This window comes from Pseudomonas sp. CAN1, from assembly GCF_030462585.1.
In the GTDB taxonomy this organism is placed as follows: Bacteria; Pseudomonadota; Gammaproteobacteria; order Pseudomonadales; family Pseudomonadaceae; genus Pseudomonas.
On record NZ_JASMRU010000018.1, the window covers coordinates 56,524 to 111,491 of the forward strand.

A 54,968-nucleotide genomic window follows, 5' to 3' on the forward strand; every position below is an offset into this window, starting at 1 on the left:
TCGGCCACGTCCATGCCGAAGGAATCCTCGCTGAAACGCACGATGTACTTGCCGGTCTTGAGGTTGAAGCCGACGAAGCCGGACAGCCCGTCGGCGGCGTTGCAGATATCGCTGGAAGTGATGGCCATGCTGCCCCCTGGATTTGTTCTGTTATGGATTCGCACGCAGGAGGTCCCCGATTCTCTGAACGGGTGAACAGCGGATTCTGACAGCCTTGCCTGCGCCTGCTCAGGGGCGGGTTGTCGCACCTGGCGTTGAGGCAGTTCCGATCAAGGTTCGGCGTGCCCGGATAGCGATCGCGGACGGAGTCCGCTCCTACGTGACCGGTAAGCGCGGTGCCAGAACTTGCGTAGGAGCGGACTCCGTCCGCGATGACCACGCTCTCGCGCCGACGCTTGCTTATGTTGGGAGACTTCGTGCCATGCGGTTCGCGAGCAAGGACTGGGCGTCCCACTCGGTCCTACGGAAAGCGCACCGGGCGGCTCGATGACTGTAGGAGCGAGCTTGCTCGCGAACGCTTTTGCGCTCCAGGGCAAGCCCCGTAGGGCGGATAACCCCTTCCGGGTTATCCGCCCTACGCTGGAGACAGAGCCAGCTATCAGGCCCCTTGGGTCAGGTGCCGGGCAATCGCCGTGCGCAGCGGCGGCAGGTTCTGCGCCAGGCGCAGGCCGGCGTTGCGCAGCAGGCGTACCGGCGGGCGCGGGTCGGTGTACATGCCGACGATCAGCCGGGTGGCCTGGTACAGCGGCCAGGTCGCCAGGCGGTGGGCCATGGCGTAGCGGCGCAGCGGCCAGGTGCCGCCGATATCGCCGCCACGGCGATGGGTCGCGAGGATTTCACTGGCCAGCCGACGCTGGCTCTGCAGGCCGAAGTTGAAGCCGTGGGCGGTGACCGGGTGCATGCCGACGGCAGCATCGCCGATCAGCGCACTGCGCGGGCCGACGAAGCGGTCCGAGTACACGCCCACCAACGGGTAGCTGTGGCGCGGGCCAAGCAGCTGCATGCCGCCCAGGCGGCGGTCGAAGCGACGTTCCATCTCCTGGGCGAAGGCCTTCTCGTCCAGCTCCAGCAGCGGCGCCATCTCACGCTGCGGCAGGGTCAGCACCACCGAGGAGCGGTCGCCATTGATCGGCAGCAGCGCCAGGGTCTGGCCGTAGCCGAACCATTCCCAGGCGACGTTGTGGTGCGGCTTTTCGTGAGCCATGCGGCAGACCATCATGGTCTTGCCGAAGTCCTCCATGTGCGCGCCGATACCGAGCATGCGACGGGTCTCGGAGAAACGGCTGTCGGCCGCCACCAGCAGGCGCGCATGGACGCGGCTGTCATCGTCCAGGGTCAGCGACACACCATCCTGCTGCACCTGCAGCGTGCGCAGCGCGCGGCCGCAGACCAACGAGACGTCCGCGCACTCATGCACCGCGTCAAAGGCGGCGCGGCGGATCATCTGGTTAGAGACGAAATACCCCAGCTGCTCGGCGCCGGCGTGCTCCGCCTCGATGCGCAGGGTGAACAGCGACGGACCGTTGAGCACCTGGGCATCGCGCAGCGGTGAGACTTCCTCCGGGTCGATCCGCGACCACATTCCCAGGCGCTGCAGTTCGGCGCGCGAAGCGTGGGTCAGCGCGATCTCCCGGCCGTCCTCGGCGGGCTCGGCCACGGCAGCCAGCGGCTGGCGGTCGATCAGCAGGATCGACAGGCCGTTGCCCGACAGCGAGCGGGCCAGGCAAAGCCCGGCGGGGCCGGCGCCGACGATGGCGATGTCCACGTGCATGGGTGACTCCTTTCGCGAGGATGGGCGGTTCGGGAGTCTAGGCCGGGCGTTGCGCGGCTTTCTTGCGTTGGATCAGTAAGGCCGACTGCGCCGTGCGATGCCACGGCGAAGTACAGCGTGACCATGACTGTAGGAGCGGACCTTGTCCGCGAAATCCTTCCGGCCCGTGGCGCGGCGCAAGGACGGGTTCGCGAGCAAGCTCGCTCCTACGAAGAGCGCGAACCAACCTGTAGGAGCGAGGGGGACACCTAGTTATTGCTCGCGAACCGCACGGCACAGAGCCAGCCCTACTCGCGCACCTCGACCAGCACCGGACACGGCGACCGCTCGATCACCCGCTGCCCGACCGACGGATCCAGCAGCCGTTCGATGCGTCCCAGGTGACGGTGGCCGATCACGATCAGGTCGCACTCCAGCTTCTCCGCCTCGCGCAGGATCGCCCGTGCCGGATCACCCGCCACCACGGCACCTGTCGCAACGTTGGGTTGCAACTGCGCCACCGCTTCATCCACCAGTGCCTGGGCTTCGTGCTGCTCCTGTTCGGCCGGCGGGTACTCCAGGGCGTCCTGGCGCGGCATGGCGAAGGCGCGGTCCACGGCGCAGACCACGTGCACCTGGGCTCCATTGCAGCGCGCCAACTCGCCGGCGGTCGTGATGATGCGCGGCGACTGCGCCGCGCCGTCGATGGCCAGCAGAATCCGTTTGAACATGCCTTTCTCCTTCATCAAACAAAATCCGCCGCCATTCTTCGGGCCGGGGCGCAGAGCGTAAAGGCACGCAAAACGTAATGGACCATTGCATGAAACGCACGCTTGCCCATCCGGGCCGTCGCAATGGAACATGAATGACACCGCGCCAACCCTCCGGAGTCGCCATGGCCCTGCCCGATCTCAACCTGCTGGTCGCCCTCAACATCCTGCTGGAAGAAGGCAGCGTGGTCGGCGCTGCGCGGCGCATGCACCTCAGCCCGCCGGCTATGAGCCGCACGCTGTCGCGCATCCGCGAGGCGGTGGGCGATCCGATCATGGTCCGCGCCGGCCGCAACCTGGTACCGACGCCGCGCGCGCTGCAACTGCGCGAGGAAGTCAGCGACCTGGTGGAACACGCCATGCGCCTGTTCAACGCCAAGGAAAACCTGCGCATGGACCAGCTCGAACGCTGCTTCGTGCTGCGTTCCAACAACGTGCTGGTGGGCGGCTTCGCCTCGCGCATGCTGGCGGTGATGAAGGAAGAAGCGCCGCGCTGCAGCCTGCGCATCGCGCCGGAGGCCGACTTCGACGACGAAGCCCTGCGGCAGAACCGCATCGACCTGTACATCGGCGCCACCTCGACGCTGGAGCCGGAAATCCGCACGCAGACGTTGTTCACCACCAGCTTCGTCGGCCTGGCGCGGCGCGATCATCCGATCTTCGACGACGAGATCACCGCCGAACGCTTTGCCTCCTTCCCGCAGATCAGCGTGTCGCGGCGTGGCCGCGCCATCGGGCCGATCGACGAGGAACTGGCGAACCTCGGCCTGCGCCGGGAAATCCGCCTCACCGCGCCGACCTTCCACTCCTCGATCTTCGCCCTGCTGGAGTCCGACCTGGTGCTGCCCATCGCCGAGCACTCGCTGTGGCGCCTGGATCGCCTCGGCTTCGCCCTGCGCCAGTTCGATATCCCGCTGCCGCTGAAATCCGTGGTGATCCTGCAGGCCTGGCACCCACGTTTCGACAACGACCCGGCGCACAGCTGGCTGCGGCAGACGGTGAAGCGGGTCTGCATCGAATTGCGCGAGAGCTCGGGTTTGCTGAGCTGAACGAGCAATAAGTGCACCAGACACACTGATTAGCTGCAATCATTTCAATTTTCACAGCTATCGCCCTTCCCTAGACTCGGTCGCAAATACCCGAGTTGATTCCTATGCCTTGCACAGCACCGCCCTGCGGCGGCGGCATCGGCCATCCCCGTGGAGGCCGGCCATGACCGCGCTCGCGCCGATTTCCGCCGCCAGCCCGCAACCCGCGAAGCCTGCCGCACCCGCTGCCCAACCATTCGGCCTGCGCATCGTGGTCGGCATGCTTGGCGTGCTGATCGCCTCCCTCAGTGCCGGCCTCAACGAGAAGGTCACCGACCTGGCCATGACCGACGTGCGCGGCGCGCTGTCCATCGGCCACGACGAAGGCACCTGGCTGATCGCCCTGTACTCGGCAGCACAGGTCGCCGCCATGGCCTTCGCACCCTGGTTCTCGGTGACCGTATCGCTGCGCCGCTTCACTCTCGGCGCCATCGCCTGCTTCGCCCTGCTCGCGCTGCTTTGCCCGTTCGCGCCGAACGTCGAGACGCTCTACCTGCTACGCCTGCTGCAGGGTTTCGCCGGGGGCTGCATGCCACCGATGCTGATGACCGTGGCGCTGCGCTTCCTGCCGCCGGGAATCAAGCTCTACGGCCTGGGCGCCTATGCTCTGACCGCGACCTTCGCGCCAAACCTGGGCATGCCGCTGGCGGCGCTGTGGACCGAGTTCGTCGGCTGGCAATGGGTGTTCTGGCAGGTCATTCCGCTCTGCGCTGTGGCGCTGGCCGCCGTCGCCTGGGGCATCCCGCAGGACCCGCTGCGCCTGGAGCGTCTCAAGCAATTCGATTACCTCGGCCTGGCCCTCGGCCTGCCGGGCATCCTGATGCTGGTGATGGGCCTGCTGCAGGGCGAGCGCCTGGACTGGTTCGAGTCCGACCTGGTCACCCTCCTGGTGATCGGCGGCGCCGGGTTGCTGGTGGCCTTCTTCATCAACGAATGGACGCACCCGCTGCCGTTCTACCGCCTGGACATCCTCAAGCGGCGCAACTTCACCCACTCGCTGATCACCCTGGCCGGCGTGCTGGTGGTGCTCGGCGCGTGCGCTGGCGTGCCGGCGTCCTACCTCGCCTCGGCCCACGGCTATCGCCCGCTGCAATCGGCGCCGATGGCGCTGCTGGTGGCGCTGCCGCAGCTGATCACGCTGCCGCTGGTGGCCGCGCTGTGCAACATCCCGCGGGTGGATTGCCGCTGGGTGCTGGCCATCGGCATCAGCCTGTGCGGCCTGTCGGCGTTCGGCATGAGCCAGCTGACCAGCGAGTGGACGCGGGAGAATTTCTACTGGCTGCTGGCGTTGCAGATCATCGGCCAGCCGATGGCCATCGTGCCGCTGCTGATGTCCGCCACCAGCGTGGTCGCGCCCATCGAAGGGCCGTTCGCCTCGGCCTGGTTCAACAGCGTGCGCGGTTTCTCGGCGGTGCTCGGCAGCGCCGTGGTGTCGATCCTGATGACCTGGCGCGAGCACTACCACTCCAACCGTCTGGTCGATCACCTGGGCAACGCCCAGCAAGCTCTCGGCCTGCGTCTGGAGCAACTGGGCGGCGCCGAGAACATCGGCCGCCTGGCCGGCCAGGTGCGCGGCCAGGCCGGCGTGCTCGCCGCCTCCGACACGCTGCTGGCGATGTCCTGGCTGGCCGCCGCCCTGCTCGTCCTGATTCCCCTGATGCCGCTGCGGGTCTACCCGCCGCGCCCTGTCATTCCCAATCAATGAAAGGTCTGCCCATGTCGAAACTGAGCTCCCGTCGCGGCAGTCTGGCCCTGGTTGCCGTGCTGCTTCTCGTCCTCGTCATCTACCTGCTGCTGCGCCTGCTCGGCCCCACCCGCGAGCAGAGCACCGACGACGCCTATATCCATGCGGACTTCACCCTGGTGGCGCCGAAGGTAGCCGGCTTCATCGAGGAAGTGCTGGTGGAAGACAACCAGTCGGTGAAGGCCGGGCAGGTCCTGGCGCGCATCGACGCCCGCGACTACCGCGCCGCGCTGGAAGCCGCCGAAGCCGACGTGCTGGCCGCCGAGGCGCGCCATCACCACGTTGCCGCCGACCTCGAACGCCAGCAGGCAGTGATCGCCCAGAGTGCAGCCCAGGTGCAGGCCGACCAGGCCGCGCTGACCTTCGCTGCCCAGGAACAGAATCGCTACCAGCACCTCGCAACCCAGGGCGCCGGCACGCTGCAGAATGCCCAACAGGCTCGTTCACGGGTCGACTCGGCGAAGGCCGTGCTGGACAAGAACAAGGCCGCCGCCCTCGCCGCCCGCAAGCAACTCGATGTGCTGCTGGCCCAGCAGGCCGAGGCCCTCGGCGCGCTCAAGCGCGGCCAGGCGCAACTGCAGCAGGCGCAACTGAACCTGTCGTACACCGAGATTCGCGCGCCCTTCGACGGCATGGTTGGCCGCCGTGCCGTGCGTGTCGGCGCCTACACTACGCCGGGCAATGCGCTGCTCGCGGTGGTGCCACTGCAAGATGCTTACGTGGTTGGCAACTTCCAGGAGACCCAACTGACCGAAGTGCAGCCCGGCCAGCGCGTCGAGATCAGCATCGATACCTTCCCCGGCGAGAAGCTGCACGGCCACGTCGATAGCATCGCCCCGGCCACCGGCCTGAGCTTCGCGCCGATTGCCCCGGACAATGCCACCGGCAACTTCACCAAGATCGTCCAGCGCATCCCGGTGAAGATCATCCTCGACGCCGACCAGCCGCTGCGCGACAGGCTGCGCGTGGGCATGTCGGTGATCGCGCGCATCGACACCGATAAGCACACTGATAAGGAGCAGAAGGTGGCCGTGCAATGAATACCGTCCGCGCTCCCCTGTTCCTTGCGTTGCTGGCGCTCGGTGCCTGCAGCGTCGGCCCGGACTTCCAGCGCCCGAAGGATGCCGACGCGGTGGACTGGTCCGCCCAACGCGGCGACACGCCGAGCCAGACGCTCAACGCGCCGCTGGAAGCGCAGTGGTGGACATTGCTAGGCGATGCGCAGTTGAACGACCTACAGCGCCGCGTGGCCGCAGCCAACCTCGACCTGCGCGAAGCCGACGCACGCCTGCAGCAGAGCCGGGCGATCCGCCAGGCGCTGGGCGGCGATGCCGTGCCCAATGTCGGCGCGGACCTGGGCTACCAGCGCAAGCGCAACAGCGAAGTCGGCCTGAATGATCCGTCCGGCAAAGCCGGCAAGGACAGCTTCAACCAACTCGACGGCGGCTTCGACCTATCCTGGGAGCTGGACTTCTGGGGCCGTGTGCGCCACGAGCTGGAAGCCGCCGACGCCAACGTCCAGGCCAGCGAGGAAAGCCGTCGCGATGTGCTGGTCTCGGTGCTCGCCGAGACCGCGCGCAACTACCTGCAACTGCGCGCCGAGCAGGACCTGGAAGCCATCATCCGCAGCAACCTGGAGATCGCCCAGCGCAGCCTGGAGCTGACCCGCCTGCGCCGCGCCGATGGCGTCGCCACCGAACTGGACGTGGCCGAAGCGCTGACCCAGGTCGCCAGCATCGAAGCGCGCCTTCCCGACAGCCAGAAGCGCCAGGCGCGGCTGATCAACGCCCTGGGCTATCTGCTCGGAGAGGCGCCCGGTGCGCTGCAGGCCGAACTCGCCCAGGCCCGACCCGTACCGCAGCCGCCCCGTGGCGTGCCGGTCGGCCTGCCGTCGGAACTGGCCCAGCGCCGCCCGGACATCCGCCGCGCCGAAGCCGCGCTGCACGCCGCCACTGCCAGCATCGGCGTGGCCAAGGCGGACTTCTACCCGCGCATCAGCCTCAACGGCAGCTTCGGTTTCCAGGCGTTGCAGCTGTCCAACTTCGGCGACTGGAACAGCCGCACCTTCGGTATCGGCCCGAGCCTGTCGCTGCCGATTTTCGAAGGCGGGCGCCTGAAAGGCACGCTCGCACTGCGCGAAGCGCAGCAGCAGGAATCGGCCATCGCCTACCGCCGCACCGTGCTCAACGCCTGGCGCGAAGTGGACGACGCGCTGACCGACTACGCCGCCGACCAGCGCCGCCTGGCCAGCCTGGATACCGCCGCCGAACACGGACGCACCGCCCTGGCCAATGCCCGCGAGCAGTACAAGGCCGGCGCAGTGGACTTCCTCAATGTGCTCAGCGCCCAGCGCGAACTGCTGGCCACCGAGGAACAGCAGGTGCGTGGTCGCGAAGCGGTGGCCACTACGCTGGTGCTGCTCTACAAGTCGCTCGGTGGTGGCTGGCAGCCAGGCCAGGAAACCGCGCAGAACCTGTAGGAGCACCCCATGGGCGTGCTCGCAGGCCATGAGTGCCTGACCGTGGCGTAGGAGCGGACTTTGTCCGCGATGATTTCCGGCACGTACGACGGTTCGGGCCGTGTTTCGCGAGGAAGGACTGGGCGCCCTGCTCGCTCCTACGAAGAGCCGGCCGTGCAGAAACGAAAAAGCCCCGCATCTGCGGGGCTTTTTTCTGGCTCGCCGATCAGGCCGCCGAGTCGGCGTCGGCCTTGCTGCGGCGCGGCTTCTTCTTGCCGGCCAGCAGGTGCGAAAACACCGCGTGCAGGTCGCCGGAGGCGCCATCCACGTCCAGGTTCAGCTTGTCGTCGATGTGCGCCATGTGGTGCATCATCAGGGTCACGGCCTTTTCCTTGTCGCCCTTCTCGATGGCGTCGAGGATCTCATTGTGCTCATCGAACGAGCAGTGCGAGCGGCCGCCGCTTTCGTACTGGGCGATGATCAGCGAGGTCTGCGACACCAGGCTGCGCTGGAACACCACCAGCGGCGCGTTCTTCGCCATCTCGGCGAGCTTCAGGTGGAATTCGCCGGAGAGGCGGATGCCGGCGCCACGGTCGCCACGGGCGAAGCTGGATTGCTCCTGCTTCACCATGTCGCGCAGTTCGGCGAGGGTATCGCTGCTGGCGTTGTCCACCGCCAGCTCGGTGATCGCGCGCTCGACAGTGCGGCGGGCGAAGAGAATCTGCCGGGCTTCGTCGATGCTCGGGCTGGCCACCACGGCGCCACGGTTGGGGCGCAGCAGCACGACCTGTTCATGGGCCAGGCGCGACAGGGCGCGACGGATGATGGTGCGGCTGACGCCGAAGATTTCGCCGAGGGCTTCTTCGCTCAGCTTGGTGCCTGGCGCCAGGCGTTGTTCGAGGATGGCGTCGAAGATGTGCGCGTAGACGATCTCGTCCTGAGTGCCGCTGCGCGCCTTGCCATTGCGCGGCTGCTTCCTGATCTGTTGCAACTGGTCGGTCATCGGAGTCGAACCCTGCTCAAGCCGGGTTGAACCGGCGCGAAATCCGTGGGGCGGGAAAGAAACTGGCCGCGGGCCAGGTATTGGCGACAGTGTACACAAAGTGGCCACTATCGTGCAGCCGTCACGCGCGACTCCGTTGCGGCACCAATCCCGCGCCGTGCAGGAGCTGGGCAGACTTCAGCCTGCGACCATTCCGAGCCTTTTCTTGTAAAAATCTTGCGAAAAGGCACTAAACATTATTTGAAGTTTTTGTACACAACTGCATAATCGCCGCGTGACTTCCTGACTCAAGGGTCAACTAAATCACACCCTCACAACTCTTTCCGTTAGCGCAAGGGACGCAGGTGAACCAGCCGACGGCAAGGGACCAACAACAAGAGCGTTGAGGAGTACCGCTGTGGAAAGCACCAAACAAGAACAACAAGCCTTTGCATCCAGTCCCCCCGCCACCGGCCTGCTCGAACGCCTGTTCAAGCTCAGCCAGCACGGCACCACCGTGAAGACCGAACTCGCAGCCGGCCTCACGACCTTCATCACCATGGCGTACATCATCTTCGTCAACCCCAACATCATGGCCGACGCCGGCATCGACCACGGTGCCGCCTTCGTCGCGACCTGCCTTGCCGCCGCGCTCGGCTGCTTCCTGATGGGCCTCTACGCCAACTGGCCGGTGGGCCTGGCGCCGGGCATGGGCCTCAACGCGTTCTTCACCTACACCGTGGTCAAGACCATGAACTACAGCTGGGAGATCGCGCTGGGCGCGGTGTTCATCTCCGGCATCGCCTTCATGATCCTGACCTTCTCGCGCATCCGCGAATGGCTGCTCAACAGCATCCCGGTCAGCCTGCGCTTCGCCATGGGCGCCGGAGTCGGCCTGTTCCTCGGGCTGATCGGCCTGAAGACCGCCGGTATCGTGGTCGCCAGTCCCGCCACCCTGGTTCACCTGGGTGACCTGACCAGCCCCGGCCCGCTGCTCGCCGCCATCTGCTTCCTGATGATCGCGGTGCTGGAATACCGTCGCGTGTTCGGCGGCATCCTGATCAGCATCCTCACCGTCACCGTGGCCGGCATCGCCCTGGGTATCGTCAAGTTCGGCGGCGTGTTCTCCATGCCGCCGAGCCTGGCGCCGACCTTCCTGGCGATGGACATTGCCGGCGCGTTCAACGTGACCATGATCAGCGTGATCCTGGCCTTCCTCTTCGTGCACATGTTCGACACCGCCGGCACCCTGATGGGCGTTGCCCAGCGCGCGCACCTGGTGCGCGAGGACGGCCGCATCGAGAACCTGTCCAAGGCGATGAAGGCCGACAGCACCTCCAGCGCCTTCGGCGCAGTGCTCGGCGTACCGCCGGTGACCAGCTACGTGGAAAGCGCCGCGGGGGTTGCCGCTGGCGGCCGCACCGGCCTGACCGCGGTCACCGTGGGCGTGCTGTTCGTCGCGGCGATGTTCTTCGCCCCGCTGGCCGGCATGATCCCCGCCTACGCCACTGCCGGCGCGCTGATCTACGTCGCCATGCTGATGATGGGCGGCATGGCCCACATCGACTGGAACGAGCACACCGAGACCATCCCGGCCATCGTCACCGTCATCATGATGCCGCTGACCTTCTCGGTCGCCGACGGCATCGCCCTGGGCTTCGTGACCTACGTGGCGATGAAGGTCTTCACCGGCCGCCACAAGGACGTGACCGTCAGCCTGTACGCGCTGTGCGCGATCTTCGTGGCCAAGTTCATCTTCCTCTGATCGCCCGCTGACCACGTAACGAGAAAGGCCCCGGCAATCGCTTGCCGGGGCCTTTTCACAACCGCCGATCAGGGTTCAGGGGGTCGCATCGGGAAACTGCAGGCGAATGCGGATTTCCGTGCCGACGCCCAGTTCGCTCTTCGCACTGATCTCACCCTCCATCAGTTCTACCAGGCTGCGGCACAGAGCCCCGCCCAGCCCGCTGCCGCCGCGACCGATCCGCTGGTTGTCCAGTTCATGACTGAACGGCTCGAACAGCCAGGGCAGCTCTTCCTGCGCAATGCCGATGCCGGTATCGATCACTTCGAGGGTCACGTCGACCATGCCCTTGCCGACGCCGTGCGAATGCAGCCGCACGGTGACCGAACCGCTGTCGGTGAAGCGCACGGCGTTATCCAGCAAATTGTTGAGTACCTGCCGAAGGCGCAACGGGTCGCACCACACGCGGGTCTTCAGCGCCTCGCTGAAATCGCCCTGCAGGACCAGGCCCTTCGCCTTGGCGGCTTCGTCCATCAGGGCGATCTGCCGCTCGACCAGAGCGGGCAGATCCACGTCCTCGGGCGCCAACGGGAGATTCCCGGCCTTGGCGCGGCTGAGCAGCTGAAAATCATTGACTACATCGAGCACATTGCTGGCCAGATTGCGCGCCACCGCCAGGGGTTCTGCACGACGCGTGGCGTCATCCTGGTTCAGCGCCAGGTCGATCATTGCCAGGATGTTGCGCATCGGCCCCTGGAGCTCGTTGGTAATCGCCCCGAGGAAGCGCGTCTTGCCGCGGCTGATGGTATCGATGCGGGCATTGGCGTTGCGCAGCTCGCGGACCAGTTGCTCGCGGTCGGTAATGTCGATGGCACCGCAAATCGCCCCCAGCAGCTTGCCATTCACATCCCGGTAGGGTCTGCCCCAGTGGTGGTAGACCCGCCGGCCGCGCTTGGCGCCATGGAACTCGACATCGGAATCATAGGGCTCGCCGACAGCGATCGCCTCGGCCAGTCGCTGGTGCAGCAGCTCGGCCTCCTGCGCGCTGCTGATAATGCCCAGATCGAGCAGACGCTTGCCGACGACTTCGTCCAGTTGCAGCCCGGTGAGATCGAGCGCGATCCGGTTGCAGAACATCACCCGACCGTCCACCGCGCGAACGGTCATAGGGTGAGGTAGCGAGTCGATGATCGTGCGCAGCAGGTCCAATTCACGGATCTGCTCCTCGTCCAGGGCAGCGACAGGATTGTGCTCCTCTGTCGGCGCCCCACCCTCCACCAGTCCATGCCTCCGGGCGATATCGATCAGCTCCACCAGCGACTTGGCGTGCAGCTTCTGCATCAGCCGCACCTTGTAGGTGCTCACCGTCTTGTCGCTGATCGCCAATTGGTCGGCGATGGCGATGTTGCTCAGGCCCTGCGCCAGCAGTTGCAGCACGCTCAGCTCGCGCACCGACAGGTCCTTGAGCAGCCCACCATGGCCGGCATCCTCCACCGCGCTGACGCTGCCAAGGGCGTGGCTGGGGAAATAGCTGTGGCCCTGGGCGATGGCACGCACGGCCTCGCGCACGGCCTGCGAGTCTTCCTGCTTGCTGACAAAGCCGGCGGCGCCGGCGGTCAGGCAACGCCCGGCGAAGTACTCGGAGTCCTGCGAAGTCAGCACCAGCACTTTCACCGGTGACTCCTGGGCGACCAGACGCTGAAGCACTTCCAGTCCACCCAGGCGCGGGATCGACAGTTCGAGGATCATCAGGTCCGGCTTGCACTGGCGCACCTGGTGCAGGGCATCTGGGCCGTTGTCGGCCTCACCGACCACCTCGTGCCGATCGGCCTCCATCATCAGGCGCAGGGCATGGCGGGTTACCGGTTGCTCTTCAACGATCAGGATTCTGCTCATGCGCGCTCTCGGAAAAGGATTTTCCAGATAGTTCTAGCCCAGGCGGGGACTACATGACGGAGAAAACGCAGGCAAAAAAAAGCCCGCAGTGTGGGCGGGCCGAGGAAGACTCCACGAAGAGTCTGGGGGAAGACCTATGGGCGGGGACTAGCTGCCGCGATAGGTGGAATAGCTGTAGGGGGAAATCAGCAGAGGCACGTGGTAGTGGTCGCTTTCCGAGGCGATGCCGAAGCGCAGGACCACCTGGTCGAGGAAGGCCGGCTGGGGCAGTTCGACGCCGCGGGCACGGTAGTAGTCGCCAGCGTTGAACAGCAGCTGGTAGACACCGGCGCGGAAGTCATCGCCCTGCAGCAGCGGTTCGTCGCAGCGGCCGTCGTCGTTGGTCACGCGGGTGGCGATCAGCTCCAGCTGCTGGCCTTCGACGCGGAACAGCTCGATCTTGATGCCGTGGCCGGGGCAGCCGTGGGCGGAATCCAGTACGTGGGTAGTCAGGCGTCCCATGGGCATATCGGTGTCCAGCGGCGGAGCCGGCCGACACCTTCCTCCTCTGTCTTGTTGATTCGAATGGGCGGCTGTCGCCAGGACGGCCTGCCCGTGCATTGGGTTGCAGCGAATATACCCAGCGGCACACTCAATTGTATACAAAAAACTGAAACTTACTCGCAGAATCAGCCCGCAGCAGCCCCTTGTACTATCGTGCCGCAGAGCGCGAAAAGCCGCCTCAAGCCGCACCAGAATGCGGCATAGCGGGGATTCACGGAGCAATACAGGCAATGCGATGGATTGAAACGACCGTTGCGCGGATTGTATTTACAGACCACCAAAGATTTTGTATACAATACGCCCATCACGGCAGCGCACGGTCCACCGACTCAGCGCCGACCGCCAACCACAAGAAGGAACACTGCAGTGAGCGCTGACTACCCACGCGACCTGATCGGTTACGGCAATAACATTCCCCACCCGCACTGGCCGAACGATGCGCGCATCGCCCTGTCCTTCGTCCTCAACTATGAGGAAGGCGGCGAACGCAACATTCTCCATGGCGATGCCGAATCCGAAGCCTTCCTTTCCGAGATGGTCGCCGCCCAGCCGCTCAAGGGCGAGCGCAACATGTGCATGGAATCGCTGTACGAGTACGGCAGCCGTGCCGGCGTGTGGCGCCTGCTCAAGCTGTTCCGCAAGTATGACCTGCCGCTGACCGTGTTCGCCGTGGCCATGGCCGCCCAGCGCCACCCCGAGGCGATCCGCCAGATGGTCGCCGACGGCCACGAAATCTGCAGCCACGGCTACCGCTGGATCGACTACCAGTACATGGACCCGGAGCAGGAACGCGAGCACATGTTCGAGGCCGTGCGCATCCTCACCGAGCTGACCGGCCAGCGCCCGCAGGGCTGGTACACCGGCCGCCTGGGCCCGAACACCCGGCGCATCGTCCGCGAGGATGGCAACTTCCTCTACGACTCCGACACCTACGACGACGACCTGCCCTACTGGGACCCGGCGAGCACCGCCGAGAAGCCGCACCTGGTGATCCCCTACACCCTGGACACCAACGACATGCGCTTCACCCAGGTGCAGGGCTTCAACAAGGGCGACGACTTCTTCGAATACCTGAAGGACGCCTTCGACGTGCTCTACGCCGAGGGTGCCGAGGGCGCGCCGAAGATGCTCTCCATCGGCATGCACTGCCGCCTGCTGGGCCGTCCGGCGCGTATGGCCTCGCTGGAGCGTTTCATCCAGTACGTTAAAGGTCACGAGAAGGTGTGGATCACCCGCCGCGTCGACATCGCCAAGCACTGGCACGAGAACCACCCGTTCAAAGCGCAGGAGAACCAGGCATGAGCCGCTTCCAGACCCTGACCCCGGCCAGCCTCGACCGCGCCGCCTTCGTCGCCACCTTCGCCGACATCTACGAGCACTCCCCGTGGGTCGCCGAGAAGGCCTATGACCTGGGCGTCGACGACAGCCTGAACGACATCGAACTGCTGCAGCAGCGCATGGCCGACATCCTCCTGTCCGCCGGCCACGAAGCGCAACTGGCACTGATCAACGCGCACCCGGACCTCGCCGGCAAGGCCGCCGTCCGTGGCGAACTGACCGCCTCCAGCACCGCCGAACAGGCCGGCGCCGGCATCCAGGACTGCACCGCCGAGGAGTTCGCCCGCTTCACCGAGCTCAACGACGCCTACAAGGCCAAATTCGGCTTCCCCTTCATCAAGGCGGTGAAGGGCAGCAACCGCCACCAGATCCTCGCTGCGTTCGAAGAGCGCATCCACAACACGCCGGAGCAGGAGTTCCAGACCGCCCTGGCGGAGATCAACAAGATCGCGATGTTCCGCCTGCAGCAGCTCTGAGCGAGCGGACCTTCACTCCCCGTCCCAGCGACGGGGCCAATGCGAACAACGAAAAAGAAGACCAGCCATGCGTACCCTGAAGATCGAGCCGTTGACCAAGGAAGCCTTCGCACCGTTCGGTGATGTCATCGAAACCGAAGGCAGTGACTTCTTCATGATCAACAACGGTTCCACCCGCCGTTATCACAAGCTCGCCACCGTCGAAACGGCGCAGCCCGATGACAAGGCGATCATCAGCATCTTCAGCGCCGAGTCCCTGGAGATGCCCTTGCGCATCCGCATGCTGGAACGTCACCCGCAGGGCAGCCAGGCGTTCATTCCGCTGCTCGGCAATCAGTTTCTGATCGTGGTCGCGCCAGTTGGCGATGTACCTGTATCGGGTCTCGCCCGCGCTTTCCTGTCCAACGGCAAGCAGGGCGTCAATTACCACCGCGGCGTCTGGCACCACCCGGTGCTGACGATCGAAAAGCGGGATGACTTCCTGGTGGTCGATCGCAGCGGTTCTGGCAACAACTGCGACGAGCATTTCTTCACCGAGGACGAACAGCTCCTCCTCGACCCCCAAGCGAACTAATAAGAGAGGCCCGCGCAGCGCGACGGCGATGCCCGGGCAAGAGGTAAACAACTGTGGAAGCACATCTCATCGAATGGCTGAACCTGCTGGTCCGCTGGATCCACATGATCGTGGGTATCGCGTGGATCGGCGCCTCGTTCTACTTCGTCTGGCTGGAAAACAACCTCAACCGCGCCAACCCGCGCGAGGGGCTTTCCGGTGACCTCTGGGCGATCCATGGTGGCGGCATCTACCACCTGGAGAAGTACAAGCTCGCCCCGCCGAAAATGCCGGACAACCTGCACTGGTTCAAATGGGAGGCCTACACCACCTGGATGTCGGGTGTCTGCCTGCTGACCATCGTGTTCTACCTGAACCCGACCCTGTACCTGATCGCCCCGGGCAGCGACCTGGCGCCCGCCGCGGCCGTAGCCATCGGCATCGGCTCGCTGATCGCCGGCTGGTTCGTCTACAGCACCCTGTGCGACTCCCCGCTGGGCAAGCAACCCGCCCTGCTCGGCGCCATCCTGTTCGGTCTGCTGGTCCTCGCCGCCTACCTGCTCAGCCAGGTGTTCAGCGGTCGCGGTGCGTACCTGCACGTGGGCGCCATCATCGGCACCATCATGGTGGGCAACGTGTTCCGCGTGATCATGCCGGCCCAGCGCGCGCTGGTTAAGGCCATCGAGGAAGGCCGCGAGCCCGATCCGGTACTGCCGGCCAAGGGCCTGCTGCGTTCGCGCCACAACAACTACTTCACCCTGCCGGTGCTGTTCATCATGATCAGCAACCACTTCCCGAGCACCTACGGCAGCCACTACAACTGGCTGATCCTGACCTGCATCGCGGCGCTGGCGGTGATCGTGCGTCACTACTTCAACACCCGCCACAATGGCAACGGCATGGCCTGGGCGCTGCCCGCCGGCGCCGTCGGCATGATCGCCCTGGCCTTCGTCACCGGCCCGAATTTCCCCAGCAGTGACAACACTGCCAGCGCCCAGCCGGCGAAGGTGGAGTACCAACCGCTGCCGGAAACCGCCGTCGGCGGCAAGACCCCGGCCGAGCGCGCCAAGGACGAGGAAGCCGCCAAGGCCGCCGCTGCCCAGCAGGCTCAGGCCGCTCCGGCCCAGGCGTCCACTGCCGGTTCGACCGAAGGCTTCGACAAGGTCCACCACGTCATCCAGGAACGCTGCGCCGTGTGCCACTCGGCCAAGCCGACCAGCAACCTGTTCAGCACCGCACCGGCTGGCGTGATGTTCGACACCCCGCAGCAGATCCAGCAGCTCGCCCCGCGCATCCAGGCGCAGGCCGTGGCCTCGCAGGTGATGCCGCTGGGCAACATCACCCAGATGACCCCGGAAGAGCGCAAGCTCGTCGGCGACTGGATCAGCCGAGGCGCCCAGGTTAATTGAGCCTGCGGCACGGCCAGAGAAACCGCACCTTCGGGTGCGGTTTTTTTATGCCTGCGAAACGACACGCGCCCACCATGGCGCGGATATCGGACCGATCGCGGACAGAGTCCGCTCCTACGCCAGGGTTGGCATCCACGTAGGAGCGGCCTCCGTCCGCGATTGCTCGCCACCGGCACAAACACCCCAGAAACAAAAAATGTAGTCCACTCGACCAATGGCTACAGAATTACCCAAGCCAGGAAACACGCGGCGTAGAGCCATGCAGCACTACCGAGACAAAACGTGACCGGCGAGTTGTATACAAAAATCGATTGAACGTAATACACATCGCGTTTATAAAGTCCCGCACCGCTTCACCCGCTCGGCCCCGGGGGTGAGATCGGCCAGTACTTCCCGGTTGTCGTGCCCGTCCGGCAACCAGCGACTGACAACAATAAAAACCGAGGTGTTGCATGTCCGTGGTAACTGAGCGCTCCCATACCGGCTCGCCCGTCGACCAGCGTTTGCCCTTGCTGCAGCTGCTGCTGGTCGGCTTCCAGCACGTTCTCCTGATGTATGGCGGCGCCGTCGCCGTCCCGCTGATCGTCGGCCAGGCCGCCGGTCTCTCCCGCGAAGAAATCGCCTTTCTGATCAACGCCGACCTGCTGGTCGCCGGCATCGCCACGCTCGTGCAATCGCTGGGCATCGGCCCGGTGGGCATCCGCATGCCGGTGATGATGGGCGCCAGTTTCGCCGCCGTCGGCAGCATGGTCGCCATGGCCGGGATGCCCGGCGTGGGCATGACCGGCATCTTCGGCGCCACCATCGCTGCGGGCTTCTTCGGCATGGTCATCGCGCCGTTCATGAGCCGCATCGTGCGCTTCTTCCCGCCGCTGGTGACCGGCACCGTGATCACCTCGATCGGCATGTGCCTGTTCCCGGTGGCGATCAACTGGGCTGGCGGCGGCAAGGCCGCGGCCAACTTCGGCGCCGTCGAATACCTCGCCCTGTCGTCCTTCGTACTGGCGGTGATCCTGCTGATCAACCGTTTCATGAAAGGCTTCTGGGTCAACGTCTCGGTGCTGATCGGCATGCTGCTGGGCTACATCATCGGCGCCAGCATGGGCATGGTCAGCCTGGACGGCATCGAGCAGCGCCCATGGTTCGACGTGGTCACCCCGCTGCACTTCGGCGCGCCGGAGTTCCACCTCGCCCCGGTGCTGTCCATGTGCCTGGTGGTGGTGATCATCTTCGTCGAGTCCACCGGCATGTTCCTCGCCCTGGGCAAGATCACCGAGACCGAAATCTGCCCCAACCGCCTGCGCCGTGGCCTGCTGTGCGACGCCGGCGCCTCGTTCATCGCCGGCTTCATGAACACCTTCACCCACTCCTCGTTCGCCCAGAACATCGGCCTGGTGCAGATGACCGGCGTGCGCAGCCGCTACGTCACCGCCGCCGCCGCGCTGTTCCTGATCGCCCTGTCGCTGCTGCCTAAAGCTGCCTTCCTGGTCGCCTCGATTCCGCCGGCAGTGCTGGGCGGTGCCGGTATCGCCATGTTCGGCATGGTCGCTGCCAGCGGCATCCGCATCCTCCACGAAGCGGACATCGTCGACCGCCGCAACCAGCTGCTGGTGGCGGTGAGCATTGGCATGGGGATGGTGCCGGTGGTGCGTCCGGACTTCTTCGCCGCCCTGCCCCAGTGGATGGAGCCGATCACCCACAGCGGCATCGCCATGACCGCGATCTGGGCCGTGGTGCTGAACATCCTCTTCAACATCCTCGGCGAACAAGGCCGCGACGCCCTCTGCGGGCATCACTGAGTCCCTTTCGCGGGCGTCTCCCGGACGCCCGCACCAAGCCGCGTCCAACTCCTTCGCGGCTTTTTTTCGCCTGCGGTTTTTAGCAGGAGCGAGCCTGCCCCTGAGGCTCAGGCTTCCGGACGGTAGCCCAGGCGCAGCCCGCCCCACTGGCGACCACGCACGTAGATCGGCACCGACAGGTCGTGCATCAGCTCACCGGTATCGCGGCAGTATGTCTGCAGCAGCATCGGCTGATTGTGGCTGCCGCAACGAACTCCGGTACGGTCGTTGAACAGGCGCTTGCTGCGGCTCTTGAGCATGTCCACCTGCAGGTCGCCGCTCGGCGGATGGCTGAACGCCTGGTTGTGTGTCGGCACATAACCTTCGGCGGTGCAGGCGATGGCGAACACCAGCCCTTCGTGACGTTGCAGCAGGTCTTCCTGGATGCGCGGCAGCACCTCGTCGGTGTAGCGGTCGAAGCGTGTGCGGAACTTCTGCGGACGGGTGCCGGGGAGCGGCTGGTAATCGCGGTCGAACAGGTCATCGAAGCCGATCCGGCCGCTCTCCATGTCCGCCTCGAACTTCGCGCCGATAGCCTGGGCGCCAGCGCGGGCGAGGTCGTAGGCGCGCTGGTGATAGTCGTCCAGCGCCACCTCGGCGAGGCGTTCGCTGATGGTTTCCGCCTGACTTTCCAGCTGCATCGCGGCGTCGGCCAGACGGTGGGTCTGCTCATCGCTGGCACGCAGGTCGCCACGCACCTGCTCGACGGCGGCGAACAGGCTGTCCAGCTGGTTGCGGTTGATCTCCGCGCCCTCGGCGATCTCGGTGATCTGGGTTTCCACGGTGGCAGCCAGCCCGGCGATGTCCTGCAACTGGCGACCAGTGCTCTCCACCTGGCTGACGCCCAGGCCGAGATCATCGGTGAGCTGGCGAATCTGCTCCACCACCTCGCCGGTCTGGCGCTGGATATCCTCGATCATCTGCCCCACTTCGTCGGTGGCCTCGGCGGTACGCCCGGCAAGGCCGCGTACTTCTTCGGCCACCACGGCGAAACCACGACCGTGCTCGCCCGCCCGCGCCGCCTCGATGGCCGCATTGAGGGCCAGCAGATTGGTCTGGCTGGCGATGGACTGGATCACCTGGGTGACGCGCTGGATATCCTCGCTGCGCGCATTCAACGTCTCGATCAGCGCACGGCTGGCGCTGGCGCGCTGGCTCAGTTGGCGCATGCAATCGATGGCGGCCTGCAGCTCGCTGCGCCCGCTGTCACTGCCGGCGCGGGCAAGCGTGGCCGCCTCCTTCGCCTGGCGCGCCAGGTTCGAGGTCGCCCGCTCGGTGTGGATCATCACCTCGGCGCTGCCGACGATCTGCTCGGCGGCAACCACCTGGGACTCCAGCTTCTCCACCAGGCGCTGCACCGAGAACGACACCCCGGCAGCAGACAGCGCGTTGCGGCTGGTCCCCTGGGACAGCTCGCGGGTCAGCTCGGCGACATCCGGCAGCACCGCCAACGCACTGGCAGGCGCAGCGCGCTCGGGGACGAACCACGGCCCCCAGAGCAGCACGGCGGCCAGCAGCAGGCACAGCGACAACGGCCAGCCGCCCAGCGCCTGGGCGATGAACAGCAGCACCAGGCCGCAAGTCTGCAGGGTAAGGATGAGGACGATACGCGGACGCGCGATATCCATGGCGACAGCTCTCTTCTGGCGGGCACGACCGCTACGCAGCGCAGGCACGCTGCCGGGGAGCCCGATTATTCTTGTCAGAGCCATTAGGCCGCCTGCTGCACCCGGCGGCTATCGTTCCTTAGTGGTAGACGAGGCGCTGCTTGAGTCGTTACAGGCAGCTGCGCGCCGCCAGGGTGAGCGCATCGTCCGGGCTCGGCGCGTTGCGGCGGTACAGCGCTACATCACTGCCCTGATCCGTCGCCGTGGTCTCCAGCAGCACCTCGGCGGTATCCCCCGAAGCGGCAGGCACCTGCAGTCGGTAACCGAAGCGGATTTCCGTCACCGTCGACGCGGAGCGGATGCCCTGCCATTTCGGCAGCAGGCAGGTCATGTAGACCGAGGGCGACTTGCCACTCTCCAGTCGCAACGCCGGCGCCTCCTCCTTCAGCTTGCCCGGCGAGGAACAGGCGGCCAGCAGGACCAGCGGCAGCGTCAACAATAGGGGTTTCATCGAGTGCGATCCTTCTATCGGGAACCCAGAGGGTAGCAGCTGCACCAACGCGAGCCGCCCGGCCAGGTCAAGCCGTCTGCAGACCGCTCGCCGGTTTCCGTGCGCTGCGCCGGCAACCCCGGTAAAATCTCCGCCCTTTCCGCCGGCGCGAGCAAATTCGCGCCCCTTGCGAAGCCTGATTCGACGTAACCATGACCACTGCCACACCGACCACCCGCCCTGAGCCCTCCCGCCGCTTCTCCGTCGCGCCGATGATGGATTGGACCGACCGCCATTGCCGGTACTTCCTGCGCCAGCTTTCCAGCCACGCGCTGCTCTACACGGAGATGGTCACCACCGGCGCAGTACTGCACGGCGACGCTGCGCGCTTCCTGCGTCACGACGAGTGCGAGCACCCGCTGGCGCTGCAGCTGGGCGGCAGCAACCCGGCGGATCTGGCGGCGGCGGCGAAGCTGGCTGAGCAGGCTGGCTACGACGAAGTGAACCTGAACGTCGGCTGCCCCAGCGGCCGCGTGCAGAACAACATGATCGGCGCCTGCCTGATGGGCCATCCAGCGCTGGTGGCAGACTGCGTGAAGGCCATGCGCGATGCGGTGTCGATCCCGGTGACGGTCAAGCACCGCATCGGCATCAACGGCCGCGACAGCTACGAAGAGCTCTGCGACTTCGTCGGCCAGGTGCGCGATGCCGGCTGCCGCAGCTTCACCGTGCATGCGCGCATCGCCATCCTCGAAGGCCTGTCGCCCAAGGAAAATCGCGAGATCCCGCCGCTGCGCTACGACATCGCCGCGCAGCTCAAGCGCGACTTCTCCGAGCTGGAGATCGTCCTCAACGGCGGCATCAAGACTCTCGAAGAATGCCGCGAGCACCTGCAGGTGTTCGATGGTGTGATGCTCGGCCGCGAGGCGTACCACAACCCCTACCTGCTGGCCCAGGTGGACGCCGCGCTGTATGGCTCCGAGCAGCCAGCCATCACCCGCGCCGAGGCCCTGGCGCGGATGCGTCCGTACATCGAGCGGCACATCGCCGAGGGCGGCGCGATGCACCACGTGACCCGCCACGTGCTCGGCCTGGCCCAAGGCTTCCCCGGCGCACGGCGCTTCCGCCAACTGCTGTCGGTGGACGTCCACAAGACCCAGGATTCCCTCGGATTGCTCGACCAGGCCGGAGAACTTCTCGCCGGTCACTGAGTCCCGTTGAGTGGCGCATCGGCCTCGGGTAAGGTCGATGCACTCTCTATGGAAGACGCGCCATGACCTCCAAGCTGGAACAACTGAAGCAGTACACCACGGTTGTCGCCGATACCGGCGATTTCGACGCCATTGCCCGCCTGAAGCCGGTGGATGCCACCACCAACCCGTCGTTGCTGCTGAAGGCCGCCGCCCTGCCCCGCTACACCGAGCACCTGGCCCGCGCCACCGAGGGCGCAAAGGGTGACGCCGGCCTGGCCTGCGACCGCTTCGCCGTCGCGGTGGGCAAGGACATCCTCGGTGTGATTCCAGGGCGCATCTCCACCGAAGTGGACGCCCGCCTGTCCTTCGATACCGAAGCCACGCTGCAGCGCGCCCACCGCCTGATCGAGCTGTACGACCAGCACGGCATCGGCCGCGACCGCGTGTTGATCAAGATCGCCTCCACCTGGGAGGGCATCCGCGCCGCCGAGCAACTGGAGCGCGAAGGCATCCAGACCAACCTGACCCTGCTGTTCTCCTTCGCCCAGGCCGCGGCCTGCGCCGACGCTGGCGTGTTCCTCATTTCGCCCTTCGTCGGCCGCATCTACGACTGGTACAAGAAGGCCAACAACCGCGACTACGTTGGCGCGGAAGACCCGGGCGTGCAGTCCGTCTCGCGCATCTACCGCTATTACAAGGCCAACGGCTACGAGACCGTGGTGATGGGCGCCAGCTTCCGCAACCTCGGGCAGATCGAGCAACTCGCCGGCTGCGACCGCCTGACCATCAGCCCGGACCTGCTGCAACAGCTGGCCGACGCCCAGGGCGAACTGCCGCGCGCGCTGCAACCCGGTGGTGGCGAAGCACGCCAGGTGCTGGACGAAAGTGCCTTCCGCTGGCAGATGAACGAAGACGCCATGGGCACCGAGAAGCTGGCCGAAGGCATCCGCCTGTTCGCCCGCGACCAGGAGAAGCTGGAAGCGCTGCTGGCAGGCCGCTGAAAGCGATAGACGAGCAAACGCAAACCGGCGCCCCAGGGCGCCGGTTTGCATTGGGGCTCATCGAATCAGTGGCGCTCTAGCGCGCTCACCAGATCGTGGAAGGCCTCGCGGTTGGTCTCGTTCAGGCCCATCAGGATACGGTGGGCTTCGAGCACCTTGCCGCGCACCACCTCCTCGGACTGGTCCTGGGGAGGCAGATCGGTCAGGCAATCCGAGCACGGAATCGGGCGGTCGACGATGTTGAACACCTGGTCGAAGCCCATCGATTGCAGCAGACGGGTGATGTCCGCGTTGGTGGTGACCAGCGTGGGCAACAGACCGACCTTTTGCCGCGAGAGAATGGACAGCTTCGCCAGGAGGCCCAGCGTGGTGCTGTCGATGCTCTGGGTTTCCGTGAGATCGATGATGATCGCCGAGAAATTCAACGCGGCGAAGATTTTTTCAATGGTGGCATCCAGCGCCGAACACAGGGTCAGTCGGACTTCGCCCACGAACTTCAGGACAAATGAGCCATCCTGCTCGGCGAACTGGATTTTACCGGTACTCATGCAAGGTTCCTGCTCAACACCAGCAAGGCAATATCATCCGGCATCTCGGCCAACTTGGCCAGTCCGAAGACTTGGCGCAGGCCGTCCAGGGTTCCGCCGGCGGCGACGACCTGCTCGGGCAGGGCCGTCTCCTTTTCCTTCAGGGTAGCTCCCGGCAGTACATCGAGGATGCCGTCCGAGAACAGGGAAAGACTGAAGGACTTGGGAAGATCCATCACATGGTCCTCGTAAGTCGCTTCATCGAACAGCCCCACCGGCAGGCCACGGCCTTCCAGGTAGCGGGCTTCGCCATCGACATAGAGGACCGGCAGGGGCAGGTGCCCGCCGATGCTGTAGGTCAGGCGGTCGGTTTCCAGGTCGATCACGCCGCCGAGCATGGTGACGTGCTTGCCCAGGTTGCAGTTGATCAGCCCGCGGTTGATGTGGCCGAGGACGTCCGACGGCTTGAATTCCGGCAACATGTCGTTGCGTTTGGATTCGTAGAGCAGACGGGTGGTCATGAACTTCAGCAGCACGGTGACGAAGGCGGACGAAGCACCGTGGCCGGAAACGTCGGCGAGGTAGAAGCCGATGCGGCGGGCATCCACGCGGAAGTAGTCGACGAAATCACCCGACAGGTACAGCGACGGGATGATCTGGTGGGAGAACGCCAGGCCTTCGGATTCCCAGGGGGTTTCCGGAAGCATGTTCATCTGCACCTGGCGACCGGCGTTCTGGTCTTCCTGGAGCAGGTTCAGGCTGGCCTGCAGCTCGCGGTTGGCGGTTTCCAGCTTCTCGCGGTAGCGGCGGTTTTCCGAGCGCAGGAAGGAGCGGTCCAGGGCCCGGCGTACCGAGTGCTCGAGGACGGCGAGGTCTTCCAGCGGCTTGATCAGGTAGTCGGCGGCACCCAGGCGCAGGGCCTCGACGGCATCGCTCATGACGCCGGCGCCGGACAGCACGATCACCGGGGTTTCCACGGCCATTTCGCTGACGCGACGGATCAGCTCGAGGCCGTCCATCTGCGGCATGCGCAGGTCGCAGATCACCAGGTCGGGAAGTTCGTGCTGGAAGACTTTCAGGCCCTCCAGGCCGTTGGTGGCCTGTGTGACCTTGAATCCGCTGTCTTCCAGGTAGGCGGCGAGGCTTTCGCGGACGACGTCGTCGTCATCGATAATCAGCAGCGAGGCACTGGCTTTGTGCATGGGTCATCCAGGCAAACGGCGCCGGGGTTGTGGTTTGGCGCTCATTCTAGGGAACAGCGGCGCGGGTGGGTCGCGACAAGGCGCAGACACTACTCCCATCCGCTCAAGGGTTCAAGCAGGCGCCGCCCGCGCCACGAACGGCGCGGGCTCGCAGGGAGAAACCGGACCCGGTGGCCGATCAGAAGTCGTCTTCGACCTCGCCGTCCTTGACCTTGAACTCGCGGTTCTGCAGGTAGGCGTTGCGGATGAAGGTGTACTTGTCGCCGCTGATCAACTTCTCGGACTTGAGCAGATCGGCGCGGGTATCGACCACGTCGACGGCGCGCATGCTGTTGCGCACGGCGACATCATCAATGTACGGATACGGGCCGGTGTAGGCATCCGGGATCAGCGCCGGCGCATCACGCAAGGTGCTCGGGCCGAGCAGCGGCAGCATCACGTACGGGCCGCTGCCGACGCCGTAATGGCCGAGGGTCTGGCCGAAGTCTTCGTCGTTGCGGCGCAGGCCCATGTGGGTGGCGACGTCGAAGACGCCAGCCAGGCCGAAGGTGGTGTTGAACAGCAGACGGCTGGTATCGACACCGGCATTGTGGAATTTCAGCTGCAGCAGGTCGTTGACCAGGTTCTTCACGTCACCGATGTTGTCGAAGAAGTTGTGCACGCCGTCCTGCACGAAGTTCGGCGTGACGTACTGGTAGCCCTGCGCCAGCGGCTTGAGCGCGTAGGTGTCGAGGGTGTCGTTGAAGGTGAAGATCGGACGGTTGACGCTCTCCCACGGGTCGTCTTCGCTGGCGGCCTGGGCCAGGAACGGGAGCGTGGCAAGACCGGCAGCAGCGAACAGGCTGAAGCAGCGTTTCGTCCATTGGACGCCTAGTGGGCGCATCGGTAATTCTCCAGTGAATGTCTTTCGGGCCAGCCTGGGCGGCCTGCCATGCGGGCGAATTATATAGGTGCAAGGCGCGTTTGCAGACCCGGCACGGCTTCGCAACTCTTCGATCCGGACGGGCCGCGCAGCGCTTCGCTTGTCTCCAGCTGAAAGCATAGTGCCACTTCAGTCGGGATACCGTGCTTCGATGACGATTTCCAATGCGTCCGAACGCCAGAACTCCTGATCCCACTCCACCAACCGACCACCGTCGACGTAGCTGCAGCGCTCCACGTACAACCCGGGCGCGCCGGGCGTCAGCTGCAGCGGCGCAGCCTGGGCCTCGGTGAGCGCGGTGGAATGCATGGCCAGCTCCGAGCGCAGCAGGCTCAGGCCCAGGTGCTCACGCAATACGCCGGTCAGCGAGGTATCCAGGGCATGGTCGAGCAGGCCCGGACACCAGCAGGCGTCGAGGATGATCTCCTCCAGCATCACCGGCCGCTCGTCCACCCAACGGCGGCGCTGGATGCACAATACCTGCGCGTCTTCGTTCAGGCCCATTCGCTGCGCCAGCGCCGGCCCGGCGACGCGGCACTCGGCTGCCAGCACCTCGGTGCGCGGCACGCGACCCTGGGCCTGGACGTAATCCATGAAGCCGGTGCTGCGGGTCGGGTTGTAGCGAATGCGCGGCGGCGAGACGAACCAGCCGCGGCGGTTCTCGCGGTACAGCCGTCCTTCTGTTTCCAGCTGTTGCAGAGCCTCGCGCAGGGTCACGCGAGTGCAGCCGAAGCGCTCGGCCAGCTCGCGCTCGGCGGGCAGGCGCTGGCTCAGGGTGGCATTGGCGATGTCCTGCACCAGCTGGTCGCGGATGCGCAGGTAATGGGGCACGGGATCGACCGGCATGGGCATCTTCCAGAAAAAGGCGCGGCGATTATAACGACAGTGCAACGGACTTCATCGGACCGTCACATTGCCCCGCTAATCTGGCCTAGACCAATTATCAGAAAAGCCCACCATGCCTGCTACCGCCGACCTTCCGCGCTTCACTACCCTGCTGTTCGGACTGTCGGGCGATCTGGTGGACTTCGGCGCAAGGACGCTGCCGGTAGCCCTGCAACGCACCTGCCCCGACTGTCCGCCGGAACGCCTGCTCGAAGCCGCTGCCCTGCCCCCGCAGGACGCCCTGGACCACGTACTCGGCCGTAACGCCGATGCCCAGGAGCGCAGCCGCTTCCAGTCCGCCCTCGACGAGGCCGCACAGGCCCACGCCGAGGCCACCCCCGGAGCCATGCACGCGCTCCAGGCAATGCAAGGGCACGGCGTGCCCTGCGCCTGGCTCGACGAACTGCCAGCGCCCACCACCCAGCAGCTGGCCTCCGTGCTGGCTGACGGCCTGGCCACCGGGCTGGAAATCGTCGGCCGCCAGCTGCCCGCCCCGGACGCCTGCTGGCGCGCGCTGATGCAGCTGGACAGCCCGCACCTGGACGGCTGCGTGCTGGTCAGCGGGCAGCCGCGCCTGCTTCAGGCGGGCCTCAACGCCGGCCTGTGGACCATCGGCCTGGCTGCCAGCGGCCCGCTGTGCGGCCACGCACCGGGCGACTGGGATGCCCTCGGCAACCGCGACCGCGACCGCCTGCGCGCGCAGGCGACACTGGGCCTGTACCGCCTCGGCGTGCACTCGGTCATCGATCATCTGGGCGAGCTGGATTCCTGCCTGCTGGACATCGCCGGCCGCCGCCTGAAAGGAGAAAAGCCATGAAGCACGAGCGCCATCGCTTCCTCGACGAGCTGGCCGAGCGCTTCGCCAGCCATGGCGCCGAGCCTTACGGCGAGGCCGTCAGCCAGGCTGAGCACGCGCTGCAATGCGCCACCCTGGCCGAGCGCGCCGGCTGCTCCGACAGCCTGGTGATCGCCGCCCTGCTCCACGACATCGGCCACCTTTACGAAGACCCGCAACTGATCGACGAACAGGACCTGCGCCACGAGGAGTTCGGCGCCAGCCTGCTGCGCGAGCTGCTGCCCGAATCGGTCTGGCAGCCGATCCGCCTGCACGTGGCCGCCAAGCGCTACCTCTGCGCGGTCGACCCGGCCTACCACGCCGGCCTGTCCTGGGCTTCGCGGCAGAGCCTGGCGTTGCAGGGCGGGCCGTTCGACGAGCGCGGCGCCAGCGCCTTCCTCAACGCCCCCTTCTCCCAGGACGCGCTGACCCTGCGTCGACTGGACGACCTGGGCAAGGACCCGGCCATGCGCACGCCGGAGCTGGAGCACTTCTTCCCACTGCTCGAACGTCTCCTGCGAGTTGATCGGCATCAGGCAAGGGTGCGCGCGGCGGGTTAAGCTCAAAGGCATGGCGATGGACCTTTTCCCGGTCGGGCGAGGTCCATCTTTGGGTACGTACCGCAGAAGGACACCACCATGCCGACACAACGCCTCCAGGAAGAACTCCAGGCCCTGCGCGATCAACTGGAACGCCAGCCGCCGCTGAACGCGGAGGAGCGCGAATCGCTGCAAGCGCTGATCCAGGACATCGAGTTGCAACTGGCCAACGAAGAGGCGCTGGCCGACGAGACCCTGATGGACAACGTCAACCTGGCCGTGGAGCGCTTCGAGGCGAGCCACCCGACCCTGGCCGGCACGCTGCGCTCCATCGTGCAGAGCCTGGCGAACATGGGTATCTGAGCCCGGATTCGCCCTCCCAGACGTGAAAAACCCGGCTTCGGCCGGGTTTTTCGTATCCGCGTTTTTCCGCAGTCTTACTGGCGCACCAGCCGGCGATTGTCCGGCTGCACGGCTTCGCTGCTGCGGTAGGGATTGATGTCCAGCCCGCCACGGCGCACGTAGCGCGCGTACACGGTCAGGCGGGTCGGCTGCAGCAGGCGCTGCAGGTCGAGGTAGATGCGCTCGACGCACTGCTCGTGGAAGTCCTGGTGCTGGCGGAAGGACACGACATAGGCCAGCAGGCTCGCGGCATCGAGCGCCGGGCCGCTGTACTCGACGACCAGAGTGCCCCAGTCCGGCTGGCCGGTGACCGGGCAGTTGGATTTGAGCAGGTGGCTGTAGAGCACCTCGTCGACGCGGCGGGTGTCGTCGCAGCGCAGCAGTTCGGGGCGCGGGTGATCGTAGCTCTCCACCGCGACGTCCAGGTCGTCGACGCAGGTGCCCGCGATGACGGCCACGCCCTCGCTGGCCACTTCGTCCAGGCCACGCACGCGCACGCCCACCGGCGCGCCAGCAGCGGCGGACAGGTCGCGCTCCATCACTGCACGCACGGCGTCAGCGTTGTCGAAGGCGGTCTGGTTCAGCGAGTTGAGGTAGAGCTTGAACGACTTGGATTCGATGATGTTCGGCGACTGCGCCGGAATCGCGAATTCGCCGATGGCCACCACCGGCTTGCCCGATGCGGTCAGCCAGGACAGCTCGTAGCAGTTCCACAGGTCCACGCCTTGGTAAGGCAGAGTTTCCGCGGTCAGACCCAGCTCCGCCCACTTGGTGGTGCGGGAGATCGGGAACAGCAGCTCCGGTGCGTAGCTGGAGACGTATTCGCTGGATTTGCCCAGGGGCGAGTGTTCGGCGGGATGCTGCATGGGGAAGACCTGCTGGATCGGCGATGCGGGTGGTGGCGCGAGGCGGCGAGTGTATACAAATCCGCCGGGGCTTTCAGCAGGTGGCGGACGAGCCGGCCCAAGTGGTGTCCCTGTAGGAGCGAGCTTGCTCGCGAACCGCCCAGACACCGGAGCCGCCGGAAAATCCGTTCGCGAGCAAGCTCGCTCCTACGAAGAGCCTTTGGTGCGTCAGAACCACATGCGCACACCGGCGACCCAATAGCCCTCCTCGTCATCCTCGCCTTCGGCGCGGGCGATGTCGCCGCTGCGGCCGTAGGTCCTGCTCCAGACGTAGCCGAAGTACGGCGCGAACTCCCGACGTACTTCGTAGCGCAGGCGCAGTCCCGCTTCCAGCTCACTACCACCGGCGCCCACGCCAAGATCGCGGTCATCCGCCAGCGCGAGGTTGTACTCCAGCGAGGGTTCGAGGATCAGCCGCTGGGTCAGCAGCAGCTCGTACTCGGTCTCCAGGCGCAGGGACGGGTCGCCGCGCTCGCTGAGGAACAGGTTGGCGTCCACCTCGAACCACTGCGGCGCCAGGCCCTGGATGCCCAGCACCGCATAGCTGCGCGACGGCCCCGGCTGGTCGTCGTGGCGCACGCCCACCTGCCAGTCCCAGAAGTCCGCGAGCAGGCGCTGGTAGAGCAGTTGCATCTCGTTGTCGGTGGTCGGGCCGCCAGCGTCGCGCTCGCCTTCCAGCTTCAGGCGCAGTTTCTGGTAGTCGGTGCCGTACCAGCCCTGGGCTTCCCAGCCCAGCGCCTGGTCGTTGCCGTGGAAGCGGCTTTCCAGGCGCTGGATCAGCAGCGAACCCATGGGCATGTCGTCCATCTCGGCGCTTTCTGCGGGCAAGGCGAGGCCCAGGGTCGCCGCGCAGGCCACCGTTGCTATGCGATTCATGGCGGTTCCTCAGAGGCTGGCGCTGGCGGGAGCCGGCTCGACTATGACCTTGCGCATCATGCCGGCGGCCATGTGGTAGATCAGGTGGCAGTGGAAGGCCCACTCGCCCAGGGCATCGGCGGGCACGTCTACGTCCAGGGTGCTGCCCGGCGCCACGCTGACCACGTGCTTGAGCGGGTTGAAGCGGCCGTTGCCCTTGTTCAGCTGCATCCACATGCCGTGCAGGTGCATGGGGTGGGTCATCATGGTGTCGTTGACGAAGCGGATGCGCACCCGCTCGCCGTAGGTCAGGCGGATCGGCTCGGCCTCGGAATACTTCTTGCCGTTGATGGACCAGAAGTAGCGCTCCATGTTGCCAGTCAGGCGGAACTCGATGCTGCGGTCCGGCGCGCGGTAGTCGGCATAGGGGCGCATGGCCTTGAGGTCCGCGTAGACCAGCAGGCGATTGCCCGGCGCGGCCGGCTGCGGCGTCAGCCCGCTGCCCGGCGCGTAGTCGGACTTCGGCGCGACCATGGCCGAGTGATCCATGCCGGCCATGCCTGCATCGTTCGAGTCACCACCCTGCCCCGCCATCGCCATGCCGCTGTGATCCATGCCCCCGTGGTTCATGCCCATGTCGGCCATGCTCAGCAGCGGCCGTTCGCGCAGCATCGGCACCTCGGCCTGCAATCCGGCACGCGGTGTCAGGGTGGCGCGGGCGTAGCCGCTGCGGTCCATGGCTTCGGCGAAGAAGGTGTAGGCGCGGTCTTCCTGGGGCTGGACTATCACGTCGTAGGTCTCGGCCACGGCGATGCGCAGTTCATCCACCGTCACCGGCTGCACGTCGTTGCCGTCAGCCTGCACCACGGTCATCTTCAGGCCGGGAATGCGCAGGTCGAAGTAGCTCATGCCCGAGCCGTTGATGATGCGCAGGCGCAGCCGCTCGCCGGGCTTGAACAGGCCGGTCCAGTTCTGCTCGCTGTCCTGGCCGTTGATCAGGAAGCGGAAGCCGGCGATGTCGGCGATGTCCGTCGGTGCCATGCGCATGCCGCCCCAGTCCAGGCGGTCGCGCAGGGTCGCGAGAAGTCCATTGGCGCTGGAGTCGGCGATGAAGTCGCCGAGGGTGCGCTGGTTGCGGTTGTAGTAGTCACTTTGTTTCTTCAGGTTGGCGAACACGGTTTCCGGCCGGGTGTCGTGCCAGTCGGCCAGCAGCAGGGTGTACTCGCGGTCGTAGCGGTACGGCTCGCGCGCCTTCGGCTCGATCACCAGCGGACCGTAGAGCCCCTCGATCTCCTGGAAGTCGCTGTGGGCGTGGTACCAGTAGGTGCCGGACTGCTTCACGGTGAAGCGGTAGGTGAAGGTCTCGCCGGGCTTGATGCCGGGGAAGCTGATGCCCGGCACACCGTCTTGGGTGTAGGGCAGGATAAGTCCGTGCCAGTGCAGCGAGGTGTCGCGGTCGAGGGTGTTGGTGACGCGCAGCTCGACGTCCTCGCCCTCCTTGAAGCGCAGCTCCGGCGCCGGCGTCTGGCCATTCACCGTGAGCGCCTTGCGGGCGCCGTCGGACAGCTTCAGCTCGCTCTCGCCAATCGTCAGGTCATACACGCCGGCCTGCACCGCCAACGGTGCCAGCAACAACGCCCCCAGGGCCCACTCCCTTGCGCGGATCATCACGGCGCGCTCAGGGCTTGACGGTCAGTTTGCCGACCATGCCGGCCTGGTAGTGCCCCGGAATGTTGCAGGCGAACTCCAGGCGGGTGGCCTTGCTGAAGGTCCAGGTCAGTTCGGCGCTCTTGCCCGGCTCCACCAGCACGCTGTTGGGGTCGTCGTGCTTCATCATCCGGCCCATCGGCTGGTCGCCGTGGCCCATCTTGCTGTGGTCCATCTGGCTCATGTCGTGCTGCATGCCGGTGGGGGTGAGCATCCCGGCGTCCATCATCTGCTGCATTTCCTTCTGGTGGCCGGCGTGCATGGCGGCGCTGCCCAGGTTGAATTCATGCAGCAGACTGCCACTGTTGTGGATAACGAAACGCACGGTCTCGCCCGGCTTCACGTCGATGTTTTCCGGCTCGAAGAACATCTCGCCCAGCTTGATCTCGACGGTGCGGGTGGCCTGGGCGGCCTTGGCCGGCTTGCCGAAATCGTAGGTGTGCCCGGCGTCGGCCAGGACCGGCAGGCTGATGGCGACGGCGAGGCCGAGGACGGAGGCTTGGAGCAGATGACGCAGGGACATGGCGACTCTCCTTTAAGGTCTGTGGCCATGGTCGCTGTCCGCGGCTGAGGGCTGGCTGTCGGGAAGATTACAACTCTGTCAGCTTGGCGCTGACCGACCCGGCGCGGGGTATAAGGGAGGCGAAAAAAAGCCCGCCGGAGGGCGGGCAATGAGCAACACGATGAAGCGGATTCAGCAGACCTGGCGCACCGTGGCGGCCTGCTCCTGCATACGCTGGAAGGTGATGTCCCCTCCCCCGTCAGCCCAGGCTGGCGCGGCGGGGAAGAACAGCACGACAAACAGCGTGGAGATGATCAGGTGCATGGCGAGCTCCTCGATGGCGCTGGAAAATGAATACGCTGCCAGTCTGCAACACCGACACTGTCAGTTCGCTGACCGCCCCATTACCCTGATGACAGCTGCGCCCCGAGCGCCTGAATGGATACCCGGATGAAGCTCCTCATCGTCGAAGACGAACCGCGCATTGGCCAGTACCTGCAGCAGGGCCTGAGCGAGGCCGGCTTCGCCGTCGACTTGACCGCCGACGGCGACGAAGGCCTGCAACTGGCCCTGGCCGGCGAACACGACCTGCTGATCCTCGATGTGATGCTGCCCGGCCGCGATGGCTGGCAGATTCTCCAGGCGCTGCGCCAGACCGGCAGCGCCGTGCCGGTGCTGTTCCTCACCGCCCGCGATGCCGTGGAAGACCGCGTGCGCGGCCTGGAGCTGGGCGCCGACGACTACCTGGTGAAGCCCTTCGCCTTCGTCGAGCTACTGGCCCGCGTGCGCACACTGCTGCGCCGTGGCGGCCAGCAGATCCAGGAAACCACCCTGCAACTGGCCGACCTCGAATTGGACCTGCTGCGCCGCCGCGTGCAGCGTGCCGGCAAGCGCATCGACCTGACCGCCAAGGAGTTCGCCCTGCTGGAACTGCTGCTGCGCCGCAGCGGCGAGGTGCTGCCCAAGTCGCTGATCGCCTCCCAGGTGTGGGACATGAATTTCGACAGCGACACCAACGTCATCGAAGTCGCCATCCGCCGCCTGCGCGCCAAGGTCGACGACGACTTCCCGCAGCGTCTGATCCACACCGTGCGCGGCATGGGCTACGTGCTGGAAGAGCGCGAAGCATGAGTGCGCGCCTGTCCCTCGGCCTGCGCCTGAGCCTGCTGTTCGCCGCCTGCACCGCCGCCGTGTCGCTGCTGGCGGGGATCATCTTCAGCCGCGCCAGCGAGGCGCACTTCATCGAACTGGACCACCAGTTGATGGCCGGCAAGCTGGCGATCTTCCGCGACGTGCTGGGCGATGTCAGCGGTCCGCAGCAGTTGGCACCGCACACCACTGAGCTGCGCCGGGAGCTGCGCCGCCATCCCGATCTCGGCCTGCGCCTGCAGGGTGCGGACGGTTCAGTCTGGTTCGAACAGCGGCCGGCGCTGAACATGGCCAACGGCGAGGAGCAATCCTTCAGGGAGTTGCAGGCCCCGCTGGACGCCGAGCAGCGCGACGGCGCACAGCTGACGCTGATCCTCGACATCACCCATCACCAGCACTTCCTGCAGCGCATGCAGCGGTTGATCTGGATGACCATGGGCCTCTCCGCCCTGGCAACCGCCCTGCTCGGCGCCTGGGCCGCCCGCGCCAGCCTGCGCCCGCTGCGACGCATGAGCGAGGTGGCGGCGCAGGTCAGCGCGCACTCGCTGACCACTCGCCTGGACGCCGGACAGATGCCGCAGGAACTGCGCGGCCTGGCCGGCGAGCTGAACGCCATGCTGGCGCGCCTGGAAGAGGCCTTCCAGCGCCTGTCGGCGTTCTCCGCCGACATCGCCCACGAGCTGCGCACGCCGCTCACCGGGCTGCTGACCCAGACCCAGGTGGTGCTGTCGCGCTCGCGCGGCCTGGAGGACTACCGCGAGGCGCTGCACGGCAACCTGGAGGAGCTGGAGCGGCTCACCGCGATGGTCAATGACATGCTGTTCCTGGCCAAGGCCGACCACGGCCTGCTCACCCCCAGCAGCCAGCCGCTGGAGTTGGCCGGCGAGGTGGACGAGCTGCTGGAGTTCTACGGGCCGCTGGCCGAGGAAAAGTCCATTGCCCTGGAGCGCGAAGGCGAGCTGTCGGTACAGGGCGACCGCGCGCTGCTGCGCCGGGTGTTGGCCAACCTGCTGGACAACGCCCTGCGCTTCACTGCGGACGGCGGGCAGATTCGCGTGCGCCTGGAGCCCGGCCGACTGAGCGTGGAGAACCCGGGGAGGGAGATTCCCGCCGAACGCCTGGCGCGGCTGTTCGACCGTTTCTACCGCGCCGACCCGGCCCGCCGCGAAGGCCAGGGCGAACATGCCGGGCTGGGGTTGGCGATCTGCCGCTCGATCGTCCGCGCCCATGGTGGGGAGATTCGCTGCGAGTCGGCCGCGGGGTGGACGCGGTTCGTTATCGAATTCCCGCGATAACGCCCACACAAACGGCAGGAGCGGCCCATGCCCGCGATCTCGCGCATGGTGCGCTCCTGCAGGTTTGCTCCGACGCTGAGGCACGAACGTAGGAGCGGACTCCGTCCGCGATCGGGCGGGCCTGATGCCACCTGGTTGGTCGGAGGGGGGGTGAATCGATCGTGGACAGAGTCCACTCCTACGCACGCCGAGATGCTTGGTGCCCCACTTGTAGGAGCGAGGGGGACGCCCAGTTCTTGCTCGCGAACGGAATCACCGGCAGCTCCGGCGTTGGGCGGGTTCGCGAGCAAGCTCGCTCCTACAGGGGGACTCACCCGGCGCGAAGTGCAAAAAAGAAAAAGGCCCCGGTTGGGGCCTTCTTCAGCAGCGCAACGAAGCGTTCACTGGCGCATGCCACGCCCGCTCACCAGCAGGCGCACGCAGAAGATGTACAGCAGCACGGTCGCCACCAGCATGAAGATCACCGCCGTGCCGATGCGGATGTCGGACACGCCGAGGATGCCGTAGCGGAAGGCGTTGACCATGTGCAGGATCGGGTTGGCCAGCGACACCGTCTGCCAGAACGGCGGCAGCAGCTTGATCGAATAGAACACCCCGCCCAGGTACGTCAGCGGCGTCAACACAAAGGTCGGGATGATCGAGATGTCGTCGAAGTTGCGCGCGAACACCGCGTTGACGAAACCACCCATGGAGAAGATCGCTGCGGTCAGCACCACCACCAGCACGGTGATGCCGATGTGGTGGATCTGCAGGTCGGTGAAGAACAGCGACAGGAAGGTGACGATCACCCCCACCGCCAGCCCGCGCAGCACGCCGCCGCAGACGAAGCCGAGGAGGATGGTGTGCGGCGAAACCGGCGATACCAGCAACTCTTCGATGTTGCGCTGGAACTTGCTGCCGAAGAAGCTCGACACCACGTTGCCGTAGGAGTTGGTGATCACCGACATCATGATCAGCCCCGGCACGATGTACTGCATGTAGGTGAAGCCGCCCATATCGCCGATCTGCCGGCCGATCAGGTTGCCGAAGATGACGAAGTACAGAACCATGGTGATTGCCGGCGGCAGCAGGGTCTGCGGCCAGATGCGCAGGAAACGGCGGACTTCGCGGTAGACGATGGTGTTGAGGGCGACCCAGTTGGCGCGCAGTTCGTGACTCATACGGCCACCTTCGACAGATTCTTCTCCACCAGCGACACGAACAGTTCCTCCAGGCGGTTGCTCTTGTTGCGCAGGCTCAGCACCTGCAGGCCCTGGGCATTGAGCTGGACGAACAGCCCGTTGATGCCCAGCGACTTGTCCACCTGCACTTCCAGGGTGTGGTCATCCACCAGGCGCACCGGGTAGCCGTCCAGCTTCGGCGCCGCGCTCAGGGTGCCCTGCAGGTCGAGGTAGAAGGTCTCCACGTGCAGCTTGTTCAGCAGCTTGCGCATGCTGGTGTTCTCCACGATGGTGCCGTGGTCGATGATCGCGATGTTGCGGCACAGCTGCTCGGCCTCCTCCAGGTAGTGCGTGGTGAGGATGATGCTGATGCCTTCGCCGTTGAGCTCGGTGAGGAAGTTCCACATCGAGCGGCGCAGTTCGATGTCCACGCCGGCGGTGGGTTCGTCGAGGATCAGCAAGCGCGGCTCGTGCACCAGCGCGCGGGCGATCATCAGGCGACGCTTCATGCCGCCGGAGAGTTCGCGGGAGGCGGAGTTGCGCTTGTCCCACAGGCCCAGCTGGGTCAGGTACTTCTCGGCGCGGCCCTTGGCCACGCTCATCGGGATGCCGTAGTAGCCGGCCTGGGTGACGACGATGTCGAACACCTTCTCGAACTGGTTGAAGTTGAACTCCTGGGGCACCACGCCCAGGCAGCGCTTCAAGCCGTACGGGTCCTTGTCCAGGTCATGGCCGAACACGTTGACCGTGCCGCCGGTCTTGTTCACCAGGGTGGAAAGGATGCCGATGGTGGTGGATTTGCCGGCGCCGTTGGGGCCCAGCAAGGCAAAGAAATCACCCTCGGCGACGTCCAGATCGATGCCCTTGAGGGCCTGGAAACCGTTGCCGTAGGTCTTCGTCAGTTGACGGATGGACAGCGCGGAACTCATGGGTATTCCCGTTGCAAGTCGGTGGAAAGACGCATGTCTTTGGAAAAAAGGCCTGCTTGATAAGGGTACGCCGCGAGGATTGCAACCTCCGCGGCACGCGCAGGCATTCAGGTCAGGTCGGTCATCACCGCCGCACGGTAGGCCGGGCGCGCCTTCAGGCGTGCGTACCAGGCTTCGAGATGCGGCTGTGGCGGGCGCTCGATGGGCATTTCGAACCAAGCATAGATGAAGCTGCCCAGCGGAATGTCACCCATGCCCAATTGTTCACCGCTGAGATACGGCTGCTGCGCCAGCACCGCCTCGGGGACCGCCAGCAGGGCCACGCAGGTATCGATGGCGGCCTGGATGGCGGCAGGGTCGCGCTGCTCCGGCGGGGTGCGCAGGGTACCCCAGAACACGGTGCGGAACGGCGCGGCGAAGGACGAGGTGGTCCAGTCCATCCACTTCTCGGCGCTGGCGCGTTGCTGCAGGTCCTGCGGGTACAGGTCCGGGGCGTAGCGCGCGGCGAGGTAGCGGACGATGGTGTTGGACTCCCAGAGCACGAAGCCCTCGTCGTCCAGGGTCGGCACCACGCCGTTGGGGTTCAGCGCGCGATAAGGCGCATCGTTGACCAGACCGAACGCACCGCCGGCGTCGATCCGCTCATAGGCCAGGCCCGCCTCTTCCGCGCACCAGAGCGCCTTGCGCACGTTGGAGGAATTCTTCCTGCCCCAGATCTTGAGCATGCTGCGCCTCTCTTGTTGTCGTCATTCGATGGCATCGCATCTCGCGGACACGATTTCGGATGACGGCACCCTACCGGCTAAGGCGCGAGGAAAAAAGACACACGTACTGATGGTTACTATCGATTGCTTTCATGGGCGAATGCTCATGGACAATTGCCTGCATGCGGCGGTTGGCTTTCCTATTTTGCCGCCTCGCTGCGCATGTCGCCCTCCAGCGGCGCGTCCTCGCCGGTGAACAGGTGCGGGTAGCACTGTTTCAGATAGCCGAAGAAGAACTCCTCGGGCACATCGGGGAACTGGCCATGGTCGCGCAGGTACTCCATGTGCCGCTCGCCGTCGCGGTTGAACGGGTGGAAGACGCTGTCGTTGCGCCCATCGAACTCCAGCGGCAGCACGCCGAAGGCCTCGCACAGGCCGATGTCGAAGGCCGGCGTGGCCTTGACCCAGCGGCCTTCGAGGAACAACTCGGTATAGCCGTGCATGGCGAACACCTCGCTGCGCAGCAGTTCCAGCAGGCGCGGCGTTGCCAGGTGGTTCTTAACGTCGGCCAGGCCGATGCGTGCGGGGATGCCGCAATGCCGGGCGCAGGCCGCCAGGAGCGTGGCCTTGGGCACGCAATAGGACTGCCCGGCCTCCAGCGCATGGCTGGCCTTGAGCGTCTGCGGGTCGCGGCTGAACACGTAGGGGTTGTAGCGAATCTCATCGCGCACGGCGAAATACAGGGCCACCGCCTGCTCCAGCGGCGTGCCGCCATCGCCCCGATGATTTAGAGCGAACTCGATTACCCGGGGGTGGTCACTATCAACGAAGCGGCTGGGCTTGAGGTATTGCTGCATGGCGCTGTCTCCGGGCGTTTCGTCCTTGATGGCGCGCTCAGTCTAACCAGTGCCGACGCCTGCCCGACAAGGCGATCCGGCCAAGCTGTCCGGCCATGCGGCCATCGGTCCGATTCGCCCAGCTAAGCTTCCGGTGCACTGTGGCACGGGCTCCCACCGGGAAAACCTGCCGCTGTGTTCGCGCACTTTTGTCACCAAGCCCGCCGCGGCCTGCGGTCGCCGGGGCTGGCTGTCATGGAGGAATCCGCATGCTGCTCGTCTGGTTACTCGTCCTGATCCTCGGCGTCGCCTGGCTCGCGCACCGTCGCGCTGCGCCCCTCAAGGCACTCGGCATAGTCGCCGTGTACCTCGCACTGATGAGCCTGTTCAGCCACGCCCATGGCTGGATGGTGCTGTTGTGGCTGCTCTGGGCCGTGGTCGCGGTGACCATTCTGGCCACCGACCTGCGCCGCAGCCTGTTCACCTCGCGGCTGTTCGCCTGGTTCAAGAAGACCCTGCCGCCAATGTCCGAAACCGAGCGCGAGGCCATCGAGGCCGGCACCGTCTGGTGGGATGGCCAGCTGTTCAGCGGCCGTCCGGACTGGCATACCCTGCTGGGCTACCCCAAGGCACAACTGACCGAAGAGGAGCAGGCCTTCGTCGACGGCCCCACCGAACAGCTGTGCGCGATGATCAACGACTACCAGGTCGGCAAGGACATGGACCTGCCGCCTGAAGCCTGGGCCTACATCAAGAGCCAGGGCTTCTTCGGCCTGATCATTCCGAAGGAATTCGGCGGCAAGGGCTTCTCCGCCTTCGCCCACTCCCAGGTGGTGATGAAGCTCGCCACCCGCAGCGGCGACCTCGCCTCCACCGTGATGGTGCCCAACTCCCTCGGCCCGGCCGAACTGCTGCTGCACTACGGCACCGACGCCCAGCGCCAGCGCTACCTGCCGCGCCTCGCCACTGGCGACGAGATTCCCTGCTTCGCCCTGACCAGCCCGCAGGCCGGCTCCGATGCCGGCGGCATGACTGACGTCGGCGTGGTCTGCAAGGGCCAGTGGGAAGGCGAGGAAGTCATCGGCCTGCGCCTGACCTGGGAAAAGCGCTACATCACCCTCGGCCCGGTGGCCACCCTCCTCGGCCTGGCCTTCAAGTGCCACGACCCGGACCACCTGCTGGGCGAGGAAGAAGACCTTGGCATCACCCTGGCGCTGATCCCCACCGACACCGACGGCGTGCAGATCGGCCGCCGCCACGTGCCCCTGGGCGCCGCCTTCATGAACGGCCCCAACTCCGGCAAGGACGTGTTCGTGCCGCTGGAGTACATCATCGGCGGCCAGGAAATGATCGGCAAAGGCTGGATGATGCTGATGAACTGCCTGTCGGTGGGACGCTCGATCTCCCTGCCGGCAGTGGGCACCAGCGCGGCCAAGGCCGGCAGCTACGTCAGTGGCCGCTACGCCCAGGTGCGCGAGCAGTTCAACGTGCCGCTGTCGGCCTTCGAAGGCATCCAGGAAGCCCTCGCGCGCATCGGCGGCAACGCCTGGATGATGGACAGCGCACGCATCCTCACCGCCAACGCGGTGGACCTGGGCGAGAAGCCCTCGGTGCTCTCGGCCATCCTCAAGTACCACCTCACCGAGCGCGGCCGCGAATGTATCGCCCACGCCATGGATATCCACGGCGGCAAGGGCATCATCCTCGGCCCGAACAACTACCTGGGCCGCTCCTGGCAGGCCGCGCCGATCTTCATCACCGTCGAGGGCGCCAACATCCTCTCGCGCAACCTGATGATCTTCGGCCAGGGCGCCATCCGCTGCCATCCGTACGTGCTCAAGGAAATGGAACTGGCCCGCCGCGAGGACCAGGACCAGGCCGAACGCGAGTTCGACGAACTGCTGCTCAATCACATCGGCTTCGCCGTGAGCAATGCCGCCAGCAGCCTGCTGCTGGGCCTGGGCTTCGGCAGCTTCGACCAGGTGCCGGGCGATCGCATCAGCCGTCCGTACTACCGCGCGCTCAACCGCCTGGCGGCGTCCTTCGCCCTCCTCGCCGACTTCAGCATGATGATGCTCGGCGGCGAGCTGAAGCGTCGCGAGCGCCTGTCCGCACGCCTGGGCGATGCGCTGAGCCACCTCTACCTGGGCTCCGCCGCGCTCAAGCGCTACCACGACCTGGACAACCCCGACTACCTGCACCCACTGCTGCACTGGGCCATGGAGGAAAACCTGGAGAAGGCCGAAGCCGCCCTGGCCGACCTGATCGACAACTTCCCCAACCGCGCCTTCGCCTGCCTGCTGCGCGTGCTGGTGCTGCCGCTGGGCCGTCGTCACCGTGGCCCGAGCGATGCACTGGATGCGGAGATCGCCGAGATCCTCGGCCGCCCGCTGAGCGACCCGGCGTTGCAGGCGATCCTCGCCGGCGCGCATCTGCCCACTGACGCGGACGATCCGGTGGCCAAGCTCACCTTCGCCTACGACCAGCTCGCCGCTGCCGCGCCCCTGCAGAAGAAACTGCACAAGGCGCTCAAGGAGCACAGCGTCACTCCCAAGCCGGGCCAGTCGCCCATCGATGCCGCCGCCGAGGCGGGTGTGCTGGAAGCCGCGGAAGCGGAAACCCTGCACGCCGCCGAACACGCACGCCGTGCAGTGATCGACGTGGACGACTTCTCGAAAGAGGAACTGGCCGGCAAGCACCAGCCCCAACCGGCAGCCACCGCCAGCCCGGACTGATCCACCACCTCACGCACTGGGCGCCTTCGGGCGCCCTTTTTTTGTCCGACGCACAGCAATACCGCGAGCGGCCAACAGGTGCACACTGGGAGCATCACCGTCATGGAGAGCCGCACCATGCGCCGATACCTGATCCCCATGCTGCTCGCCCTGCTGGCCGGCAGCGCCCAAGCCGATCCCTGGCTCTACCCCAGCCAGCCGCGCCCGGCGCCAGCGCCCAGCCCGATCATCGAGCCGATCCAGCAACAGCAGGACAGCCTGCGCCGCCAGCAGCAGCTGCGGCAGAACGAGCTGGACCGCCAGCGCCTGGATTACGAAGACCAGCGCCTGCAACTGCAGCAGCAGAACCTGCAGCGCGAGCAGGACAACCAGCGCCGCTGGAACGAACAGCGGCGGCAGAGCGACCAACTGATCCAGCGGCAGAAGAACGACCTGCAGCAACAGCAACTGCAACAGCAGCAGCGCCTGCTCGACCAGCAACGCCAGCAGATCAACAACCAGCGCCGGCAGACCCTGTCGCAACCGCTGCGCTGATCGCAGCGGCGGCCGGGCCGGCAACCCGATATACTCCCCGGCCGTTTGCACACAGCTCCAGAGGACACCCCATGGCCAGCGCCTATCTCGACCACCACATCGCCCTGCTCAACCACCTGCGCATGATCCTTGGCGCCCTGGGCGAAGCCGAGCAGGTTCCCGAGGACAACCACGGCCTGTTCCTCGAACGCTTCGACGAGCTGCTGGTGGAATTGCCGCGCGACCCGGAAGGCGCGCAGTACCTGGGCCAGGACCTGATCAGCCAGATCTTCCACCGCTACCCGCAGATCGCCCACCTGATCCCCCGCGACCTGCTGTGGTTCTTCGGCGGCGACTGCCTTCATTACATGCCCGACGAAGAGCTGCAGATGTACCAGCAACTCGACGAGCGCCGCTTCGAGGCCGAGGAAAACGGCGAGCCGTTCGACTGGAACGCCGAGAAGCGCCTGCTGGCCCTGCCGGACGACACGCCCAAGCACTGATGCTCCAGACGGCGCGGCGCCTGCCGCCGCGCCACGGACGTTCTGTCCAGCGCACTACCCCGTCCGGTTGACAAACTGACAAGGACACCCCGCCGCCCCGCCCGTAGCCTTTTGTTACTTTTCCAACACAAAGGCAGGGAACGTCATGCTCAGCTTCAAGATCTCGCAAGGGGCCCACGACAAGGTCCGCCGCGTCTCCAGCATCATCTGCACCCTCTTCGCCATCGGCTTCGTCATCGTGATGTGCCTCACTGCCATCGGCGACCACCTGCGCGCCAAGCGCATCCTCGCCGACCACTCGGTGGTCAGCGCTCCGCTGGCCCTGGACAACGTCACCGAGGAGCGCGGCCGCCGCGGACGCACCAAGGAGATGTACCACTTCACCTACCAGTTCGAGGTGAAGGGCCAGCCCTACATCGGTCGCTTCGACGTCGCCGGCAGCAACGTCGACAATTACCCCGAAGGCAGCCTGCTGCAGATCGCCTACTCCAATGCCGACCCGGCGCACTTCGACCGCCTCGACCGCCTGGAGAATCTTGCCGATACCGGCGGCGTGTTCACCCGCCTGGGCGTGGGCGTGCTGGGCGCCGCGCTGATCAGCTTCATCATCCACCTGCTGGCGACCCGCCGCCTCTTCGTACCCCGCGAGGAGCCGGCGGCGGCCTGATCCGCCAGCAAAAAAAGCCCGCATTCGCGGGCTTTTTTCATTGGCGGAAAGATCAGTGCTGGGAAACCTCAGCCTCCTCCTTCTCCGGGAACAGCAGGCTCGCCAGGATTCCCGCCGCCAGCACCACCAGCACGATGATCAGGCTGGTGTTGGCATCGATGCTGTAGCCATGGTGGAACAGGTGATCGGTAGCGTTCAGGCCGAGCTTGGCGGCGATGAAGAACAGCAGCACGATCACCGCCTTCTCCAGGTGCACCAGGTAGCGCTTCAGTGCTTCGAGTACGAAGTACAGGGTACGCAGGCCGAGGATGGCGAACAGCATGGCCGAGTAGACGATCAGCGGCTCGCGGCTGACCGCGATCACCGCCGGCACCGAGTCGAAGGCGAACAGCACGTCGGACACCTCCACCACTACCAGGCAGAGGAACAGCGGCGTGGCGAACAGCGCGCCCTTGGCGGCGAGGCTGATGCCCTTGTTCTCAGGCTTGCGCACCTCGGTTTCGAGCTGCTGGCGAGCCACGAAGAAACGCCCGCCGAGAAGTTTCGGCCACACCGGGAACAGCTTGCTGGCGAAGCGGTAGGCAAGGTGCTTGGAATAGTCTTCCTCTTCATCGTCATCACCGCCGCCCTTGAGCATCATCACGCCGGTCCAGGCGACGATGGCCGCGAAGACGATCTCGACCCAGGGGCCGAACGTCAGCAGACCGGTACCGATGGCCACGAAGATGGCGCGGAACACGATGGCACCGATGATGCCCCAGTACAGTACGCGGTGACGCAGGCCGTCCGGCATCTTGAACCAGGCGAAGATGGCAATGAAGACGAACAGGTTGTCGACGCTCAGCACCTTCTCCAGCGCGTAGCCGGTAAGGAACAGGCTGGCGACCTGGGCGCCGTGCTGGACATAGAGAAAGCCGGCGAAGCCCAGGGAAATCGCCACCCAGAAGATCGACCAGGCGACCGCGCCGCCCAGGGTGATCGGCTTGTTGCCGCGGTGGGTGAACATGTCGAGCAGCAGCGCGGCCAGCGCCAGCCCGACGAAGACCGCGATGGTCAGCGGGGGAAAACCTATGTTTGTCAGTTCCACGATTGCGAGTCTCGAAAGTGGGGGTTCGACCGGGCTGCCCCGGCCATGGGTCGGGTCAGGCGGCGGGCCGGTTCGGTCCGGGAGTTCGTCGCCAGGCGGGATGGAATACCCGCCAGTGCGGGTCGTGGGCGGCGCGCAGCAATGCGTGATCGCCAGAGGTATCGCCCCAGGCGCGCAGCCTGTAGCGAGCCAGGGAGCCGTACTTGGCCTCCAGTCGTAGAACCTTGTTTTCGCTGCGGCAGTTGCCGCCGAGCAGGCGACCGGTGAGGCGGCCGTCGTGTATCTCCAGCTCGGTGCCGATCAGGCCGACGCCCAGGCGTTCAGCGAAGGGTTTGAGCATCAGCGCCGGCGACGCGGAGCAAAGAGTGACCTCGGCGCCGGACCAGCGCTCGGCCGCGACGCCGCGCAAGCCGGTCGGGCGCATCAGATAGCGCCAGATGAACCGGCAATAGGCTTCGGCTCTGGACGACAGCCAACGCGCCTCGACGCCAGTGAGGAAGACGGCAATCAGGCGCGCCTTCAGCTCGTCACGGCCGATCTGGCGGAACAGGTAGCGCAGGGCAGGCAGCAGCAGTTTCGGCAAGCGACGCAGACAGCCGAAGGTGCCAAAGGCGAACCAGAGGAAAGGCAGGAAACTGTCGTGGCGGGTCAGGGTGCCGTCGAAGTCGAAGACCGACAGCACTACCTGCTTCTCGGCCACCGCCGCAACATCGGCAACACCGCAAGCTGGCAGGTATTCGACGCGCAACGCCTCACTAAGGCCTGGCTGGGAATGGGGCGACGACATGGACCGGGAAACCTCGTGAACTGCCTGGCCGCCCCCCCGGATCGCCCTCTCCCTCGGAAAGGAACAATCAGGCAGGACTCAGCCCTCGGAAATGCCCTTGCGCAGCGCCGAATGGCGTCTACAGCGGGCCCTCTCGACCGCTATGCGTTCGAGCGCAGGCATTCTCGGGTGGCAGCCCCGACCAACAAACGGGATTCCCCTCAGGGGCGCGTCAGAGTTTTCCGTAATGCAGAGTTATCGCGAGGCGGCCATTGCGAATGAATGGTCGCCTCGCGAACAACCCAGGGGCGGCACGGGGCCGGAGGCCTGCAGTGCCAGGACGGCACCGCGAAATTCGGACGAAAGGTCCGGGCGGCGGGGAGTTTTCGGCGCACAAACGAAAACGCCGTCCTGATGGACGGCGTTTCGATTCTGGAGCGGGAAACGAGACTCGAACTCGCGACCCCGACCTTGGCAAGGTCGTGCTCTACCAACTGAGCTATTCCCGCATCAACCTGCTGTAACCTCCAGCTTTCGCTGGTGGTTAACGAAAACGCCGCCCTGATGGGCGGCGTTTCGATTTTGGAGCGGGAAACGAGACTCGAACTCGCGACCCCGACCTTGGCAAGGTCGTGCTCTACCAACTGAGCTATTCCCGCAGCAACTTGTTGCAACCTTCAGCTTTCGCCGAAGGGTAACGCCATTTCATCTTTCGGTCACCGCCTGGGCGATGATCGAGAATCTGGAGCGGGAAACGAGACTCGAACTCGCGACCCCGACCTTGGCAAGGTCGTGCTCTACCAACTGAGCTATTCCCGCAATGGCGTCCCCTAGGGGACTCGAACCCCTGTTACCGCCGTGAAAGGGCGGTGTCCTAGGCCACTAGACGAAGGGGACGCGGCCCGGAACTTAACATCTTTCCGACTTCATCGCTCCGGCATTTCTGCGTTTCGCGTCGAAGTGGCGCGCATTCTAGGGACGCTTTGAGGGGGCGTCAACCCTTAGTAGAAATATTTTTTAAATCAAAGACTTCTGAGTAAAAACTGAGCTGCCGCTATGAGCAGTATCACTAAGACATTACACTCGCGGAAAAACCTGCCGGAGCACTCCAAGGTGTCGCCACTCGTTATTACGGTCCTGGTTCTCGTCGGTATCGCCCTGCTGGTCGCCATCGGCTATATCAACCACCTGGTGGAAAACCGCAAGCTGGAGCAGGCCCGCCTGAAGGCCGATCTGACCGACCGCTGCCGGCGCTGCTCCGATATTTCCGAATCGATGCCCGGCCAGTTCATGGCGCCGGCACTGAAGCTGCTGCTCAGCGGCTTCGAGCTGAACCTCAGCGAACGCCTGCTCTCCCTGGAGAAAAACAACGCTGCGCTGAAGGAGCGTATAGAAGAGCTGCGCGGCCAGGTCACCAAGGGCGAGGCCATCGTGGTGAAGAACGCGCCGCAGCCGATCCTCACTGAAGCCAAGGCCAAGGATGTGCGCTTCCTCTTCGAGGCGCTGCACGCCCAGCTCACCCGCGCCGCCCAGGACAACATGCTGCCGCGAGCCGAAGCGCAGAAGTGGGTGAAGGAGATCCGCCACCTGCTCGCCCTCCTGCATATCGAGTTCTTCGGCAACCTCGGCCAGCAGGCGCTGCAGCAGGGTCAACCACGCCAGGCGCGCCTGGCCTTCGAGCGCGGCGTGCAGTACCTGCAGAAGCAGCCGGAGATCGGCCGCTACCAGGCGCAGCTCAAACAGCTGGAGAACCAGCTGGCACGCGCCAACGCCATGGTCCTGGAAACCGCCCAGCCGGCCGCCGAGGAACCCAGCGAACTGGGCGACGGCCTCAAGGCGCTGGACGATGACGATATCTGGAAGAAGAAGAACCTTTACGACTGATCCGTCGTCAAAACTCACCCCGGCCACCTTCGCCCCAGGAGCCCTGCATGAGCCTCGTCGTCTTCGGCGCCCCGCTGTCCCCTTTCGTTCGCAAAGTCCGCCTGTTCGCCGCCGAGAAAGGCTTCGACTACCAGCTGGAGAACGTCAACCCGTTCAACCAGCCGGACTGGTACCGCGAGCTGAACCCGCTGCGCCGCGTGCCGGCGATCCGCGACGGTGACTTCACCCTCGCCGACTCCAGCGTCATCTGCCATTACCTGGACGACCGCGACCCTCAACGCGCTCCGCTGTGCGGCGAAGGCGCCCAGTCGCGCGCACGGATCAACTGGCTGGAAAAGTACGCCGACTACGAGCTGGCGCCGCTGACTACCTTCACCGTGTTCCGCAACCGCCTGCTCAAGCCGCTGATGGGCAAGGTCTGCGATGAAGTCGCGGTGAAAGGCGCGATGCAGGAAAAGCTCCCGGAGCACTTCGACTACCTGGAGAAATGCCTGGGCGAACAGCAGTGGTTCGTCGACAACAGCTTCAGCCTCGCCGATATCGCCATCGCCTGCCAGCTGGTGAACCTGCGCCATGGCGAGGAAGAGCTGGATGCCCAGCGCTGGCCGAAGCTGGCCGCGCACTTCGAGCGTACCCTGGCCCGCCCTGCCCTGGCCGAGATCGTCCAGGGCGAGCTGCAGATCATCGCCAAGATCATGGCCAAGCGCTGATCGCCGCCGGAAATCAAAAAGCCCCGCCTAAGCGGGGCTTTTTGTTAACGCGTAGGGCGGATAACCCGCTCCGGGTTATTCACCCTACAGGGACCGCACGGTATTGCAGTGGGGGTAGGAGCGGACTCCGTCCGCGATAGGTTCGCATCGCACCGGATGCCATCGCGAACACATGAAAAAGCCCCGCCCAGGCGGGGCTTTTTATTACCAGCGAAACGTCAGCAGTCGGAAAGACGCAGGAAAATCTCCACCAGGCGCTCGATACCGGCCTGGTCTTCCGCGCTGAAGCGCCCGACCTTGGGGCTGTCCAGGTCGAGCACGCCGATCAGCCGCCCTTCCTTCACCAGCGGCACCACCAGCTCGCTGTTGGAAGCGCTGTCGCAGGCGATATGGCCGGGGAACGCATGCACGTCTTCGACACGCTGGGTTTCACGGCTACGCGCCGCCGCACCGCACACGCCCTTGCTGAAAGGAATGCGCACGCAGGCGACCTTGCCCTGGAACGGGCCGAGCACCAGTTCCTCGTTACGGTTCAGGTAGAAGCCGGCCCAGTTCAGATCCGGCAGCTCATTGAACAGGAACGCGGAAAACTGCGCGGCGTTGGCGATGAAATCGCGCTCGTCGGCGAACAGCGACTCGGCCTGGGCGGCCAGCAGCGCGTAGCCACCAAGGCCGCTGCCGGCCTGTTGCAGATCGATCATGGGGTGTCTCCTTCCAGCAATTGTCGGCCCACCCAGTAGCGGGCGAATTGATAGGCACAGCGGCCATTCCGGTTGCCGCGCCCGAGCGCCCAGCGAATGGCTTCCTTCTCCAGCGCCTCGTCCCAGCTCCAGGCGTCGAGCCCGGACTTCTGTGCGAGCACTTCGACCCAGTGGCGCACCACGCTGAGGAAGTGCTCCTGGGTGAAGGGATAGAAGGACAGCCACAGGCCGAAACGGTCGGACAGGGCGATCTTGTCTTCGACGGCCTCGTTGGGATGCAACTCGCCGTCGACCATCTTCCAGTTCTCGTTGTCGCTCTGCTTCTCCGAAACCAGATGGCGGCGATTCGACGTGGCGTACAGCAGCACGTTGTCCGGCGCCTGCTCCAGCGAGCCGTCGAGCACGCTCTTGAGAACGCGGAAATCTCCCTCGCCGGCATCGAACGACAGGTCGTCGCAGAACAGCACGAAGCGCTGCGGCAGGCCCTGGATCTGCTCGACCACGCGCGGCAGGTCCGCCAGGTGATCGCGCTCGATCTCGATCAGGCGCAGCCCCTCCCCGGCCAGTTCGGCCAGCAGCGCGCGCACCAGCGAGGATTTGCCGGTGCCACGGGCGCCCCAGAGCAGCGCGTGGTTGGCCGGCTGCCCGGCGACGAACTGGCGGGTGTTGCGCGCCAGCTGCTCGCGCTGTCGATCTACGCCGAGCAGGTCATCCAGGCGCAGGTCGAGGCTGACCTCCAGCGCCTGCAGGTAGCCGCTGCGGCCGTCGCGGTGCCAGCGCGCCGCCAGGCTGCGCTGCCAGTCGATAGGCTCGCGTACGGCAGGCAGCAACGGCTCCAGGCGCGCCATCAGCGCTTCGGCGCGGGTGAGAAAATCATTCAGACGGGAATCCACGCGAATCTCCAAGCTCTTCAGGGGCAACTTTCCGGGTGCAGGCCCAGGAATTTCTTTGCCTTCAGGCTATGCCGACAGACGGTTCTGATGGGCTATGCTACGCCGCAGGAAAGCTCTTGCGAGGCGACGCTCCGCACCCATGGATATTGCGCTCACACATCGCCTCTCGTTCAAGCAGGCCAGCCTGACGGTGCTGGTGGCGTTCATCCTCGGCACCCTGCTGAGCCTGATCCAGGTAGGCGTCGATTATGCCAGCCAGGACGCCTCCATCAACCGCGAAGTGCGCGCCCTGCTGGATGTCAGCCACAACCCCGCCGCGCGCATTGCCTACAACATCGACGCCGAGCTGGCCCAGGAACTGGTCGTAGGACTGCTGCGCTCGCCCGCCGTGATCCGTGCCGAGATCATCGACAACGCCGGCGTGCCCCTGGCCAGCGCCGATCGCCCGCCGGCGGAAAGCCACCTGCGCGGCCTCAGCGACTCGCTCTTCGGCCAGCAGCGCACTTATGAAGAGCCGCTGTTCGTCGACCACGCGCCGGCCGAATCCCTCGGTGTGTTGCGTCTGGAGATCGACACCTTCGTCTTCGGCAACGACTTCCTGCGCCGCGCCGGCCTGACCTTCCTCTCCGGCTTCGTGCGCAGCCTGATGCTCTCGCTGATCCTGCTGGTGCTCTTCTACGCACTGCTGACCAAGCCGCTGGTGAGCCTGATCGAAGCCCTCGCCCGCCACGACCCGCGCTCGCCGTCGCGGCTGCGCCTGCCCTGCCCGCGCGGCCACGAGCGCGATGAAATCGGCGTGCTGGTGGAGGTCACCAACCGCCAGCTCAACCGGATTTCCGTGGAGATGGAGCAGCGCCGCGAGGCCGAGGATCGCCTGACCCAGTACCTGGAAGAGCTGGAAAGCATCGTCGCCGCGCGCACCGCCGAACTGAAGGCGGCCAACGCGCGCCTGACCCTGTCCAATCAGGAACTGGAGCACGCACGGCAGACCGCCCTGGCCATGGCCCAGGCGCGCGGCAGCTTCCTGGCCAACATGAGCCATGAGATCCGCACCCCGCTCAACGGCCTGCTGGGCATGCTCGGCCTGGCGCTGGACGGCCCGCTGACCGCCGAGCAGCGCCAGCAGCTGTCCATCGCCCACGACTCAGGCAAAGTGCTGGTGGAGCTGCTCAACGACGTGCTCGACCTGTCCAAGTTCGAGGCCGGCCAGCTGGAGCTGGAGCAGATTCCCTTCGACCTCGGCACCCTGGTGGAGGACACCGCCAGCCTGCTCTCGCAGAACGCCGGCCCGGCCGTGGAGCTCACCTGCCTGATCAGCCCGCAATTGCCGGCGCAGCTCTCCGGCGACCCGACGCGGGTGCGCCAGGTGGTGAGCAACCTGCTGTCCAACGCCCTCAAGTTCACCCGCTTCGGCCGTGTGGATGTGCGTGTGGAGCCCCTCGGCTCCTCACCGCAAAATCAGGGCGTACGCATCAGCGTACGCGACACCGGCATCGGCGTGGCGCCCGAGGCGCTGCAGAAGATCTTCCAGCCCTTCACCCAGGCCGACGCCGGCATTGCCCGCCAGTACGGCGGCACCGGGCTGGGCCTGGCGCTGACGCGCAAGCTGTGCGAGGCGATGCAGGGTGAGCTGAGCGTCACCTCGGAGCCGGGCCTGGGCAGCGAATTCGCCGTCACCCTGCCGCTGCACGCACTAGAGCCGGCGCAGCCGCTGGCCAAGCTGGAGGGCAAGCTGATCGTGCAGTGCGCCGCCAGCAGCGGGCTGGCCGCGCTGCTGCAGAACTGGCTGCCGGAATGGGGCGTGGCCTACCAGCGTCTGGACATCGACGCGAGCCTGGCCGGCGTGGAGCTGGATGCGCTGCTGTCGGACTGCCCGGACTGCCTGATCGGCCTGCGCCAGAGCGTGACTCGGCCGGTGCTGCTGGTCACCGCCTACGGCAACTTCCTCGAACCCGACCTCGCCCAGCGCCTGGCGCCGCTGCGCCAGCTGGCCCGGCCGCTGTCCCGCGCCGTGCTCTACCAGGCACTCAAGCAGGCCTTCGAGCACCAGCCGCTGCCGGCGGCGAAGACTGCCGCTGCCGGCCCGCTGGAGCAGTTTTCCGCCCGCGTCCTGCTGGTGGAGGACAACCCGGTCAACCAGTTGGTCGCCCGTGGGCTACTGCAGAAGCTGGGCTGCCAGGTGAGCATCGCCGCCAACGGCGAGGAGGCGCTGAAGCAGCTGGAAGACGCGGAGTTCGACCTGGTGTTGATGGACTGCAACATGCCGGTGATGGATGGCTATCAGGCGACCCGGGCAATCCGCGAGAGCGGCCGCTGGCCGGACCTGCCGGTAATCGCCCTGACCGCCAACGCGCTGCCGGACGAACGCGAGCGCTGCCGCGCCGCCGGCATGGACGACTACCTGGCCAAGCCCTTCCACCGCGACGAATTGGCGGCCCTGCTGGAGCGCTGGGCCGGGCACCAGCCGCGCGGCTGAGTCAGGCGTCCAGCTTCGCCAGTTGCAGCAGCAGGCTGTCGAGCTGCTCGCGCAGGCCGTCGGTGACGCTCAGGTCGATGCCGCTGCGGCACAGCAGTTCCTCGCGCAGCGGCAGGACTTTCTCGCGCAACGCCGCGCCTTCCGCCGTCAGCCCCAGGTGCACCTCGCGCTCGTCATGCTGCGCACGGCGGCGTAATACCAGACCAAGCTGTTCCAGGCGTTTGAGCAACGGCGTGAGGGTGCCGGAATCGAGCATCAGGCGCTCGCCCAGGGCCTTCACCGAGGGCTGCTCCGGCGGTTCGGCCTGCCACTCCCAGAGCACCAGCATGGCCAGGTACTGCGGGTAGGTCAGGCCGAGTGCGTCGAGCATCGGCCGGTAGCCACGGATCACCGCTCGGGACACGGCGTACAGGCGGAAGCACAGCTGGTTGTCCAGCTGCAGTTCGGCCGGCAGGGAGACAGCGTCCTTCATCACAGCAGCGCTTCGATCTCGGCGGACAGTTGCTCGGGCTTGGTGGTCGGGGCGAAACGCTTGACCAGCTTGCCGTCCTGGCCGATGAGGAACTTGGTGAAGTTCCACTTGATGCCCTGGCTGCCCAGCAGGCCGGGAGCGCGCTTCTTCAGCTGCACGTAGAGCGGATGGGCCTCGGCGCCATTGACGTCGATCTTCTTGAACAGCGGGAAGCTCACGCCGAAGTTCAGCTCGCAGAACTGGCTGATCTCGCCCTCGCCGCCCGGCTCCTGCTTGCCGAACTGGTTGCAGGGGAAGCCGAGCACCACCAGGCCCTTGTCCTTGTACTCGCGCCAGAGCTTTTCCAGCCCCTTGTACTGTGGGGTGAAGCCGCACTGGCTGGCAGTGTTCACCACCAGCAGGGCCTTGCCGCCGAAGTCGGCGAGGGTCTTCTGTTCGCCCTTGATGGTGGTCACGGGAATGTTCAGCAGTGCATCGCTCATCGGACATGGCTCCTGAGAAGTGGGAAAGCAAAGAATAGTGATCAATTAAATTGCACGCAATTCAATTGATCACGAATCACCCAATGAAATGACGGTGCATCATGCTTTTCGTAGGAGCGGACCTTGTCCGCGAAGTCTGCCATCCGGAAATCCCGGACAACAGGCGAGCTCCAATTTCCCGCGCACATCGAACGCCGGCCTTGCCGGCGTCTCGCGGACAAGGTCCGCTCCTACAGGTAACAGCCCTGAAGCCCCAAAGAAAAGGCCCGCTTGTGGCGGGCCTCCGTTTCAGGCTTTCGGCACCAGTTTCAGCGATGCCGAGTTGATGCAGTAGCGCAGGCCGGTCGGCCGCGGGCCGTCGGGGAAGACGTGGCCCAGGTGCGCATCGCACTTGCCGCAGCGTACTTCGATGCGGTGCATGCCGTGGCTGAAGTCTTCCAGTTCCTTGACCACCTCGCCGTTCACCGGCTGGAAGTAGCTCGGCCAGCCGCTGCCCGAGTCGTACTTGGCGTCGGAGTCGAACAGCGCAGTGCCGCAGCACACGCAGTGGTAGATGCCGGGGGTCTTGGTGTCGTGGTATTCGCCGGTAAAGGCGCGCTCGGTGCCGCCCAGGCGGCAGACATGGAACTGCTCGTCGGTGAGTTCGTCACGCCAGGAATCCAGGGGCTTTTCCAGCTTTTCCATCGATCTGCCTCCATTAATGGAAAAAATGCCCGATGCCTGCTTTTCCGGGAATCGGGCCGCACGTATGATGCGCGTGGTTAACGTCATGTTCAGAATCTGCCGCACAGCGACATTCTCGCGATAGAAAAGCCTTAAAAACTCTACTTTTTCGAGAATTCCACTGTTTTCCTGTCGATTTTCAGGGTCGACACCAGGGAAAAGCACTTCCGAACCGATCATTTGACGCCAGTCTGTCACCCGCGTTACAGCCTGCCAAGTCGCCGGCCGCGGACTATTTCGGAATCCCAGATCATGCAGGTCACCAAATCGAACAAGCTCGCCAACGTCTGCTACGACATTCGCGGGCCCGTGCTCAAGCACGCCAAGCGCCTGGAAGAGGAAGGCCATCGCATCCTCAAGCTGAACATCGGCAACCCGGCGCCGTTCGGTTTCGAGGCGCCGGACGAAATCCTCCAGGACGTCATCCGCAACCTGCCGACCGCCCAGGGCTACAGCGACTCCAAGGGCCTGTTCAGCGCGCGCAAGGCGGTGATGCAGTACTACCAGCAGAAGCAGGTGGAAGGCGTCGGCATCGAGGACATCTACCTGGGCAACGGCGTATCCGAGCTGATCGTCATGGCCCTGCAGGCTCTGCTCAACAACGGTGACGAGGTGCTGATCCCGGCGCCCGACTACCCGCTGTGGACCGCCTCGGTCGCCCTCTCCGGCGGCAAGCCGGTGCACTACCTGTGCGACGAGCAGGCCGGCTGGTTCCCCGACGTCGCCGACATGAAGGCGAAGATCACCAGCAACACCAAGGCCCTGGTGCTGATCAACCCGAACAACCCCACCGGTGCGGTCTACTCGAAGGAAGTGCTGCTGGACATCGTCGAACTGGCGCGCCAGCACAACCTGGTGATCTTCTCCGACGAGATCTACGACAAGATCCTCTACGACGAAGCCCAGCACATCTCCACCGCCTCCCTGGCGCCGGACGTGCTCTGCCTAACCTTCAACGGCCTGTCCAAGTCCTACCGCGTGGCCGGCTTCCGCTCCGGCTGGATCGCCATTTCCGGGCCCAAGCACAAGGCACAGAGCTACATCGAGGGCCTGGATATCCTGGCCAACATGCGCCTGTGCGCCAACGTACCGAGCCAGCACGCAATCCAGACCGCGCTGGGCGGCTACCAGAGCATCAACGACCTGGTGCTGCCGGGCGGCCGCCTGCTGGAACAGCGCAACCGCGCCTGGGAACTGCTCAACGACATCCCCGGCGTCAGCTGCGTGAAGCCCATGGGCGCGCTCTACGCCTTCCCGCGCATCGACCCGAAGGTCTGCCCGATCCACAACGACGAGAAGTTCGTCCTCGACCTGCTGCTTTCCGAGAAGCTGCTCATCGTTCAGGGCACCGCCTTCAACTGGCCCTGGCCGGATCACTTCAGGGTGGTTACCCTGCCGCGTATCGATGACCTGGAGCAGGCCATCGGCCGCATCGGCAACTTCCTGAAAAGCTATCGCCAATAACCCATCGCCAGTGAACTCCAGCGCATAAATGGACCTGCAGATCGACGACTTCTACAAGGATGCCGCCTCCGGCCTGCTGACCCTCTATCAGGCCTTCCCGCGCAAGATCGCCCTCTACATCGAGGACCTGATCGGCCGGGAAGAGCCCGACGAGTTCGGCCTGCCCAGCACCCGCCACCAGAGTTGCCTGGGCGCGCTGCTGTGGCTGGCCGATGAAGGCTACCTGCGCTTCGAGACCACTATTCGTTACGAAGCGCTGGACCAGGCGGTGCTCAGCGAAAAGGCCTTCATGCGCCTGACCCGCATCGTCCCCCACGCCGTGCGCGACGGTGAGGAACTGCCGCCCAGCGTGCGCCGCGACCAGGCCACGCTGGCCAACCAGCTGCGCGAAGCGCTGGCCGCCCGCCACGGGGAACGCATCGCGCGGCTGACCCGTCTACTCTTCGAGAGCGACCTCGGGCGCCCGTAATACGGGCATGCGACACAAGTTGAAATAGTCCCCGAGTTGAATCGCCTGGGGGCCAACCGTATATACCCCGCATACTATTCAGCGATCCCGTGCCTGCCTGTGCACGGCGATCCGGAAAGCCGCATTGCCATGCGGTTTTTCCCCCTGTCACCGTGAGGAGAAGCTTTACGCCATGATGCGCATCCTGTT

General features: G+C 65.5%; 55 protein-coding genes and 4 tRNA genes (2 of these 59 only partly in view). 27 read left to right on the top strand and 32 right to left on the bottom strand.

From position 1 onward, the window contains the following. The 3 genes from QO207_RS21150 to QO207_RS21160 form a co-directional block, all read right to left on the bottom strand. Positions 1–128: the 5' portion of a DUF2025 family protein gene (locus QO207_RS21150; protein WP_301534265.1), read on the bottom strand. It extends 193 nt beyond the left edge of the window; 128 of the gene's 321 nt are visible here — the first part of the coding sequence; its start codon is at positions 126–128; its stop codon lies beyond the left edge, outside the window. Between the two features lie 470 nt (positions 129–598). Continuing rightward, positions 599–1,771, bottom strand: a complete 1,173-nt coding sequence (gene ubiM / locus QO207_RS21155; RefSeq protein ID WP_301534266.1) for a 5-demethoxyubiquinol-8 5-hydroxylase UbiM — start codon at positions 1,769–1,771, stop codon at positions 599–601. A gap of 287 nt (positions 1,772–2,058) precedes the next feature. Then, positions 2,059–2,481 carry a universal stress protein gene (locus QO207_RS21160; RefSeq protein WP_301534267.1) on the bottom strand — a complete coding sequence of 141 codons (423 nt, stop codon included), beginning with the start codon at positions 2,479–2,481 and terminating at the stop codon, positions 2,059–2,061. A 164-nt stretch (positions 2,482–2,645) separates the two neighbouring features. Between QO207_RS21160 and QO207_RS21165 the strand changes: the two genes are divergently transcribed. From QO207_RS21165 to QO207_RS21180, 4 genes are all read left to right on the top strand, one after another. Further along, on the top strand, positions 2,646–3,569 hold the full coding sequence (locus QO207_RS21165) for a LysR family transcriptional regulator (RefSeq protein ID WP_253448310.1): 924 nt from the start codon (positions 2,646–2,648) through the stop codon (positions 3,567–3,569). 163 nt (positions 3,570–3,732) lie between these two features. Beyond that, positions 3,733–5,313 carry an MFS transporter gene (locus tag QO207_RS21170; protein ID WP_301534268.1) on the top strand — a complete coding sequence of 527 codons (1,581 nt, stop codon included), beginning with the start codon at positions 3,733–3,735 and terminating at the stop codon, positions 5,311–5,313. Positions 5,314–5,324: 11 nt separating this feature from the next. Next, positions 5,325–6,392 (top strand): HlyD family secretion protein, encoded by a 1,068-nt coding sequence (locus tag QO207_RS21175; RefSeq protein ID WP_301534269.1) that lies wholly within the window; start codon positions 5,325–5,327, stop codon positions 6,390–6,392. Continuing rightward, the gene (locus QO207_RS21180) at positions 6,389–7,831 is read left to right on the top strand and encodes an efflux transporter outer membrane subunit (RefSeq protein WP_301534270.1); all 1,443 of its coding nucleotides are present in this window, start codon (positions 6,389–6,391) and stop codon (positions 7,829–7,831) included. The genes QO207_RS21175 and QO207_RS21180 overlap by 4 nt, the downstream gene beginning before the upstream one ends. 205 nt (positions 7,832–8,036) lie before the next feature. On the opposite strand, the gene QO207_RS21185 is transcribed toward QO207_RS21180, so the two are convergent. Continuing rightward, positions 8,037–8,813: a GntR family transcriptional regulator gene (locus QO207_RS21185; RefSeq protein WP_017517526.1), complete on the bottom strand. Its 777-nt coding sequence runs from the start codon at positions 8,811–8,813 to the stop codon at positions 8,037–8,039. Positions 8,814–9,210: 397 nt separating this feature from the next. Between QO207_RS21185 and QO207_RS21190 the strand changes: the two genes are divergently transcribed. Further along, positions 9,211–10,557, top strand: a complete 1,347-nt coding sequence (locus QO207_RS21190; RefSeq protein WP_301534271.1) for an NCS2 family permease — start codon at positions 9,211–9,213, stop codon at positions 10,555–10,557. Positions 10,558–10,632: 75 nt separating this feature from the next. Here QO207_RS21190 and QO207_RS21195 read toward each other — a convergent pair whose 3' ends face one another. After that, positions 10,633–12,432, bottom strand: a complete 1,800-nt coding sequence (locus QO207_RS21195) for an ATP-binding protein (RefSeq protein WP_301534272.1) — start codon at positions 12,430–12,432, stop codon at positions 10,633–10,635. A 147-nt stretch (positions 12,433–12,579) separates the two neighbouring features. After that, positions 12,580–12,933: a hydroxyisourate hydrolase gene (uraH, locus tag QO207_RS21200; RefSeq protein WP_081518587.1), complete on the bottom strand. Its 354-nt coding sequence runs from the start codon at positions 12,931–12,933 to the stop codon at positions 12,580–12,582. A 408-nt stretch (positions 12,934–13,341) separates the two neighbouring features. Here uraH and puuE point away from each other — a divergent pair, with 408 nt between their 5' ends. From puuE to QO207_RS21225, 5 genes are all read left to right on the top strand, one after another. After that, positions 13,342–14,277 carry an allantoinase PuuE gene (puuE, locus tag QO207_RS21205; protein WP_138214776.1) on the top strand — a complete coding sequence of 312 codons (936 nt, stop codon included), beginning with the start codon at positions 13,342–13,344 and terminating at the stop codon, positions 14,275–14,277. Continuing rightward, positions 14,274–14,789 (top strand): 2-oxo-4-hydroxy-4-carboxy-5-ureidoimidazoline decarboxylase, encoded by a 516-nt coding sequence (uraD, locus tag QO207_RS21210; protein ID WP_301534273.1) that lies wholly within the window; start codon positions 14,274–14,276, stop codon positions 14,787–14,789. The genes puuE and uraD overlap by 4 nt, the downstream gene beginning before the upstream one ends. A 67-nt stretch (positions 14,790–14,856) precedes the next feature. Further along, positions 14,857–15,363, top strand: a complete 507-nt coding sequence (locus tag QO207_RS21215; RefSeq protein ID WP_138214778.1) for an ureidoglycolate lyase — start codon at positions 14,857–14,859, stop codon at positions 15,361–15,363. A gap of 53 nt (positions 15,364–15,416) precedes the next feature. After that, the gene (locus QO207_RS21220; protein ID WP_301534274.1) at positions 15,417–16,751 is read left to right on the top strand and encodes a urate hydroxylase PuuD; all 1,335 of its coding nucleotides are present in this window, start codon (positions 15,417–15,419) and stop codon (positions 16,749–16,751) included. Positions 16,752–17,203: 452 nt separating this feature from the next. Beyond that, positions 17,204–18,550, top strand: a complete 1,347-nt coding sequence (locus tag QO207_RS21225) for a nucleobase:cation symporter-2 family protein (protein ID WP_301534275.1) — start codon at positions 17,204–17,206, stop codon at positions 18,548–18,550. 107 nt (positions 18,551–18,657) lie between these two features. Here the strand turns inward: QO207_RS21225 and QO207_RS21230 are convergent, their stop codons facing one another. Next, a complete protein-coding gene (locus tag QO207_RS21230; RefSeq protein WP_301534276.1) occupies positions 18,658–20,217 on the bottom strand; it encodes a methyl-accepting chemotaxis protein in 1,560 nt (519 codons plus the stop codon). Between the two features lie 148 nt (positions 20,218–20,365). Continuing rightward, positions 20,366–20,707 carry a hypothetical protein gene (locus tag QO207_RS21235; RefSeq protein ID WP_301534277.1) on the bottom strand — a complete coding sequence of 114 codons (342 nt, stop codon included), beginning with the start codon at positions 20,705–20,707 and terminating at the stop codon, positions 20,366–20,368. A gap of 191 nt (positions 20,708–20,898) precedes the next feature. On the opposite strand from QO207_RS21235, the gene dusA reads away from it, so the two are divergent. After that, on the top strand, positions 20,899–21,897 hold the full coding sequence (gene dusA / locus QO207_RS21240) for a tRNA dihydrouridine(20/20a) synthase DusA (protein ID WP_301534278.1): 999 nt from the start codon (positions 20,899–20,901) through the stop codon (positions 21,895–21,897). A 62-nt stretch (positions 21,898–21,959) separates the two neighbouring features. Then, positions 21,960–22,880, top strand: coding sequence for a transaldolase (gene tal / locus QO207_RS21245; protein WP_301534279.1), 921 nt, complete (start codon positions 21,960–21,962; stop codon positions 22,878–22,880). A gap of 65 nt (positions 22,881–22,945) precedes the next feature. Here tal and rssC read toward each other — a convergent pair whose 3' ends face one another. From rssC to QO207_RS21265, 4 genes are all read right to left on the bottom strand, one after another. Then, the gene (gene rssC / locus QO207_RS21250) at positions 22,946–23,428 is read right to left on the bottom strand and encodes an anti-sigma factor antagonist RssC (RefSeq protein ID WP_017517513.1); all 483 of its coding nucleotides are present in this window, start codon (positions 23,426–23,428) and stop codon (positions 22,946–22,948) included. Further along, positions 23,425–24,609, bottom strand: coding sequence for a two-component system response regulator RssB (rssB, locus tag QO207_RS21255; RefSeq protein ID WP_301534280.1), 1,185 nt, complete (start codon positions 24,607–24,609; stop codon positions 23,425–23,427). The genes rssC and rssB overlap by 4 nt, the downstream gene beginning before the upstream one ends. Before the next feature lie 178 nt (positions 24,610–24,787). Continuing rightward, a complete protein-coding gene (locus tag QO207_RS21260; RefSeq protein ID WP_301534281.1) occupies positions 24,788–25,492 on the bottom strand; it encodes a VacJ family lipoprotein in 705 nt (234 codons plus the stop codon). 168 nt (positions 25,493–25,660) lie between these two features. Beyond that, complete coding sequence (locus QO207_RS21265; protein WP_301534282.1) at positions 25,661–26,377, bottom strand: UTRA domain-containing protein; 717 nt, start codon at positions 26,375–26,377, stop codon at positions 25,661–25,663. 112 nt (positions 26,378–26,489) lie between these two features. On the opposite strand from QO207_RS21265, the gene QO207_RS21270 reads away from it, so the two are divergent. From QO207_RS21270 to QO207_RS21280, 3 genes are all read left to right on the top strand, one after another. Continuing rightward, the gene (locus tag QO207_RS21270; RefSeq protein ID WP_301534283.1) at positions 26,490–27,233 is read left to right on the top strand and encodes an HAD family phosphatase; all 744 of its coding nucleotides are present in this window, start codon (positions 26,490–26,492) and stop codon (positions 27,231–27,233) included. Further along, a complete protein-coding gene (locus QO207_RS21275; protein ID WP_301534284.1) occupies positions 27,230–27,811 on the top strand; it encodes a phosphonate degradation HD-domain oxygenase in 582 nt (193 codons plus the stop codon). The genes QO207_RS21270 and QO207_RS21275 overlap by 4 nt, the downstream gene beginning before the upstream one ends. 78 nt (positions 27,812–27,889) lie before the next feature. Then, on the top strand, positions 27,890–28,153 hold the full coding sequence (locus tag QO207_RS21280; protein ID WP_184586679.1) for a DUF4404 family protein: 264 nt from the start codon (positions 27,890–27,892) through the stop codon (positions 28,151–28,153). Between the two features lie 74 nt (positions 28,154–28,227). Here QO207_RS21280 and queF read toward each other — a convergent pair whose 3' ends face one another. The 5 genes from queF to QO207_RS21305 all read right to left on the bottom strand — a co-directional run bounded on the left by queF (position 28,228) and on the right by QO207_RS21305 (position 32,485). Continuing rightward, positions 28,228–29,058 carry an NADPH-dependent 7-cyano-7-deazaguanine reductase QueF gene (gene queF / locus QO207_RS21285; RefSeq protein ID WP_301534285.1) on the bottom strand — a complete coding sequence of 277 codons (831 nt, stop codon included), beginning with the start codon at positions 29,056–29,058 and terminating at the stop codon, positions 28,228–28,230. A 207-nt stretch (positions 29,059–29,265) separates the two neighbouring features. Continuing rightward, positions 29,266–29,973, bottom strand: a complete 708-nt coding sequence (locus QO207_RS21290) for a copper resistance protein B (protein ID WP_301534286.1) — start codon at positions 29,971–29,973, stop codon at positions 29,266–29,268. A gap of 9 nt (positions 29,974–29,982) precedes the next feature. After that, on the bottom strand, positions 29,983–31,620 hold the full coding sequence (locus QO207_RS21295; protein WP_301534287.1) for a copper resistance system multicopper oxidase: 1,638 nt from the start codon (positions 31,618–31,620) through the stop codon (positions 29,983–29,985). Positions 31,621–31,630: 10 nt separating this feature from the next. Further along, positions 31,631–32,182: a cupredoxin family protein gene (locus tag QO207_RS21300; protein ID WP_301534288.1), complete on the bottom strand. Its 552-nt coding sequence runs from the start codon at positions 32,180–32,182 to the stop codon at positions 31,631–31,633. Between the two features lie 171 nt (positions 32,183–32,353). Continuing rightward, the gene (locus tag QO207_RS21305) at positions 32,354–32,485 is read right to left on the bottom strand and encodes a co-regulatory protein PtrA N-terminal domain-containing protein (protein WP_301534289.1); all 132 of its coding nucleotides are present in this window, start codon (positions 32,483–32,485) and stop codon (positions 32,354–32,356) included. Positions 32,486–32,611: 126 nt separating this feature from the next. On the opposite strand from QO207_RS21305, the gene QO207_RS21310 reads away from it, so the two are divergent. Together QO207_RS21310 and QO207_RS21315 are read left to right on the top strand one after the other, a co-directional pair. After that, positions 32,612–33,292 carry a heavy metal response regulator transcription factor gene (locus QO207_RS21310; RefSeq protein ID WP_081518606.1) on the top strand — a complete coding sequence of 227 codons (681 nt, stop codon included), beginning with the start codon at positions 32,612–32,614 and terminating at the stop codon, positions 33,290–33,292. Next, positions 33,289–34,605 carry a heavy metal sensor histidine kinase gene (locus QO207_RS21315; RefSeq protein ID WP_301534290.1) on the top strand — a complete coding sequence of 439 codons (1,317 nt, stop codon included), beginning with the start codon at positions 33,289–33,291 and terminating at the stop codon, positions 34,603–34,605. Before QO207_RS21310 ends, QO207_RS21315 begins: the two co-directional genes overlap by 4 nt. Before the next feature lie 380 nt (positions 34,606–34,985). Here the strand turns inward: QO207_RS21315 and QO207_RS21320 are convergent, their stop codons facing one another. The 4 genes from QO207_RS21320 to QO207_RS21335 all read right to left on the bottom strand — a co-directional run bounded on the left by QO207_RS21320 (position 34,986) and on the right by QO207_RS21335 (position 38,255). Then, positions 34,986–35,765, bottom strand: a complete 780-nt coding sequence (locus QO207_RS21320) for an ABC transporter permease (protein WP_301534291.1) — start codon at positions 35,763–35,765, stop codon at positions 34,986–34,988. Then, positions 35,762–36,694 (bottom strand): ABC transporter ATP-binding protein, encoded by a 933-nt coding sequence (locus tag QO207_RS21325; protein WP_301534292.1) that lies wholly within the window; start codon positions 36,692–36,694, stop codon positions 35,762–35,764. Before QO207_RS21325 ends, QO207_RS21320 begins: the two co-directional genes overlap by 4 nt. Positions 36,695–36,801: 107 nt before the next feature. Beyond that, on the bottom strand, positions 36,802–37,419 hold the full coding sequence (locus QO207_RS21330) for a glutathione S-transferase (RefSeq protein WP_301534293.1): 618 nt from the start codon (positions 37,417–37,419) through the stop codon (positions 36,802–36,804). Between the two features lie 179 nt (positions 37,420–37,598). Further along, positions 37,599–38,255 (bottom strand): transglutaminase family protein, encoded by a 657-nt coding sequence (locus QO207_RS21335; protein WP_301534294.1) that lies wholly within the window; start codon positions 38,253–38,255, stop codon positions 37,599–37,601. A gap of 248 nt (positions 38,256–38,503) precedes the next feature. Here QO207_RS21335 and QO207_RS21340 point away from each other — a divergent pair, with 248 nt between their 5' ends. From QO207_RS21340 to QO207_RS21355, 4 genes are all read left to right on the top strand, one after another. Continuing rightward, positions 38,504–40,969, top strand: coding sequence for an acyl-CoA dehydrogenase (locus tag QO207_RS21340; RefSeq protein ID WP_301534295.1), 2,466 nt, complete (start codon positions 38,504–38,506; stop codon positions 40,967–40,969). 117 nt (positions 40,970–41,086) lie between these two features. Continuing rightward, positions 41,087–41,503 (top strand): PA2816 family glutamine-rich protein, encoded by a 417-nt coding sequence (locus QO207_RS21345; RefSeq protein ID WP_301534296.1) that lies wholly within the window; start codon positions 41,087–41,089, stop codon positions 41,501–41,503. 71 nt (positions 41,504–41,574) lie between these two features. Further along, a complete protein-coding gene (locus QO207_RS21350) occupies positions 41,575–41,985 on the top strand; it encodes a PA2817 family protein (RefSeq protein WP_301534297.1) in 411 nt (136 codons plus the stop codon). 145 nt (positions 41,986–42,130) lie between these two features. Continuing rightward, positions 42,131–42,652, top strand: a complete 522-nt coding sequence (locus tag QO207_RS21355) for a DUF3592 domain-containing protein (RefSeq protein WP_301534298.1) — start codon at positions 42,131–42,133, stop codon at positions 42,650–42,652. A gap of 52 nt (positions 42,653–42,704) precedes the next feature. Here QO207_RS21355 and QO207_RS21360 read toward each other — a convergent pair whose 3' ends face one another. The 6 genes from QO207_RS21360 to QO207_RS21385 form a co-directional block, all read right to left on the bottom strand. Further along, complete coding sequence (locus QO207_RS21360) at positions 42,705–43,739, bottom strand: TerC/Alx family metal homeostasis membrane protein (protein WP_301534299.1); 1,035 nt, start codon at positions 43,737–43,739, stop codon at positions 42,705–42,707. Between the two features lie 55 nt (positions 43,740–43,794). Next, entirely contained in the window at positions 43,795–44,526 is a 732-nt protein-coding gene (locus tag QO207_RS21365; RefSeq protein ID WP_301534300.1) for an HAD-IB family phosphatase, read from the bottom strand. A gap of 412 nt (positions 44,527–44,938) precedes the next feature. Then, positions 44,939–45,014: transfer RNA gene (locus tag QO207_RS21370), tRNA-Gly, on the bottom strand. 74 nt (positions 45,015–45,088) lie between these two features. Continuing rightward, a tRNA-Gly gene (locus QO207_RS21375) sits at positions 45,089–45,164 on the bottom strand. An 84-nt stretch (positions 45,165–45,248) separates the two neighbouring features. Then, a tRNA-Gly gene (locus QO207_RS21380) sits at positions 45,249–45,324 on the bottom strand. Positions 45,325–45,326: 2 nt separating this feature from the next. Next, positions 45,327–45,402 (bottom strand) — tRNA-Glu (locus QO207_RS21385). A gap of 216 nt (positions 45,403–45,618) precedes the next feature. Between QO207_RS21385 and QO207_RS21390 the strand changes: the two genes are divergently transcribed. Together QO207_RS21390 and QO207_RS21395 are read left to right on the top strand one after the other, a co-directional pair. After that, on the top strand, positions 45,619–46,389 hold the full coding sequence (locus tag QO207_RS21390) for a hypothetical protein (protein WP_301534301.1): 771 nt from the start codon (positions 45,619–45,621) through the stop codon (positions 46,387–46,389). 47 nt (positions 46,390–46,436) lie between these two features. After that, positions 46,437–47,099 carry a glutathione S-transferase family protein gene (locus QO207_RS21395; protein ID WP_301534302.1) on the top strand — a complete coding sequence of 221 codons (663 nt, stop codon included), beginning with the start codon at positions 46,437–46,439 and terminating at the stop codon, positions 47,097–47,099. Positions 47,100–47,317: 218 nt separating this feature from the next. Here the strand turns inward: QO207_RS21395 and QO207_RS21400 are convergent, their stop codons facing one another. Together QO207_RS21400 and QO207_RS21405 are read right to left on the bottom strand one after the other, a co-directional pair. After that, positions 47,318–47,800 carry a GAF domain-containing protein gene (locus QO207_RS21400; protein WP_301534303.1) on the bottom strand — a complete coding sequence of 161 codons (483 nt, stop codon included), beginning with the start codon at positions 47,798–47,800 and terminating at the stop codon, positions 47,318–47,320. Then, on the bottom strand, positions 47,797–48,693 hold the full coding sequence (locus QO207_RS21405; protein ID WP_301534304.1) for an ATP-binding protein: 897 nt from the start codon (positions 48,691–48,693) through the stop codon (positions 47,797–47,799). The genes QO207_RS21400 and QO207_RS21405 overlap by 4 nt, the downstream gene beginning before the upstream one ends. 94 nt (positions 48,694–48,787) lie before the next feature. On the opposite strand from QO207_RS21405, the gene QO207_RS21410 reads away from it, so the two are divergent. Further along, a complete protein-coding gene (locus QO207_RS21410) occupies positions 48,788–51,169 on the top strand; it encodes an ATP-binding protein (RefSeq protein ID WP_301534305.1) in 2,382 nt (793 codons plus the stop codon). A gap of 1 nt (position 51,170) precedes the next feature. Here QO207_RS21410 and QO207_RS21415 read toward each other — a convergent pair whose 3' ends face one another. From QO207_RS21415 to msrB, 3 genes are all read right to left on the bottom strand, one after another. Further along, positions 51,171–51,641 (bottom strand): MarR family winged helix-turn-helix transcriptional regulator, encoded by a 471-nt coding sequence (locus QO207_RS21415; protein ID WP_301534306.1) that lies wholly within the window; start codon positions 51,639–51,641, stop codon positions 51,171–51,173. Continuing rightward, positions 51,641–52,123, bottom strand: a complete 483-nt coding sequence (locus QO207_RS21420) for a glutathione peroxidase (RefSeq protein WP_301534307.1) — start codon at positions 52,121–52,123, stop codon at positions 51,641–51,643. Before QO207_RS21420 ends, QO207_RS21415 begins: the two co-directional genes overlap by 1 nt. Positions 52,124–52,411: 288 nt before the next feature. Further along, positions 52,412–52,807 carry a peptide-methionine (R)-S-oxide reductase MsrB gene (gene msrB, locus QO207_RS21425; RefSeq protein ID WP_045211413.1) on the bottom strand — a complete coding sequence of 132 codons (396 nt, stop codon included), beginning with the start codon at positions 52,805–52,807 and terminating at the stop codon, positions 52,412–52,414. A gap of 291 nt (positions 52,808–53,098) precedes the next feature. Between msrB and QO207_RS21430 the strand changes: the two genes are divergently transcribed. From QO207_RS21430 to htpX, 3 genes are all read left to right on the top strand, one after another. Next, positions 53,099–54,310, top strand: coding sequence for a pyridoxal phosphate-dependent aminotransferase (locus QO207_RS21430; RefSeq protein ID WP_301534308.1), 1,212 nt, complete (start codon positions 53,099–53,101; stop codon positions 54,308–54,310). A 28-nt stretch (positions 54,311–54,338) separates the two neighbouring features. Further along, the gene (locus QO207_RS21435) at positions 54,339–54,779 is read left to right on the top strand and encodes a hypothetical protein (protein WP_301534309.1); all 441 of its coding nucleotides are present in this window, start codon (positions 54,339–54,341) and stop codon (positions 54,777–54,779) included. Positions 54,780–54,951: 172 nt separating this feature from the next. Next, positions 54,952–54,968, top strand: partial view of a protease HtpX gene (gene htpX / locus QO207_RS21440; RefSeq protein ID WP_081518629.1) — the 5' end (the start) only. 859 nt of this gene lie beyond the right edge of the window; 17 of the gene's 876 nt are visible here — the first part of the coding sequence; the start codon lies at positions 54,952–54,954; its stop codon lies beyond the right edge, outside the window.

Bases quoted from the DNA above. Each gene is read 5' to 3' on its own strand.
- ubiM (WP_301534266.1), bottom strand. From the start codon at position 1,771: ATGCACGTGGACATCGCCATCGTCGGCGCCGGCCCCGCCGGGCTTTGC.
- QO207_RS21160 (WP_301534267.1), bottom strand. From the start codon at position 2,481: ATGTTCAAACGGATTCTGCTGGCCATCGACGGCGCGGCGCAGTCGCCG.
- QO207_RS21165 (WP_253448310.1), top strand. From the start codon at position 2,646: ATGGCCCTGCCCGATCTCAACCTGCTGGTCGCCCTCAACATCCTGCTG.
- QO207_RS21170 (WP_301534268.1), top strand. From the start codon at position 3,733: ATGACCGCGCTCGCGCCGATTTCCGCCGCCAGCCCGCAACCCGCGAAG.
- QO207_RS21175 (WP_301534269.1), top strand. From the start codon at position 5,325: ATGTCGAAACTGAGCTCCCGTCGCGGCAGTCTGGCCCTGGTTGCCGTG.
- QO207_RS21180 (WP_301534270.1), top strand. From the start codon at position 6,389: ATGAATACCGTCCGCGCTCCCCTGTTCCTTGCGTTGCTGGCGCTCGGT.
- QO207_RS21185 (WP_017517526.1), bottom strand. From the start codon at position 8,813: ATGACCGACCAGTTGCAACAGATCAGGAAGCAGCCGCGCAATGGCAAG.
- QO207_RS21195 (WP_301534272.1), bottom strand. From the start codon at position 12,432: ATGAGCAGAATCCTGATCGTTGAAGAGCAACCGGTAACCCGCCATGCC.
- uraH (WP_081518587.1), bottom strand. From the start codon at position 12,933: ATGGGACGCCTGACTACCCACGTACTGGATTCCGCCCACGGCTGCCCC.
- uraD (WP_301534273.1), top strand. From the start codon at position 14,274: ATGAGCCGCTTCCAGACCCTGACCCCGGCCAGCCTCGACCGCGCCGCC.
- QO207_RS21215 (WP_138214778.1), top strand. From the start codon at position 14,857: ATGCGTACCCTGAAGATCGAGCCGTTGACCAAGGAAGCCTTCGCACCG.
- QO207_RS21225 (WP_301534275.1), top strand. From the start codon at position 17,204: ATGTCCGTGGTAACTGAGCGCTCCCATACCGGCTCGCCCGTCGACCAG.
- QO207_RS21230 (WP_301534276.1), bottom strand. From the start codon at position 20,217: ATGGATATCGCGCGTCCGCGTATCGTCCTCATCCTTACCCTGCAGACT.
- QO207_RS21235 (WP_301534277.1), bottom strand. From the start codon at position 20,707: ATGAAACCCCTATTGTTGACGCTGCCGCTGGTCCTGCTGGCCGCCTGT.
- dusA (WP_301534278.1), top strand. From the start codon at position 20,899: ATGACCACTGCCACACCGACCACCCGCCCTGAGCCCTCCCGCCGCTTC.
- tal (WP_301534279.1), top strand. From the start codon at position 21,960: ATGACCTCCAAGCTGGAACAACTGAAGCAGTACACCACGGTTGTCGCC.
- rssC (WP_017517513.1), bottom strand. From the start codon at position 23,428: ATGAGTACCGGTAAAATCCAGTTCGCCGAGCAGGATGGCTCATTTGTC.
- rssB (WP_301534280.1), bottom strand. From the start codon at position 24,609: ATGCACAAAGCCAGTGCCTCGCTGCTGATTATCGATGACGACGACGTC.
- QO207_RS21260 (WP_301534281.1), bottom strand. From the start codon at position 25,492: ATGCGCCCACTAGGCGTCCAATGGACGAAACGCTGCTTCAGCCTGTTC.
- QO207_RS21265 (WP_301534282.1), bottom strand. From the start codon at position 26,377: ATGCCGGTCGATCCCGTGCCCCATTACCTGCGCATCCGCGACCAGCTG.
- QO207_RS21270 (WP_301534283.1), top strand. From the start codon at position 26,490: ATGCCTGCTACCGCCGACCTTCCGCGCTTCACTACCCTGCTGTTCGGA.
- QO207_RS21275 (WP_301534284.1), top strand. From the start codon at position 27,230: ATGAAGCACGAGCGCCATCGCTTCCTCGACGAGCTGGCCGAGCGCTTC.
- QO207_RS21280 (WP_184586679.1), top strand. From the start codon at position 27,890: ATGCCGACACAACGCCTCCAGGAAGAACTCCAGGCCCTGCGCGATCAA.
- queF (WP_301534285.1), bottom strand. From the start codon at position 29,058: ATGCAGCATCCCGCCGAACACTCGCCCCTGGGCAAATCCAGCGAATAC.
- QO207_RS21290 (WP_301534286.1), bottom strand. From the start codon at position 29,973: ATGAATCGCATAGCAACGGTGGCCTGCGCGGCGACCCTGGGCCTCGCC.
- QO207_RS21295 (WP_301534287.1), bottom strand. From the start codon at position 31,620: ATGATCCGCGCAAGGGAGTGGGCCCTGGGGGCGTTGTTGCTGGCACCG.
- QO207_RS21300 (WP_301534288.1), bottom strand. From the start codon at position 32,182: ATGTCCCTGCGTCATCTGCTCCAAGCCTCCGTCCTCGGCCTCGCCGTC.
- QO207_RS21305 (WP_301534289.1), bottom strand. From the start codon at position 32,485: ATGCACCTGATCATCTCCACGCTGTTTGTCGTGCTGTTCTTCCCCGCC.
- QO207_RS21310 (WP_081518606.1), top strand. From the start codon at position 32,612: ATGAAGCTCCTCATCGTCGAAGACGAACCGCGCATTGGCCAGTACCTG.
- QO207_RS21315 (WP_301534290.1), top strand. From the start codon at position 33,289: ATGAGTGCGCGCCTGTCCCTCGGCCTGCGCCTGAGCCTGCTGTTCGCC.
- QO207_RS21320 (WP_301534291.1), bottom strand. From the start codon at position 35,765: ATGAGTCACGAACTGCGCGCCAACTGGGTCGCCCTCAACACCATCGTC.
- QO207_RS21325 (WP_301534292.1), bottom strand. From the start codon at position 36,694: ATGAGTTCCGCGCTGTCCATCCGTCAACTGACGAAGACCTACGGCAAC.
- QO207_RS21330 (WP_301534293.1), bottom strand. From the start codon at position 37,419: ATGCTCAAGATCTGGGGCAGGAAGAATTCCTCCAACGTGCGCAAGGCG.
- QO207_RS21335 (WP_301534294.1), bottom strand. From the start codon at position 38,255: ATGCAGCAATACCTCAAGCCCAGCCGCTTCGTTGATAGTGACCACCCC.
- QO207_RS21340 (WP_301534295.1), top strand. From the start codon at position 38,504: ATGCTGCTCGTCTGGTTACTCGTCCTGATCCTCGGCGTCGCCTGGCTC.
- QO207_RS21345 (WP_301534296.1), top strand. From the start codon at position 41,087: ATGCGCCGATACCTGATCCCCATGCTGCTCGCCCTGCTGGCCGGCAGC.
- QO207_RS21350 (WP_301534297.1), top strand. From the start codon at position 41,575: ATGGCCAGCGCCTATCTCGACCACCACATCGCCCTGCTCAACCACCTG.
- QO207_RS21355 (WP_301534298.1), top strand. From the start codon at position 42,131: ATGCTCAGCTTCAAGATCTCGCAAGGGGCCCACGACAAGGTCCGCCGC.
- QO207_RS21365 (WP_301534300.1), bottom strand. From the start codon at position 44,526: ATGTCGTCGCCCCATTCCCAGCCAGGCCTTAGTGAGGCGTTGCGCGTC.
- QO207_RS21395 (WP_301534302.1), top strand. From the start codon at position 46,437: ATGAGCCTCGTCGTCTTCGGCGCCCCGCTGTCCCCTTTCGTTCGCAAA.
- QO207_RS21400 (WP_301534303.1), bottom strand. From the start codon at position 47,800: ATGATCGATCTGCAACAGGCCGGCAGCGGCCTTGGTGGCTACGCGCTG.
- QO207_RS21410 (WP_301534305.1), top strand. From the start codon at position 48,788: ATGCTACGCCGCAGGAAAGCTCTTGCGAGGCGACGCTCCGCACCCATG.
- QO207_RS21415 (WP_301534306.1), bottom strand. From the start codon at position 51,641: ATGAAGGACGCTGTCTCCCTGCCGGCCGAACTGCAGCTGGACAACCAG.
- QO207_RS21420 (WP_301534307.1), bottom strand. From the start codon at position 52,123: ATGAGCGATGCACTGCTGAACATTCCCGTGACCACCATCAAGGGCGAA.
- msrB (WP_045211413.1), bottom strand. From the start codon at position 52,807: ATGGAAAAGCTGGAAAAGCCCCTGGATTCCTGGCGTGACGAACTCACC.
- QO207_RS21430 (WP_301534308.1), top strand. From the start codon at position 53,099: ATGCAGGTCACCAAATCGAACAAGCTCGCCAACGTCTGCTACGACATT.
- QO207_RS21435 (WP_301534309.1), top strand. From the start codon at position 54,339: ATGGACCTGCAGATCGACGACTTCTACAAGGATGCCGCCTCCGGCCTG.